Source organism: Mycobacterium sp. GA-2829, from assembly GCF_001499965.1.
Taxonomy (GTDB): Bacteria; Actinomycetota; Actinomycetes; order Mycobacteriales; family Mycobacteriaceae; genus Mycobacterium.
Map to the genome: position 1 here is coordinate 1 of NZ_LQIT01000056.1, position 56,444 is coordinate 56,444.

Below are 56,444 nucleotides of genomic sequence, written 5' to 3' on the forward strand. Positions count from 1 at the left end.
CTCGACAACGGTGGACGTGGCATAGCAGCACTTCCCATCAGAATCAGCTGCTATTGCAACGACGCCTTGAAACCGCCGCCCGTCGGCGTGACACAACCCTTCTCTCGAGGTCGGTCACCCTTGACCTGAACCACGCTTCAGGTACGAGACTCCGATCATGACCGAGACGACACCGACCAAGACCCTCTTCGACGACATCTACGCCGGCGGTGCGCCCCCGTGGGTGATCGGTGAACCGCAACCCGCGATCGTCGACCTCTCGTCCCGCGGCGCGATCAGCGGCGCCGTGCTGGATGCCGGCTGCGGTGCCGGTGAGCACACGATCCTGCTGGCCGCCCGCGGCTACGACGTGCTGGGCATCGACTTCTCCGCCCGCGCGGTCGAGCTCGCCCGGCGCAACGCCGCCGACCGGGGTGTCGCGGCGCGTTTCGAGGAGGCCGACGCCACCCGGCTCAACGGAGGCCCACGCTTCGACACCGTCGTCGACAGCGCGCTGTTCCACGTCTTCGACGACACCGACCGCCCGCGGTATGTGCAGAGCCTCGCCTCGGTGTGCCGCCCCGGTGCGGTCGTGCACATCCTCGCGCTTTCCGATGCCGGGCGCGGGTTCGGGCCGCAGGTGAGCGAGGCCCAGATCCGCGGCGCGTTCACCGACGGCTGGCAGATCGAGGCGCTCGACACCACGACCTACCGCGGAGTGGTCGGATCCGCGCACGCCGAGGCACTCGGCCTGCCGGTGGGCGCGCGTGTCGAGGAGCCGGCCTGGCTGGCCCGGATCCGGCGGATCTGACCGGCGCTCAGTCGGTCTGATCGTAACCGGGGTGGGCCACCTCGAGCCGGTGCCGGACGACTGCCCGTAGCGCGGGCAGGAGTTCGGCGGCCCGGTCGTCGAGCCCGCCGGCGCGGATCGCCTCCGCCAATGTGGTCTCGTCGGCGAACCCGAGCCCGTCCAGTGCTGCGACGGCCCCGTCGGAGGTGGTCTGGGTGAGTTCGCGCTCGACGGTGCGCAGGACGTTGGCGGCGACCCGGACGTGGAAGCTGACGGAACCCCCGTCGGCGGGCCGACCTTCCGACTGCAGGGCAGGCCGCACCTCCTGGTCGAGGAAGTCCGCTACCGCCGCGACCAGCTCGGCCGCCGTCGGTCTGCCGTAAAGCCACTGCGGTCCGGTCATCGCGGCCCTCCGCCCTCGAGTAGGTCCAGCAGATCCCATTCGGTCTCGCACACCCGCCGGCCGATCGCGGCCAGCTCCACCGACGGCGTCTGCCCGCTGAGGTGGCGTTCGGCCTGATAGCGGCAGATCACGCCCCATCGCAGCGTCGCGACCGTCAACCACCAGCGGAACGTCGACCGGTCGAGGATCTGTCCGCTGGCCGTCTCGTACGCGGTGAGGAAGTCCTCGACACTGCCCAGCCCGCCGGCACCGAGCTGTTCGGGGGCGCCGAACCGCCACGCCCGGATGCAGAACCACGCGAGGTCCTCGTAGATCTCGCCGATGTGCACGAGCTCCCAGTCGAGCACCGCCGCCAAGCCCTTGTCGTCAATGATCAGGTTGCCCATGCGAAAGTCGCCGTGCACCAACCGGTGTGGTGACGGCGGCGGCCGGTGCGCATCCAGCCAGCGGAACGCCCACTCGAACGTGGCTGTGGTGTCGCCCATCTCGTCGAGCTGCGCGCGCCACTCGGTCAGCTGATCGGATTCGGTGAGCCCGATGCCGTGCGGATCGGCGCGGTGTATCGCGGCCAACGCCTCGGCGCACTGGGTGAGCAACCGGCTGCGTCCGGCGTCGTCGAGGGATCGGTGGATGCGGCGGACGATCGTCTCACCGCCGATGAGATCGCAGATGAGGTACGGATTGCCCAGTGCTGCAGCGTCGTTGTCGGCGGTGACGATGTGGGGGACCGGTGCGCCCACCGCGGCGGCCCGCTCCTGGGCGCGCGCTTCGAGTTCCATCCCGGCGTGTACCTCGTCGGGCGGACCCGTGCGCAGGATCAGCCCCTTGCGGGTGTCCGCACCGACGGCGTCGAACGCCCACGTGGTGCGGCTGGCGCCCCCGGTCAGCGTGGTGAGGTTCTCGACGGTCACCTCACCGAGCAGCGGGCGCAGCACCGCCTCGAGTTCGGCCTTCACTTCCGCCCGAACCCGAACAGCCGCTGGGCGACCCGCCGGATCTGGATCTCCTCGGCCCCTTCGGTGATCCGGTAGCGCCGGTGGTGGCGGTAGATGTGTTCGAACGGTTCGTGACGGCTGTAGCCCACGCCGCCGTGCACCTGCATCGCGCGGTCGGCGGCCTCGCACACCAGCCGGTTGGCGCGGTAGTTGGCCATCGACACCTTGTCGGAGACCTCCATGTGGTGGCTGCGGTCGAGTTCGGTGGCCGCGTAGTACACCAGCAGCCGCACCATCTGAGCCTCGGTCTGCAGTTCGACCAGCGGCCACTGCACGGCCTGGTTCACCGCGAGCGGTTTCCCGAACACTGTGCGCTGCCCGGCGTAGTCGACGGCGCGGTCGATGCAGTACTGGGCGGCGCCGAGACTGCTCGCGGCCTGGCGGATCCGGTTCTCGTGCAGGAACGTCTGGCCCACTTCGAGTCCGCGGTCCACCTCGCCGAGGATCGCATCGTCGGGCACCCGGACGTCGGTGAGCACGACCTCGCCATGGTCGGTGGGCATGTTGAACGTCCACCAGTAGTAGGGCACCTCGAAACCCGGTGTGTCGGTGGGGACCAGGAAGGCGGTGATGCCGCGGGCCTGCCCCGGTTCACCGGAGGTGCGGGCGAAGATCAGATCGTGCGTCGCGCGGTGCACGCCGGTGTTCCACCGCTTCGTGCCGTTGATGACCCAGCCGTCCCCGTCGCGGACGGCGCGGGTCTCCAACCAGGTGGCGTCCGAGCCGTGGTCCGGTTCGGTCAACCCGAAGGCCATCGACCGTTTCCCGGTGATCATCGCCTCGATCCATTCGGCCTTCTGCGCGTCGGTGCCGAAGCGATCCATCATGATGACCTGCGGGAAGTTGCCGACGATCGATGATTCGTCCTGCAGATCGTTGTGCAGGCCGAGACCCTTGTGCGCCAGATGTTCCCGGATCACCGCCATGTCGATGTTGGATCCGTCGCGGCCGCCGAACTGCGCGGGCAGCCCGTAGCGCAGCCAGCCCGCAGCGTCGGCGCACCGGCGCATCTCGTCGAGCAGGTCCTCCCACGCGCGCTGCGGGATACCGCCGTTCTCCCAGTCGGTGCGGGCGTACTCGCGGTGGCGGTCGAAGTACTGGATGTGTTCGCGCTCCAGCGGTTTGATCTCCGCCTCGATGAACGCGTCCATCTCCTCGAGGAGGCCCGGAAGGTGTTCTGGGAGGGTGAAATCCATGTCTCTCCTTTGCGCCGACTGCACGGTTGTGGACGGGTCTACTCGGGGTTTGTGTACACCAACCGTGCGCTCGGCGGGGTCGGTTCAGAAGCCATACAGGGTGCGCTTCCAGATGGTGGACAGGGTGGCGATCGCGTCGGCGTCGCTCATGGCCAGGCCGAGACCTGACGTGCCGACCATCACCACGGTGAAGTTCTCGAACAGCAGCGCGATGGCGGCTGCGGTGTGTTCGGCGTTGAGGCCGGTGCCGTAGCCCTGCTCCTGCGCGCGCCGCACCGACGCCGCGATCACATCCATGCCGAGGCGGCGGAACTCGTGCTGCAGATCGGCGAACCGTCGCTGGGCGGCGGCCAGTTGCGCGACGGCGATCATGATGCCGATGTTCTGCTTGAAGATGTTCCAATACCCGGCGACCACCGTCGTGAAGAACTCGCTGTCGTCGGGGGAGGAGGGCAGCGGAACGCTCGCGCCCGACGGGGCGACCACATCGTGGAGGAACGACTCCGCCAGCGCGGCCAGCAGGTCCTCCTTGTCGTCGAAGTAGCGGTAGAACGCCGCGGGCGACTTCCCGGCCGCCGAGGTGATGTCGGCCAGCGTGGTGCCGTGGAACCCCCGTTCCGCGAACAACTTTCGCGCCGCCTGCTCGATGGCGGCCCGTGTCTGACGGCCCTTGCTGCTCAGCGTCGAGGACTCCGGGGGCATGGTTCAGCCGGTGATCCGGTCCCCGGCCCGCAACAGCGCGCTGGGTAGGTCGTGGCCGACGACTGTGCGGGCAACGTCGGCCGCGGAGATGGCGCCCTGCAGGTCGACGTCACAGCCGATCCCGCTGTCGCGCAACAGGTAGACCAGATCCTCGGTGGCGATGTTGCCGCTCGCGCCAGGGGCGAACGGGCAGCCGCCCAGTCCGCCGACCGACGCGTCGAGGCGGGTGATGCCTGCCTGTACGGCGGCGTACGCGCTGGCCAGTCCGGCGCCGCGGGTGTTGTGGAAGTGGGCGCCCAGCGGCGTGTCACCGATCCGCGGCCGCACCTGCGCGACGAGATCGCTGACGCGCCGCGGGGTCGTGGTGCCGATGGTGTCGGCGATCGCGAGCCGGTTCACCCCGAAACCCATTGCGGCGTCGACGATCTGCAGAACGCGATCAGGCGGGGTGGGGCCGTCGAAGGGGCAGTCCCACGCCGTCGCGATGATGACCTCCACGGTGGCGCCGCTGTCGTGGGCGATCGCGGTGATGTCCGGGATCGCCGCGGTGGCCTCGGCGCTCGACCGCCCGACGTTGGCCCGGCTGTGCCCGTCGGCCGCCGACACCACGTACTCGATCGACCGCAGCCCCGCCGCGATGGCGCGTTTGGCGCCGTTCGGGCTGGCGACCAGTGCGGAGAACTCGACACCGTCGAACCGGCTCAGTTCGGCGGCGAGTTCGGCCGCATCGGCGAGCGCGGGCACCTTCGACGGCGAGACGAACGCGGTGGCCTCGACTTCGCGTACGCCGGTCGCGACCACGGCCTCGAGCAGTTCGAGCTTGGCGGACAACGGGATCGGCTGCTCGATTTGCAGACCGTCGCGCAGCGACACCTCGCGGATGTCGACTTTGGCAGGTAGTTCGTTCACAGCACCCCCTCGGCGCGCAGTGTGGCCACTTCGTCGGCGGACTTGCCGAGAAGTCCGGTGTACACCTCGTCATTGTGCTGCCCGGGACGGGCCGAGCCGGCGTTGCGGATCTCGCCAGGGGACTCCGAGAGCACCGGGACGATGCCGGGGCCGAGAACCGTGCGCTCGACCCGCTCATCCCAGTGTTCGGCGATCATCCCGCGCGCCCGCAGCTGCGGATCGTCGACCACCTCGGCGACCGTGTTGATCGGACCGGCGATGACCCCCGCCGCCGACAGCGTCTCGATGATCTCGGCGGGGGGACGCTGCGCGGCCCAGTCGCCGATGATCTTGTCGAGTTCGTCCTGATTTCGGCCGCGCGCACCGTGATCGGCGAACCGGTCGTCCGTGGCGAGTTCGGGTTGACCCATGGCTGCGCACAGCCGGCGGAACACCGTGTCCTGGTTGGCCGCGATGACCACCCAGCTGCCGTCGCCGCTGCGGTAGATGTTCGACGGGGCGATGCCCTCCAGCCGGGTGCCCGACGGGCCGCGCACCACCCCGCCCACGTCGTAGTCGGGGATCGTCGACTCCTGCACCGCCAGACAGGATTCGGTCAACGCGGTGTCGACCACCTGACCCTCGCCGGTGACGGTGCGCCGGTACAGCGCCGCGAGTGCGCCCTGCGCGGCGAACATGCCTGCCAGACTGTCACCCAGCGACAGCGCCAGCCGGGGCGGCGGGCCACCCGGGAACCCGTTGAGGTGGCGCAGTCCGCTGGCCGCCTCGGCGACCGAGGCGTAACCGGCGCGGTGGGCGTCGGGTCCGGTCTGACCGTATCCCGAGACCCGCACCAGGATGATGCCCTTGTTGCGGGCGTGCAGGACGTCGTAGCCGAGGTCCCAGCGTTCCAGGGTGCCGGGCCGGAAGTTCTCGACGATGATGTCGGTCTGCTCGACCAGTTCGAGGAAGATCTCGCGGCCGCGTGGGGTGCGCAAGTCGAGGGTGATCGCTTTCTTGTTGCGCGCGTGGACCGTCCAGAAGAACCGGTGGCCGTCGAGTTCGGCCTGACCCCACGTGCGCAGCGGGTCGGGGGCGCCGGGCGGTTCGATCTTGAGCACCTCGGCGCCCATGTCGCCGAGAAGTCGTCCGGCGAACGGGCCGGAGATCAGCGTGCCGATCTCGATGACCCGAATCCCGTCCAGTGCGCCTGTCATCAAACCTCCGCAGAAAACCCGTGCCGGTGCAGCCAGTCGGTGCAGATACCGACCGCCTCCCGCAGGGTCTCACGCTGGTCGGGTCCGGAGTAGTAGTGGTTGGCGCCGGCGATCTCGTGCATCTCCTTGTCGGGGTGCCCGATGGCCTCGAACAGGCGCCGGGTGTGGCTCGGTGTGCACGCATCGTCGGCGAGGTTGCCGATGACCAGCGTGGGCACCGCGATGTCGGGGCCGGCCTTGACCGCGTCACCGTTGGCGTCGTCGTAGCTCCACTGCGAGAGCCAGCTGCGCAGCGTGCAGAACCGTGCCAGCCCGACGGGGGAGTTGTTGACCACCTGAGGATCGCCGAGGTAACAGGTGCCGGGTTTGCGGTCGTTGGGGTCGACGGTCGGATCCAGCCAGCGCGGATCGGCCATGGTGCCGTGGACGATGAACGCGAACTCGTCGTCGGGCCGCCCGCTGGCCTTCAGTTCGGCGAGTTTGTCCTTGACGCACTTCGTGATTCGGCGGTTGCGGGCGATCTGGGCGGCGCGGTACCGCTCGAGGAACTCGGGGGTGTAGGGCGGCTGATTCGGGTTGTCGGGGTTGTACAGGTCGAGTTCGGGGTCGCGCTTGGTGGGATCGGATTCGTCGAGGATCGACGCGTCGAGCCATTCGGTGAGCGTGCCGTGCCTGCTGATGTGGGCGGCCAGCAGCATGACGCCGTCGGCGGGGATCAGGCCGAGCTTGGTCAGGTCGGGTCCGTCGCCGGACGGGCTCGCCGTCACGGTCGGATGCTGGGCCTGTTGCTGGTAAAACACCGACAGCGAGCCACCGCCGCTCCACCCGGCGAGCACCACCTTGGAGTAGCCCATACGGTTCTTGGCGTCCTTGATCGCCTCGCCGAGGTCCTCGACGACCTTCTCCATGAGCAGCGCCGAGTCGGTGCCGCGAAATCGACTGTTGCAGTAGATGACGTGGTGACCGGCCTTGGCCAACGCGTTCATCATCGGCAGGTAGGCGCCACCCCCGATGGGGTGCATGAACACCAGCACGGTGTCGGACGGTTTGTTGCGCGGCCGCAGCAGGTGGCTCTCCAGGACGACCAGCTCGGCGACACCGCCGTAGACGTCGCGCACCCCCGAAGTGTTCTGGTAGGCAACGAGATACGGGATACGGTCGTATTCGTACTTCACCGCCGTCGTCACGAGTGTTGCCCCAGGTCGTTCGCCAGCACCTCCGGCGACGGAATCAGCCGCCTGCGCGTGTCGATCGCGATCACCTGCCAGTCCACCCGTTGGAAGTCGTCGAATTTGCGGCGGGCACGTTCGCGCGCCTTCTCCGGCGCACCATGGTGCACGCCCTGCGGCGCGTGGGAGATCAGCCCGGGCGGCATCGGAATGCCGTACAGCGAACCGCCGTGGAAGAACGCGATCTCGTCGTAGTCGACGTTGCGGTGGTACCACGGGGTGCGTTCGGTGCCCGGCACCCCCTCGGCGGGTTTGGGCAGGAAGTTCATCACGTACACCCCGGTCGCCTGCATGAGCAGATGCGCAGTGGCAGGCAGGTGCACGCTGTCGGAGGTGACGACGTTGTAGTCGGCGATGTTGAACGTGAACGCGAAGTTGTCGCCCCGCCACCCTTCGACGTCGAGCGGATGGTGTTGGTAGAACAGCGATGTCGGCCCGCCCTCATGGAACAGCCGGACCTCGTACTCGCCGTCGACCCGCGGACCGACGCCGTCGTCGATGGGCTCCGGGTCGGGGACCGAGAGCAGCGTCGGGTCGAACGGGAAGTGCCTGCCGAGGGGGCCGGGCGGCGGCACCCGGAACTCGTCGGTGGCCTGGATCATCAACAGCGTGGACTCGGCATCGGGGATCTGCCGGAACGTGCACCCCTTCGGGATGTAGACCCAGTCGCCGGCCCGGTAGCGCAACGGCCCGAACTCGGTCTCCAACAGGCCCGAGCCGGTGTGCACGAACGACAGCAGGTCGCCGTCGACGTAGCGCGCGAAGTAGGGCATCTCCTCGGCGCGCCGAGAGAGCAGCACCTGGCAGTCGGCATTGGAGAACATGAGCAGCGGTGCGCCTTGAGCGTCGGTCGCGTCATCGGGCTTTAGCTGATCGCTGAGGACGTCGACCGGGCGCAGCGGCCCCACCGTGCGGAAGGCGGTGGGGTCGTTGCGCCGGTACATGTTGGCCGTGCGTCCGGTGAACCCGCCGCGGCCGAGTTCATCGTCTTTCTGGCCGTCGAGGTCGGCGTGCGGCCGCCGTGGTGTCTTGCCTTTCCGCAGGTGAACGAACGATTCCATCGCAGGCTCCAGTGACTGTTCGGTGGGACATCGGCCACAAAGTGAAACTGACGTTACTTTTGTTTCGAGGGCAGCGCAAGGGTGCGCGATGAGTTCGCACCACCGAAGCGGTCTCACTTCACATACGACACCACGAAACAGGAGAGCTCGAATGTCGAATGAAGTGATGACCGCCGAATCAACGGTGGACGCCCCCGCCGACGAAATTTTCGCGGTGCTTGCCGACCCCTCGTCGCATGCCGCGATCGACGGCACCGGCTGGGTGCGGGAGTCCCTCGACGGCGCACGCCTCACCGCCACGGGGCAGATCTTCGAGATGGCGATGTACCACGACAACCACCCCGACGGCCGATACGAGATGGCGAACAAGGTGATCGCGTTCGACAAGCCGCGCGTCATCGCCTGGGAACCGGGCCAGCGCGCCGGCGACGACATCGAATTCGGCGGCTGGACCTGGCGTTACGATCTGGTGCCGCTGGGGCCGTCGCGCACGAAGGTGACGCTGACCTACGACTGGTCGGCGGTTCCAGCGGAGGTCCGGCGCGAGATCTCGTTCCCGCCGTTCTCCCAGGATCATCTCGACAATTCGCTGCGGAACCTCGCCGAGCTGGCGCAGCTCAGTCGGTCAGGTCGACCCGCACGGTGAGCAGTTCGGTGCCGAACGTGCGGACGCCGAAACTGTTGAACTGAGGCAGTTCCCGTAGCCGCGCGTGCGGATCGTCCTCCGGCAGCAGGTGCGCGACACCGGAGCGCCACCGGCCCCGCAGTCGCACCCGGACATGGGGATCGGCCTTGATGTTGCGGATGTACTGAGACCGTTCCCCGAACTCCGAAACGAACCAGAACTGATCGTCGATCAGCTTGCCGCCCAACGGGGTTCGGCGCGGTTGTCCGGAGATGCGGCCGGTGGTCTCCAGCAGGGTCTGGAACGGCAGTCGGCGCGTCACCGGATTGGCGACGTGCTTCTGGAAGAAGTGGGTGACGTCGTCCCGGTTCATGCGGTCCTCCTCGGTGGGTTCACACCATTGCGAAGGGCGGGATCTTGGCCCCGATCGCGAGCGCTCCCGCCAGTTCGCGGCTGGTGTCGTAGTCGAAGACGACGTGGCCGGCGATCACGTCGACGTCGCGTTTGATGCGCTGCAGGGGGTTCGAGGTGAAGTGTGCGCTCGCCCCCGAGGCCTCCAGGAGCAATCCGATCACCGCGCGGGACTCGTGCACGATGTGCGCGGCGGTCATCCGGGCTCTGGCCCGCGTCACCAGCGGTACGGCGTCACCGGCACGCACGAGCGTCTCGATTTCTCCGACGGTGTCGTCGAGCACCGCGCGCAGTGCCCGCAACCGCACCTCGGCTTCCCCGAGTCGGGCCTGCGCCAGCGGCTTGTCCTTCTGCCGGACGCCCTCGTACGCCAGCACCCGCTCGCCGAGGCGTTCGGTGTAGAGCGCAGCGACCCGCTCGGCGCTGCCGAGCGCGGGCATCGCGGCCAGCAGTGCCAGGGCGGGAACCATCGGCCAGCGGTAGGTCGGCGACGTGTGCAGCACCGCACCGGGGGCGGTGCCGGCGTAGATGTCGGTCACCCGCACGAGGCGGTGTGGCGGGACGTATACGTCATCGATGAGGACGTCGTTGGAGCCGGTGGCGCGCATCCCGTCGGTGTGCCAGACGTCCACCACGGTGGCGTCCGCGATCGGGAGTAGGGCCAGGGCGGGGTAGATCGCGTCATCGGGTCCACACAGCGCGCCGACCATGATCCAGTTGCCGTGCATGACACCGGTGGCCCACGACCACCGCCCACTGAGCCGGATCCCGTCGCCGTCGGGGCGGCCGCGGCCCGTGGGCGCCAGCGGCGCCGGAGCGAGGAACGGGCGGTCTGCGAACGCCTCGGCCTGGGCCTGCTCCTCGAACAGCGCGACCATCCAGTTGTGCAGCGCGTAGAAGCCGATGGTCCACGCGCTCGACGCGCAGCCGTGCGCCATCTCGCGGACTGGCTCGAGCAGTTCGGGGAAGGGCGCCTCTTTGCCGCCGAAGCGGGCGGGCACCAATAGTTCGGTGAAGTCGGACGCGATGAGGTCGTTGATGGTGGCCTGGGGGAGGCGGCGTAGCTGTTCGGCCTCGTGGGCACGTTCAGCCAGCCTGGTCACGAAGTCCGGGCTCATGTGGCCGGACGTTACCGTACTTTTTGGTATGGACCTCCTCGGTCTGTCAATCGGGCGTCGGTGTACAGCTACTTCGCGACCACCCCGTCGTCGAGCAGCGCGAGGCGCCACCTCGTCGCCAGTGGCGGGGACGGACTGCGCGGACCCGAGGACTTGTCGGTGGTCGAATGTATGTTCGGGGTATGTCGGGTGAGGACCTCCAGGACGCGATCGCCGCGCTGGATGCCGCGGTCGATCAGCTGGCTGCCTGCCAGGTGGATCTGCTGACCCGCCCCGACCTGGTCGCCGCCCTGGACACACTGGAAAACCTCGGCTGCCGCCTGCCCGCGGTGCGTCACCGCCTGCTGGCCCGCCTGCAGGTCGAGGCCACACCCCGGCAGCTGGGCGCCAAATCCTGGAAAGAAGTGTTGCGGGTCCGGTGGCGGCTCTCCGGCAAAGAAGCCCACCGACGCCTCACCGACGCCGCCCTGTTGGCGCCACGCCCGGCGGTGTCGGGTCCGGCGCTGCCGCCGGTGTTGCCGGCGACCGCAGCCGCCCAGCAGCAGGGGTTGATCACCGCCGAACATGTGGAGAAGATCCGTCACCAGGTCGATGAACTCCCGCCGTGGGTGGATGCGGTCACCCGCGACCAGTTCGAGGTCAACCTGGTGCGCATCGCCCTCGGCGTCGGACCCAAAGAACTCGAAGAGGCCGCTAAGCGGTTGGTGTTCCTGCTCGACCAGGACGGGCCTGAACCCGACGACAGTGAACGGGCCCGCAAGCGTGGGGTCACCCTGACCAAGCAACGCCGTGACGGCATGTCCGGATTGTTGGGCTCGTTGACGCCGGAGCTGGCCGCGATGTGGGAGGTGATCTTCGCCAAGTTCGCCGCCCCCGGCATGTGCAACCCCGATGATCCCGAACCCTGTGTGTCGGGGACCCCGACCCAGGCGCAGATCGACAACGATTTCCGCAGCCCGGCCCAGCGTCGCCATGATGCGATGGTGGCGGTCGTCCGGATCGCGTTGATGAGTGGGGATCTCGGCCAGTTGAATGGGCTACCGGTGTCGGTGATCGTGCGCACCACCCTGCAAGACCTCGAGTCGCGGGCCGGGGTCGCCACCACCGGCGGCGGCACGATCATCCCCATCAAAGACGTGATCCGCATGGCCGCCCACGCCAATTGTTTCCTGGCGATCTTCGACCAAGCGACCGGATCGGCGTTGGATCTGTTCCGCACCAAGCGGACGGCCTCGGCGGCGCAGCGGATCATGCTGACCGCCCGGGACGGGGGCTGCACCAAACCCGGCTGCACCATCGGCGCCTACGGCTGCCAGGTCCACCACGCCGACAAAGACTGGGGCGAGGGCGGGAACACCAACATCAACGACCTCGGCCTGGCGTGCGGAACCGATAATCGCGACGTCAAAGACGGCGGCTGGACCACCCGCGTCAACGACCAGCACGAGGTCGAATGGATCCCCCCAGCCGACCTGGACACCGGACAAACCCGCGTCAACACCTACCACCGCCCCGAACGCCTCCTCGCCGACCCCGACGACAGCGACAACCGCGTTGTGTCAATGGAACCCGTTGACGAAGGCGGCAGCAACGACGCCGAGCAGACCGCTGCCCCGGAGGCCGTCGCTGACGACAGCGGCGACACCGACGAGACCCCGTCCGCCGACAACACCGGTGAACCGGACAGCGCCGTGGCATCGCCGGAAACGGCTGACGCCAACGATATCGACGACACCAAGCCGTACGCAGAGGCGCTCGAGGTCTCCCACGAGCCCGGCTACACGCAGACCGCTGCCGCTGTGGCCGACAGACTGCACGAGCCAGTGGGCGAGGGATCGGCCATCACACTGCCAGCCGACGAGGCCTTCTGTTCGATGGACCCGACCACCTCTGAGACCGACGCCGACGAGCCCGTCCCCGCGGAGCCCGACGAGCCGACCCGGCCCGCCGACAACCCCGGCGAACCCGGCGGCCCCGCACCACCCCAACACCGGGCGGCCTGACCGCCGCACCCCCTTTGACACCACACCCACACTTCACCGTGGGTGAGGTCACCACTGAACTACCGCCGAATGACCAGAACGCGCAGGGGTTTCCGGTGCGGCATTTCACTCGAGACCGCAGCAAGCGTTTCACGGGTAGCGGGCAATGGACCATCGACTACGCGGCCGAGGAATCCTCGACCGTGAGCAGTTCGGTGATCCGTTCGGTGACGGCCGCCGCGGTTGGGTACTCCCAGAGCAGCGTCGGGGGCAGGTGCAATCCGGTCTGCTTCTCCAGCTGCCGTCGCAGGGAGACGGTCATGATCGAGTCGACACCGATCTCCACCAGCGGCAGTCGGACGTCGACATCTTCTGCAGCGCAACCCAGTTCGGCCGCCACCGCGGTCAGCACCTGGCGGGCCGCCCAGTCGCTGACGTCCTCGTCGCCGCGGTCCTCGACCGCGGGGGCCGCGGCGTCCGTTTCGACAGGCGCGACGTCGGCGAGCATCGGCACCGAGGCCGCCGAGGGCAGCACCGGCAGCACCACGACGTTGGCGTCGTCATCGCGCAGTGCCGAATCGAGTGCCCGCATCGCGTCGTCGAGCCCGACAGTGCCCATACCGAGCGCCTCGAGTTGCGCCGCGACGAACCCCGACGTCGACCCCATCCCCATACCGCGCCACGCCGTCCACGCCACGCTCGTGGTGCGGTCGCCGAGCCGGCGCCGGTACCGGGCGAAGGCGTCGAGATAGGCGTTACCGCACGCGTAGGCGCCCTGCCCCGGGAACCCGGCGAGATACCCGCACGACGAGAACAACACCATCCAGTCCAGCGCGCCGGGCGGGAAGAGCTCGTGCAGCGCGGCCATCCCGTCGACCTTGGGCCGCATCGCCGCGTCGAGTTCCTCCGGTGTCGTCGTCGCAAGCAGCGCACCGGCTTCCACGCCTGCGGCGTGGATCACCCCGCGCACCGGCGGCAGGTCGGCCAGTGCCGACCTCAGCTGTTCCGTCGCGCCGGGCGCCCCGACGTCGACGGCGGCCACCCGCACCGACACCCCCCGCTGTTCGAGCGTGGACACCACGGCGACAGCCTCGCGATCGGCATGCTCATCCCACACGCTCCGGTCCGGAACACCCGAGCGCGACACCAGCACCAGCCGCCGCGCCCCGAGGTCGGCCAGGCGCTGCGCCAACCGCAGGCCCAGCACCCCGGTGCCCCCGGTGATCAGATACGTACCGCCCGGCGAGCACCGCAACGGAGCCGCCTCGCCACCGTCGGCGTGCGCCAGCCGCGCGGCATACGCCACCCCGTCGCGCACCACGACCACCCCGTGACCGGCCAGCACGCCCAGCGCCCGGACCGGCAACCGCTCCCCCGTGACGTCGAGGACACCGCCCCACAGCTGCGGATGCTCCGCGGCCGCGACGCGGGCCAGTCCCCACAACGGCGCGTGCGCCGGGTTGACGCCCTCGTGCACATCGGAGGTGAGCACCCACAGCCGTGCCTGACTACCGACCCCGTCCAGCCGCTGCAGCGTCGACAGCACCAGTTCTGCCGACGCCTGCGGCGTCGCGTCGGCGCTCGGCAGCACGAGCACCGCCCCCGCCGCGGACATGCCGAGTTCCGTTGCGTCAGAGACAGTTCGGTGCGGTACCCCGGCCTCGTCGAGATCACGCACGACGAACGCGTGGGTCGCTGCGTCGCCCCCGACAAGCGTCACCTCGGCGGGCGGATCGGCGTCGGGCCAGTCGACCGGATGCCAGGCGACGTGATGCAGCAGCCGAACGGTGTCCCGGCCGCTGGGGTTCTCGAGTTCCTCGAACGCCATCCCGGTCAGCGACACCGACACCGCACCGGACTCCTCGGCCAGCAGCACATCGGTCACGGTGCCGGTCGACCGGCGCCGCACGTGCAGCAGCGCGACGGCAGGCGGCTTGTCATGCACGTGCACCCGCTCGATCCGCGCGGGCATCCGCAGCCGGGGCGGACCGTCGAAGATCGTCGAGGCCGCCGATGTCGCGGCGTCGAGCAGCCCCGCCCACGTCGCCGGGGTCGAACCGTCCGTATCGGCCGCCACCCGCGCGAAGAGCTCTCCCTCGCCGCGGTGCAGTTCCAGGATCTGCCACCCGAATCCCATCGCCGCCACCCCGAGCGTCGCCAGGGTGTCGACCACGTGGCCCGCGGGCAGCACCTCGGTGCAACGCGATCGGATCTCGTCCTCGTCGAGCACGGTCGGCACCGGTTCGGCGGTCTGGGCTGCCAGCGCCGTGCAGTGCGTCAACCAGCCTGAGCCGGCCTCGCCGCCGTCGTCGTCGACCAGCCGGGACGCCAGCGCGAGTGACCGGTCCTGCGCCACCACCTGGATGTCGCGGGCCCGGCCCGGCGGCACCGGCGTGCGCAGCCGCACGTCGGCCAGATCCGTTCCGGCGGCGGTCAGGAACGTGTTGAGCAGCACCGCCGCGGGGACGATCTCGGTGCCCTGTACGGGATGGTCGCCGGGGTAGGGCCGCGTCGAGACATCGAGGCGTGTCTGCCACACCCGGGCGGGGACGGCGCCGGTGACCTCCATGACACCGCCGAGCAGGGTGTGGGACTCCGGTTCGTGCACCCCGCGGCCACCCGGCGGTGCGGTAGGCGTGCGCCAATGCCGCCGGTGCACCCACTGGGTGCCGGGAAGGTCTGTCGCCCAGTCGGTTTGAGGGACCACTCCGTAAGACACCGGCGCACCGTGGCAGTAAAGCGCGCCGACGGCCGCGGCGACGGTGGTCTGCTCCGGCTGCTCGCGTCGCAGCACCGGCACCACGGCGTGCTCTCGAATTCCGAGATGGCTCAACGTCTCTGCGATCGAGTGTGCGACCACCGGATGCGCCGACACCTCGAGGAACAGCCGGTGGCCGTCCTCTGCGGCGGCGGTGACGGCCTCGGCGAAACGCACCCGCCCGCGGAGATTGGCCACCCAGTAGTCGGGGTCACGCGGGGCGTCGGAGCGCGGGTCGGCCAGCGCGGTGCTGTAGATCGGCACCTCGGCCGGCCGCGACGGGCCCAATCCCGCGGTAAGCGAAGCGAGTTCGGCGGTCAACGCGTCCATCGCCGGGCTGTGGAACGCGACGTCGGTGTTCACCCGGCGCACCATGAAGCCCTCGTCGGTCCACCGTGCCGACACCTCGTCGACCGCGGCGACGGTGCCGGAGACGACGGTCGACTCGGGGGACGCGCTGATCGCCGCCACCACGTCGGTGCGACCGGCCAGATCCTGTTCGGCCGAGTCGAACGGCAACCGCACCAGGGCCATCGCGCCGGCGCCCGCCACCGTGCGGAAGCCCCGCGCGCGGTAGCAGGCGACCCTGGCGCCGTGGGCCAGATCGAAGACGCCGGCGACGACGTTGGCGGCGACTTCGCCGACGGAGTGCCCGATCACCGCGGCCGGTCGCACGCCGCGCTCCCGCAACACCGCTGCCAACCCCACCTGCATCGCGAACGTCAACGCCTGCACGCGGTCGGTACCGCCGAGCTCGCCGCTCTGCAGGGCCTCCCGCGGGGAGAAGCCGAGTTCGGCGGCGAAGACGGGTTCGACCGCGTCGATCACCTCGGCGAACGCCGGTTCGTGCGCGAGTAGTTCGCGGCCCATCCCCGACCAGTGCGACCCGTGTCCGGAGAACACCCACACCGCACCGCCTTCCGCGCCGGGGAGCACGCTGCCCGTCGCCACCGATGGGGTGCGCCGGTCCTCGGCGAGCGCATCGAGTCCGGCGGCGAGTTCGTCGGCATCACGCGCGACGACGGCAGCCCGCACCGGTTCGTGGGATCGCCGCGCCCACAGCGTCGTCGCGACCGCGCCCACCGAATCACCGCGCGCCCGAACATGTTCGGCCAGCACCGCAGCCTGGCGAGCCAGCCGCGCCGACGATCGCGCGGACACCGGAACCACCGTCACGCCATCACCACTCGAAACCGAGACCCGCAAAGGCGCCTCTTCGAGCAGGACGTGGGCGATGGTGCCGCCGTAGCCGTAGCTGCACACCGCAGCCCGGCGCGGGCTGCCGTCGCGGCGCGGCCACGCCTCGACGCTGGTCGGGACCCGCAGGCCGCTGGCCGCCCAGTCCACCGCCGGGGTGAGCGTGCGCACGCCCGCGGTCGGCGGGATCGTCTCGTGCTGCAACGCCATCGCCGCCTTGATCAGACCGACCACACCCGCGCCGCCCTCGAGGTGGCCGGTGTTGGGTTTGACCGATCCGACCCGGCACGGCTGCCCGTCGGCGCGGCGGGCGCCGTAGACCGCGGCCAGGGCGTTGAGTTCGACCGGATCGCCGGTCGGGGTGCCGGTGCCGTGCGCCTCGGCGAATTCGACTGTGGCCGGATCGATTCCGGTGGTCGCACAGGTCCGCCGGAACAAGTCGGCCTGGGCGGCGCCGTTGGGCGACATGATGCCGACCGTGCGTCCGTCCTGGGCCACCGCACCGCCGCGCACCACCGCGATCACGCGGTCGCCGTCGCGTACCGCATCGGCCAGGCGTTTGAGCACCACCACCGCGGCGCCCTCACCGCGGCCGTACCCGTCGGCGTCGGCGTCGAAGCTCTTGCACCGGCCGTCGGGGGCGGTGGCGCCTGCCTGGTCGAGGACCCTGGTCAACCCGGGGCCGATCAGCGCGCTCACCCCGCCGGCCAGCGCCAGCGAGGTCTCGCCCGTGCGCAGCAGTTGGCAGGCCTGGTGCACCGCGACCAGCGAGGCCGCGCACGCCGCGTCGAGCGCGACGCTGGGACCGCGCAGGTCGAGCAGGTGGGAGACGCGGTTGGCGATCCCGCACAGCGAGGTGCCGATTCCGGTCCACGCCTCGATGCCCGGCAGGTCCTCCATGATCAGCTTGCCGTAGTCGTCGGAGTTCACGCCCATCAGCACCGCGGTATCGCTCCCCGCCAGCGACCGCGGCGGCACGCCCGCGTGTTCCAGTGCCTCCCAGGACACTTCGAGGGCCAGGCGCTGCTGAGGGTCCATCAGCTCGGCTTCGCGCGGGGACACCCCGAAGAACTCGGCGTCGAAACCGGCGAGGTCGTCGAGGAACGTGCCCCACGGTGTGGTCTCGCGCAGCACCGCGGCGTTGCGAGGGTCGCGGCGCAGGTAGGGCTCCCAGCGATCGGCGGGCACCTCCCGCACCCGACTGCCGCCGTCGAGCAGGAAATCCCAGAACGCGGCGGGGGTGCCGATGTCGCCGGCCAGTCGGCAGCCGATGCCGACGATCGCGATGGGTTCGGGGCCGGCGCTCTGGTTAGCCTTGCCTAACTCAGTCGACATGCGGACAATATTCGCACAACCGGGTGCCCCCGGGGCGACCACCTCTCAGTCGGCGAGTAGCGCGCGCACCACACCGTCGGCCAACAGGCGGCCGCGGTCGGTCAGCACCAGCCGCGAGCCGGCGACCACCGCCAGACCGTCGGCGACGACCGCGTCCACCCGAGCGCGCTCGGACGCGGTGAGGACGGACAGCGGCAGCCCGTCGCGCAACCGCACGCCCAACAACACGTCCTCGGTGTGGCGCGCGGCCGCATCGAGCACCTCGAAGTCGGCGACCGGGAGCACGTTCTCGACCAGGGCGGCCGCGTAGGTGTTCGGGTGCTTGACATTCCACCACCGGGTCTCGCCGAGGAAACCGTGCGCACCCGGTCCGGCGCCCCACCACTCCCCGCCCGCCCAGTAGCCGAGATTGTGCCTGCACTCGCCACCGGGACGGGACCAGTTCGACACCTCGTACCAGTCGAATCCCGCGTCGGCCAATCGCGCGTCGAGCAGTTCGTACCGCGCCGCCAGCACGTCGTCGTCGGGAGCTGCCACCTCACCACGGCGCACCCGCCGGGCCAGTGCGGTCCCGTCCTCGACCACCAGCGCGTAGGCCGAGACGTGGTCCACCCCGGCGCCGATCGCGGCGTCGACCGAGCGGCGCAGATCGTCGTCGGTCTCCCCCGGCGTCCCGTAGATCAGATCGAGGTTGACGTGTCGGAATCCGGCCGCCCGCGCCTCCCCGGCGGCGGCCACGGCCCGGCCCGGGGAGTGCAACCGGTCGAGCACCGTGAGCACGTGGCGGGCGATCGACTGCATGCCCAGCGACACCCGGGTGTAGCCGGCGGCCAACAACGCGTCGAACAGTTCGGGCCCCGACGATTCGGGGTTGGCCTCGGTGGTGACCTCGGCGCCGGGCGCCAACTCGAAATGGTCGCGCACGGCGTCCAGCACGGCGGTCAGCCCCGCACCGCCCAGCAGCGACGGGGTGCCGCCGCCGACGAACACGGTCTGCACCGGTGGGGGCGCACCCAGTGTGCGGGCGGCCAGCGCCAACTCCGCACGCATCGCGGCCAGCCAGCCCTCGGGGTTGGCACCGCCCGCCTCGGCCGGGGTGTAGGTGTTGAAGTCGCAGTACCCGCACCGGGTCGCGCAGAACGGGACGTGGATGTAAATACCGAACGGCCGCCCCGAAGTGGCGGCCAGCTCGGGCACGCGTACGGGGGCGGTGCGAAGGCTCACGCCTCCATCGTCCCAGCGTGGCGTCAGATGGCGTAATCGCGCCGTTGGTGCTGCACGGAGACCCAGTGCTCGGTGGTGAACTCGTCGATGGCCCACTTCCCGCCGAAGCGGCCGACGCCGGAGGCCTTCTCCCCGCCGAACGCGGTGTTGGCGTCGTCGTTGACCGGGGCGTCGTTGACGTGGGTCATGCCGGCGTCGATGCGGCGGGCGAACCGGACCGCGCGATCGACGTCGCGGCTGAACACCGCCGAGGACAACCCGTATTCGGTGTCGTTGGCCAGCTTCAGCGCATCCTCCTCGCCCTTGGCGCGCACGACCGTCATCACCGGTCCGAACACCTCTTCGCGGGCGGTGGCGCAGTCGTTGGGGCCGAGCAGCACATGCGGCGGCAGTCCCTGCCCGGTCGGACCGACCGGATCGCCCCCGACGACCACCTGCGCGCCCTCGTCGCGGGCCCTGGCGATCTTGTCCTGCACGGATTCGAGCTGCGAGGAGTTGATGATCGGGCCGATCTGGGTGTTCTCGTCGGCGGGGTCGCCGACCTTCAGCGCGCGCACGCGCTCGGCGAAACGGTCGACGAACTCGTCGTGCACGGTGTCGTCGACGATGAGCCGGTTGCCGATCATGCAGATCTGGCCCTGGTGGAAGTAGGAGCCGAACACCGCCGCGTCGACGGCCAGGTCGAGGTCGGCGTCGTCGAGCACGACGATCGGGCCGTTGCCGCCGAGTTCGAGGGCGAGGTGTTTGAGCCCCGCCTTCTGCGCGATCCCGCGCCCGACCGGCGTCGACCCGGTGAACGACACGACCCGCGGGGTCGGGTGCTCGACGATCGCGTCGCCGATGTCGGAGCCGCCGCCGACGACCACCGAGAGCAGACCCGGCGGCAACCCGGCCTCCTCGAAGATCCGCGCCAACAGCAGCCCGCCGGTCACCGGGGTGTCGCCCGCCGGTTTCAGCACGACGGCGTTCCCGCACGCCAGCGCGGGCGCCACCGACCGGTTCGACAACTGCATCGGGAAGTTCCAGGGCGAGATCACCGCGACCACCCCGACCGGCTCGCGGTAGACGCGGTTCTCCTTGCCCGGGATGTCCGACGGCAGGATCGACCCCTCGACGTGGTGCGGCATCGACGCGGCCTCCCACAGCACCGACCGCACCAGGCCCCATTCGAGTTCGGCCTTGGCGACGGTGCCGCCGCTCTCGCGGATCAGCCAGCGGGTGATCTCGTCCTTGCGGTCGCCCATCACGTCGGCGGCGGCGCGCATCACCGCGGCGCGTTCAGCGGGCGGTGCGGCGGCCCAGTCGGCCTGGGCCTCCGTGGCGGCGACGTAGGCCTCGTCGAGGTCGTCGGCGTTGGCCTGCGGGATGCTGGTCAGCACCTCGCCGGACCAGGGATTGACGTCGTCGCGGGACTTGCCCGCCGAGCCGCCGCGCCAGGTGCGGCCAATGGGCATCTCGGTGAAGGCGGGATACGGAGAAGGCATCCCGCGGACCTACCCGGTGCCCGGTCGGCGAAACGGGGGCCTGCGCGGAGTTTTGCTCACCGCGAGCGCAAATATGCCCCGGTTAGGGGCGGTGCGGCTTCCCGTGGCACAATGGCGCCGTGACCGCTGTCCCGACCCTCCGCACCCGCTTCGCGCTGGTCGCTCGGCGGCATGTCGACTTCAAGCGCGTGTGCACCTGTCGCTGTTTGCCTTGACGCGCCTGATCTAGGACCCAGCCCACCCCCCGATTTTCAGCTGGCCGCCGGATCTGCGCCGCCGGTCAGCCCACCGGTGATCCAGCGCGGTCCGAACGCCGGCTTCGAGAAGGAGCCAACCTCTATGACCGAGACTCCGGCCCAGGCCAAGCCTCGTCCCGCCAAGCCCGCGAAGCGTCCCCGCGGCGAAGGTCAGTGGGCGCTCGGGTACCGCGAGCCGCTCAACGCCAACGAGCAGTCCAAGAAAGACGACAACCCGCTCAACGTGCGCGAGCGCATCGAGAACATCTACGCCCCCGGCGGCTTCGAGACCATCGACAAGGGCGACCTGCGCGGCCGTTTCCGCTGGTGGGGCCTGTACACGCAGCGCAAGCCCGGCTTCGACGGCACGTGGACCGGTGATGAGAACACCGACATGCTCGAAGACGAGTACTTCATGCTCCGGGTCCGCAGCGACGGCGGCGCGCTGACGGCCAAGGCGCTGCGCACCCTCGGCGAGATCTCCACCGAGTTCGCGCGCGACACCGCCGACATCTCCGACCGGCAGAACGTCCAGTACCACTGGATCGACGTCCGGAACATGCCGGAGATCTGGCGCCGGCTCGACGAGGTCGGTCTGCAGACCACCGAGGCGTGCGGCGATTGCCCGCGTGTGGTGCTGGGCTCCCCGCTGGCGGGTGAGTCGCTCGACGAGGTCATCGACGGCACCCCCGCGGTCAACGAGATCGTCAAGCGCTACATCGGCAAGCCCGAGTACTCGAACCTGCCCCGCAAGTTCAAGACCGCGATCTCCGGTCTGCAGGACGTCGTGCACGAGGTCAACGACGTCGCGTTCATCGGTGTGAACCACCCCGAGCACGGCCCCGGCTTCGACCTGTGGGTCGGCGGCGGCCTGTCCACCAACCCGATGCTGGGTCAGCGGGTCGGCGCCTGGGTGCCGCTCGACGAGGTGCCCGACGTCTGGGAGGGCGTGGTCTCGGTGTTCCGCGACTACGGCTACCGCCGACTGCGGTCGAAGGCGCGGCTGAAGTTCCTGATCAAGGACTGGGGCGTCGAGAAATTCAGGAAAGTTCTCGAACAGGAATATCTCGGCCGAGAACTCATCGACGGTCCGGCGCCCGAGCCGGTAACTCGGCCGATCGACCACGTCGGTGTGCAGAAGCTCAAGAACGGCCTCAACGCCGTCGGCGTCGCGCCGATCGCCGGCCGTGTTTCGGGCACCATCCTGCAGAAGGTGGCCGACCTCGCCGAGGCCGCGGGCTCCGACCGCATCCGCTTCACGCCGTACCAGAAGCTGATCGTGCTCGATGTGCCCGACGAGAAGCTCGACGAGCTCAGAGAGGGGCTCGACGCGCTGGGCCTGCCGTCGACGCCGTCGCACTGGCGGCGCAACCTGATGGCCTGCACCGGCATCGAGTTCTGCAAGCTGAGCTTCGCCGAGACCCGCAGCCGTTCCCAGGTGCTGGTACCCGAACTCGAGAAGCGGCTCGAGGACATCAACGCCCAGCTCGACGTGCCGGTGACGATCAACATCAACGGCTGCCCGAACTCGTGCGCACGCATCCAGGTCGCCGACATCGGCTTCAAGGGCCAGATGGTCGACGAGGGCAACGGTCCCGAGGAGGGTTTCCAGGTGCATCTCGGCGGCAGCCTCGGCCTGGACAGCGGTTTCGGCCGCAAGCTGCGCCAGCACAAGGTGCTCGCCACCGAGCTGGGTGACTACATCGAGCGGGTGGTTCGCAACTTCGTGAAACAACGCGAGCACGGTGAGCGTTTCGCAACGTGGGCCCTACGAGCAGACGAGGCGGACTTGCGATGAGCGCTTGCGCGAAGAGCGGAGAACACCGGTGACGGATTTGATCTCGGATGTCGACCTGCAGCAGCTGGCCGAACGCGGCGCGGCCGAACTCGGCCCGGACGCCAGCGCGTGGGATCTGTTGCGCTGGACCGACGAGAATTTCGCGGGTGATTACGTCGTCGCGTCGAACATGCAGGACGCCGTCCTGGTCGACATGGCCGCCAAGGTCCGCCCCGGCGTGGACATTCTGTTCCTCGACACCGGCTACCACTTCGCCGAGACGATCGGCACCCGCGACGCGGTGCAGGCGGTGTACGACGTCAACGTCGTCAACGTCAGCCCGGAGCGGACCGTCGCCGAACAGGATGCCCTGCTCGGCAAGGACCTGTTCGCGCGCGAACCCAACGAATGCTGCCGGCTGCGCAAGGTGCAGCCGCTGACGAAGGCGCTCGCCGGTTATTCGGCGTGGGTCACCGGCATCCGCCGCGTCGAGGCGCCCACCCGCGCCAACGCGCCGCTGATCAGCTGGGACAAGGCTTTCGGGCTGGTCAAGATCAACCCGCTCGCGGCGTGGTCCGACGAGGAGATGCAGGCCTACATCGACGCCAACGGTGTGCTGGTGAACCCGCTGGTCGACGAGGGCTACCCGTCGATCGGCTGCGCTCCATGCACGGCCAAACCGATCGAGGGCGCCGATCCGCGCAGCGGACGCTGGGCCGGCACCGGCAAGATCGAATGCGGGCTGCACCAGTCTTGACTGAACACATCCCCCGGTCGCTCCGCTCCTGCCCGCCGAGCCTGGTCCTGACCGCGCACGGCAGCGTGGATCCGCGGTCCGCGGCGGTCACCCATGCGGTGGCGGGCCGGATCCGGCGGCTGCGGCCGTGGCTGGACGTCCGCGCGGCGTTCCTCGAGAAGACCGGTCCGAGCCTGGCCGACGTGCTCGCCGAGAGCCGCGACGCCACCGTCGTCCCGTTCCTGCTCGCCGACGCCTACCACGCGCGTGTCGACATCCCCGCCGTCATCGACGAGGTGGGCCGTCCGGTGCAGCGCGCCGAGGTGCTCGGTGAGGATCCGGCGCTGCTGACCGTCGCCCGGCTCCGACTGTCCGAGGCGGGTGTCTCCCCCTACGACGACGGGCTCGGCGTGCTGGTGGTGGCCGTCGGGTCGTCGAACGCGGTGGCCAACGCCAGGACCGCGACCGTGGCGTCGGCGCTGGCCAACGGCACCCGGTGGGCGGGCAGCCGGATCGCGTTCGCGACCGGTCCGTACGCCGACCTCGCCGACGGCGCCGCGGCGCTGCGCCGGTCGGGTGCGAAGCGGGTGGTCATCATGCCGTGGTTCCTCGCCCACGGCCGCATCACCGACCGGGTTGCGGATTTCGCTGCAGCAGAAGACATTTCGATGACCCAACCGCTGGGGTCCCACAACCTGGTGGCGGCGACGGTGCTCGACCGCTTCGACGAGGTCGCCGGAGTCCGCGCCGCGGCCTAGGCCGGCATGCCGGCTCCCGGCATTGGCGTCTCGCCAGATCCTCTGCAACCGGCTGGATTCCGCGAAAGAACCCGCGCCATGCCCGTTGAGCATATGGGAACGCCGTGGCGCCGAAGCGGTTCGCCGGAGGCAGCCGTGTGCCCGCCATCACTCACAGCACTCTCCCAGAGTCGGTACTCTGGACCCGCCGACCTTTTCACCCCTCACCGAGCAAGGACTCGATGCCACCTCTTAGACCCGGGGCGGTCACATGTTGACCGCCGCCCTCGGGATTCTCGTCGGATTCGTCGTCGTCGTGGCGATCACCGCGCTGACCGGTTACTTCGTCGCCCAGGAATTCGCCTACATGGCGGTCGACCGGTCACGGCTCAAGGCCCGCGCCGAAGCGGGTGATCAGGCTTCGACCCGTGCGCTGACCGTCACCCGCCGCACCTCCTTCATGTTGTCGGGCGCCCAGCTGGGCATCACGGTCACCGGTCTGCTGGTGGGCTATGTCGCCGAACCGCTGATCGGCCGCGGCCTGGAGGTGCTGCTCGGCGGCGCCGGCCTGCCCGCCGTTGTGGCGGTCGCGCTCGGTGGCGTCGCCGCGATCGCGGTGTCGACGGTAGTGCAGATGGTGTTCGGGGAGCTCTTCCCGAAAAACCTGGCGATCGCCCGGCCCGAACCGATGGCGCGCTGGCTGGCGTTGTCGACGACCGTCTATCTCAAGCTGTTCGGCTGGCTGATCTGGCTGTTCGACCAGGCATCCAACGTGCTACTGCGGTTGCTGCGCATCGAACCGGTGCACGACGTCGAGCATTCGGCGACGCCGCGCGACCTCGAACACATCGTCGCCGCCTCCCGCGAGGCCGGTGAGATCCCGCCGGATCTGTCGGCACTACTGGACCGGATCCTGGACTTCCCGACCAGCACCGCCGAGCACGCGATGATCCCGCGGTCCCGCGTCGACGCCATCGCCGCCGATACCGCCGTGTCGGATGTGCTGGAGCAAATGGCGTCCGGTCACACGCGTTACCCGGTCACCGGTGCCGGACCCGACGACGTCATCGGGGTGATCGATCTGCACGATCTGCTCGGCACCGCGCCGGATTCGGAGGCAGGCACTGCCGGAGAGCACTGCCGTCCGGCGGTGGTGGTGCCGGAGACGCTCCCGCTGCCGAACGTGGTGCGGGCGCTGGCGCAGGGCGGTGACGAGATGGCGATCGTCATCGACGAATACGGCGGATTCGCCGGCATCGTCACCGTCGAGGACCTGGCCGAGGAACTGGTCGGCGAGATCGACGACGAACACGACACCGAATCGGCAGCCGATGCCGTCGCCCGCGACGGGGGCTGGCTGCTGGCCGGTGACCTGCCGCTCGACGAAGCCGAACGCATCCTCGGATTCGCTTTGCCCGCAGGCGATTACGAGACGGTCGCCGGTATGGTCATCGCCCACGCCGCCGGGCTGCCCGAGGTCGGTGACACCGTGGAGATCGAGCTGCCCGCCGACACCGCGGATCTGGTGAACGACGGTCCCCCCGTCACCCGCAGGATCGTCGCCGAGGCGCGGGCGCTCGAGCGCCGGGTGCCGTCGAGCGTCTTCGTCACCGTCGCCATCGAGGAGGCCCACGATGGGTAACCCGTGGGTGATCGTGGCGGTCACCGTCGCGCTCATCAGCCTCAGCGCCTTCTTCGTCGCCGTCGAGTTCGCGCTGATCGCCGCACGGCGCAGCCGGCTCGAGGATGCCGCCGCGACCAGCGCCGCCGCCCGGGCCGCGCTACGCAGCGCCGGTGAACTCTCCCTGCTGCTCGCCGGTGCCCAGCTGGGCATCACGGCATGCACACTGCTGCTCGGCGCGATCACCAAACCCACTGTGCACCACGCGATCACACCGTGGCTCAGTGACCTCGGCGCACCGTCGTGGGTGGCCGACGCCGGCGGTTTCGTGCTGGCGCTGGCGATCGTCACGTTCCTGCATCTGGTGATCGGTGAGATGGCGCCGAAATCGTGGGCCATCGCCCATCCGGAACGTTCCGCGACGCTGCTGGCTCTGCCGATGCGCGGGTTCATGTTCCTCACCCGCCCGGCGCTGCGCGGCCTCAACCACACCGCCAACTGGTGCCTGCGCCGGGTCGGGGTCACGCCGGTCGACGAGCTCGCCGATACCCAGGACCCGGATGCGCTGCGTCAGCTCGTCGAACACTCGGCGACCGTGGGCACACTCGACGAGCGCTACCACGCGAACCTGACCAGCGCCCTGGAACTCGAGGCGCTGACCGTCGGGCAGGTGGCCCGGCGCGGCGACGAGTACGGCTACGTCCCGGCCGACGCCACCCCGGCGCAGATTCAGCAGACCGCGCACGCGACCGGTCATCTCCGGCTGCTGGTGCGGGACGGTTCGGCCACCGTGGGCGTCGTACACGTCCGCGACAGCCTGCCCGGCGCAGGCACCGCGCGCACGCTGATGCGGCCGGTGCTCACCCTGCCGGAGAACACCCCGGTCTACGAGGCGTTGCGGACCATGCGCGAGACGCGCAGCCACCTGGTCGTCGTCGACGGTCCGGGCGGGCGGGGGCTGCTGACCCTGACCGATCTGCTGCACCGCCTGCTGCCCAGTGAGGTGGTCTGACCGCTCACGCGTTGGTCAGTGACTCGTCCTCGTCGGCCTTGGGTAGCTCGGTACCGGCGGGGATCTCCGGTACGCGGGTCGCCCGCACGTAGACCGTCTCGCCCTCGCGCAGCCCGAGCGCCTCGGCGTCACCGCGGGTGATCTGCGCGGTGAACGGCGAATGGGTGGCGGCGTTGGTCAGTTCCAGCCGCACCTCGAACCCCAGCACCACGACACGGTCGATGGTGGCCTTGACGACACCGGTGGCCTGGACCGACTCGTTCTCGTAGATCGGCAGCTCGGGGTTGCGCCCGACGCGGATGTCGTGCGGGCGCACCAGCGTGCCGTTGAGCGACGACACCGCGCCGAGGAAAGACATCACGAACGCGTTGGCGGGGCTGTCGTAGACCACCGTCGGTGACCCGACCTGCTCGATGCGACCCCTGTTCAGCACCGCGATGCGGTCGGCGACGTCGAGCGCCTCGGCCTGATCGTGGGTGACGAGCACGGTGGTGACGTGCACCTCGTCGTGCAGGCGGCGCAGCCACGCCCGCAGATCCTCGCGCACCTTGGCGTCCAGCGCACCGAACGGCTCGTCGAGCAGCAGCACCTGCGGGTCGACCGCCAGCGCGCGGGCCAGCGCCATGCGCTGACGCTGGCCGCCGGAGAGCTGGTTGGGATAGCGGTTCTGGAAGCCCGCAAGGCCGACCACCTCGAGCAGGTTGTCGACCTTCTCCTTGATCTCGGCCTTGGGGCGCTTGCGGATCTTGAGCCCAAAGGCCACGTTGTCACGCACGGTCAGGTGCTTGAACGCCGCGTAGTGCTGAAACACGAACCCGATGCCGCGGCGTTGCGGCGGGACGTTGGTGACGTCGCGGCCGTTGATCGTGATTGTGCCGGTGTCGGGTTGGTCGAGGCCGGCGATCGCGCGCAGCAGCGTCGACTTGCCGGACCCGCTCGGGCCCAGCAGTGCGGTGAGCGAGCCGGCGGGCACCTCGAAGTCGATGTTGTCCAGCGCCGCGAAATCGCCGTAGTGCTTGTTGGCGCCGCGCACGATGATCGCGTCTGTCATTACCTGCTCCCCTGTCTGGCCCGACGGGCGTCGAGGACCACCTGGAACACCAGGACGATCACGGCGACCCCCATGAGCAGCGTCGAGACGGCGTACGCGCCGTACTCGGCACCGCGGTTGTACCGGTCTGACACCAGCAGCGTCAGCGTCTGCGAGGTGCCCGGCAGGTTCGACGACACCATGATGACCGCGCCGTACTCCCCCAGTGTGCGGGCGATGGTGAGGACCACGCCATACGTGAGGCCCCACCGGATCGACGGCAGCGTGATCCGCCAGAACGTCTGCCACCACTGCGAGCCCAGTGTCGAGGCGGCTTCCTCCTGATCGGTGCCGATCTCGTGCAGGACGGGTTCGACCTCGCGGATCACGAACGGCACGGTGACGAAGATGCTCGCGAGCACGATGCCGGGCAGTCCGAAGATGATCTTGAAGCCGAGGTTGTTCTCCACGAAGCCGAAGACCCCGGCCGACCCCCACAGCAGGATCAGCGCGACGCCCACGACCACCGGCGACACCGCGAACGGCAGGTCGATCACCGCCTGCAGGGCACTCTTACCGCGGAACTTGTTGCGTGCCAACACAAGTGCCGTGGGCACTCCGAACAGCACGTTGAGCGGGACGACGATGGCCACCACGAGCAGCGACAACTGCAGTGCGCTGATCGCCGCGGGGGTGCCGATCGACGCGACGAACTCGCCGATCCCCGGGGAGAAGGTCCGCCACAGGATCAGGCCGACGGGCACCACGACGAGGATCAGCACGTAGGCCAGGGCGACGAAGCGCAGCAGGTGACGTACGGCGGGTGAGAGTGTCATGAACCGCTCACCCCGTCATCGTCTCGCGTTTGGCCGCCCGGGACCCGATCGCGCGCAGGATGAACAGCACGACGAACGAGATCGCCAGCAGCACGATCGAGATGGCAGCCGCGCCTGTGGGGTCGTCGTTCTCGATCAGCGTGCGGATCCACTGGGAGGAGACCTCGGTCTCCCCCGGCACCGCACCGCCGATGAGCACCACCGAACCGAACTCACCGATCGCGCGGGAGAACGCCAGCCCGGCACCGGACAGCAGCGACGGCAGCAGCGCGGGCAGGATGATCTTGGTCAGGATGGTCCAGTTGTCGGCGCCCAGGGACGCGGCCGCCTCCTCGACCTCCTGGTCGAGTTCGAGCAGGACCGGCTGCACCGATCGCACCACGAACGGCAGCGTCACGAACAGCAGCGCGATGCCCACTCCCCACTTCGTGTGCTGCAGGTGCAGGTCGACGGGGCTGGCCGGACCGTAGAGCGCCAGCATGACGAGGCTGGCGACGATGGTCGGCAGCGCGAACGGCAGGTCGATGACCGCGTCGACGAGCCTGCGGCCGGGGAAGTCGTCCCGGGTGAGCACCCACGCCACGAGCAGCCCGAACACGGCGTTGATGATCGTCACGCCGATGGAGATGGTCAGCGTCACCCGGAACGATTCCAGGGCGGCGTTACCGGTGACCGCCCGGTAGAACGCCGACCACCCGCCGCCCGCGGCCTGCCAGAGGATCGCGGCCAACGGCAGCAGCACGATGACGCTCAACCAGATGGTGGCGACACCGACCCGCAGGGATGCGGTGCCGGGGCGCCGGGCGAGTCCGCCCGGTGCCCGGCCACCGTCGCCGTCGACCGCAGTGATCATCCGGTCGCCTGGGTGTAGATCTTGGTGATCGAGCCGGACTCCTTGTCGAACAGCTCCTTGTCGACCTGCGACCAACCGCCCAGGTCGTCGATCGTCCAGAGCTTCTCGGGCGCCGGGAACTGGTCGGCGAACTCCGCGGCCACCGCCGGGTCGACGGGACGGAAGCCGGCCTCGGCCCACAGCTTCTGCGCATCGGCGGTGTACTGGAAGTTCACGAACGCCGTCGCCTGCTCGAGGTGCCGGCTGGAGTTGACCACCGCGACCGGATTCTCGATCTTGAACGTCTGCGGCGGGTTGAAGTAGTCGAACTTGTGGCCGAGGCGGCGCGAGTTGATCGCCTCGTTCTCGTAGGCCAGCAGCACGTCGCCGCTGCCCTGCAGGAAGACGTCGGTCGCCTCGCGGCCCGACCCCGGACGCAGCTTGATGTGCTCGCTGACGAGCTTGTTGACGTAGTCGAGGCCGGCCTGCGGGTTCTTGCCGCCGTCGCTCTTGACCGCGTACGGGGCCAGCAGGTTCCACTTGGCCGAACCGGAACTCAGCGGGCTCGGCGTGATGACCTCGACGCCCGGCTTGAGCAGATCGTCCCAGTCGCGGATGGCCTTGGGGTTGCCTTCGCGCACCATGAAGCTCACCACGGACCCGAACGGAATCCCCTTGGTGGCGTTCTTGTTCCAGTCCTCGCTGACCTTGCCCGACTTCACCAGGCGGGTGATGTCGGGTTCGACCGAGAAGTTCACCACGTCGGCGGGCTTGCCCGAGTCGACGCCGCGCGACTGGTCGCCGGAGGCGCCGTAGGACGCGGTGACCCCGACGCCCTTGCCCTCCTCGGTGGCCGCGAAGGCCGGGATCACCTTGGCCCACCCCGGTTCGGGCACGGCGTAGGCGACCAGCGTCAGCGTCGTCTCGGCGTCCGATCCGCCGCTCTCACCGGCGACGTCACTGGCGCCACCGCCACAAGCCGTCAGCAGCGTTGCGGTGGTCGCGAGCGCGGCGGCTACCCGCCAGCGCTTACCGGATCTGACTGTGCTGAGCATGAACGGCCTTTCGAGTCGGTTTTTCCATGGAGGTGGAACGGATCCCCGTCAACGCGGACACGGGTAGCGACGAAAGGCAGCGCGAGACACCGTCGCCGAACCCCAACCACGACAGGGGGGTTTCAGCAACAACAGTGAACGTCAGCAACCGCGCATGGACCCACGGCAATGAGCGCCAAGATGTGGCACTCGCTATTGCCGGACACCGGTTGCATGGCGCGAAGAATAACAGAGCAGCAGCACCGGCTCACCCCAGACGGTCAGCGGGTGAACCACCACGCGACGATGACCAGCAGGATGAGCACGACCAGGATCAGGGTCACCCGTGAACGCGGCATCCCGGTCACCCGGTTTCCTGCCCGTCGTGGCGCACGCGCCGCAGCAACCGCACACCGGCTGCCAGCGCACCGTCGAGGACCACGGCCAGACCGTACGCCACCACCAGCACCACCGGCATCACCACGGCGGTCTGCACGACGAACCCCAGACCGGTCAGCCACAGTTCGACGCCGTCCCACCAACTCAGGAATGCGTCCACCGGGCCAGCCTATGCGACGCCGGGCAACGCCCCGACATGCGGTTTGAGTAGACGCCGAGCAGGTCGGCAGTCGATGATGGCGGGATGGTTCTGCAGCACACCGAGCCGTCGGACGGCAAGACGCCGATCAGTCAGCCCGCCTTCCTGCCCGACACCCCGCTGACGGTGACTGCGTCGGCGCCCTATTCGCCGATCGGGGGGCTACGGAACCCGTTCCCGCCGATCGCCGACTACGGCTTCCTGTCGGACTGCGAGAACACCTGCCTGATCTCGGCGGCGGGGTCGGTGGAGTGGCTGTGCGTGCCGCGGCCGGATTCGCCGAGCGTGTTCGGCGCGATACTGGACCGCGGCGCCGGCCACTTCCGCCTCGGCCCCTACGGGGTGACGGTGCCCGCGGCGCGGCGCTATCTGCCGGGCAGCCTCATCCTCGAGACGACGTGGCAGACCCACACCGGCTGGCTCATCGTGCGCGACGCTTTGGTGATGGGCCCCTGGCACGATCTGGAGGCGCGGTCGCGCACCCACCGGCGCACGCCGATGGACTGGGACGCCGAGCACATCCTGTTGCGCACCGTGCGCTGTGTCAGCGGCACCGTCGAGCTGGTGATGAACTGCGAACCGTCGTTCGACTACCACCGGGTCAGCGCCGAGTGGGAGTACTCCGGACCCGCCTACGGCGAGGCGATCGCGCGGGCCAACCGCAATGCGGACTCCCATCCCACGCTGCGGCTCACGACGAACCTGCGGATCGGTCTGGAGGGCCGCGAGGCGCGGGCGCGCACGCGCCTCAAGGAGGGCGACAACGTCTACGTCGCGCTGTCGTGGTCCAAGCACCCGGCGCCGCAGAACTATGAAGAGGCCGCCGACAAGATGTGGCAGACCAGTGAGGCCTGGCGCCAGTGGATCAACGTCGGCGACTTCCCCGACCACCCGTGGCGGGCCTACCTGCAGCGCAGTGCGCTGACCCTCAAGGGGTTGACCTACTCTCCGACCGGTGCGCTGCTGGCGGCGAGCACCACGTCGTTACCGGAAACCCCTCAGGGCGTTCGCAATTGGGACTACCGCTACGCGTGGGTGCGGGATTCGACGTTTGCCCTGTGGGGTCTGTACACGCTGGGCCTGGACCGCGAGGCCGACGACTTCTTCGCGTTCATCGCCGATGTGTCGGGCGCCAACAACGGTGAACGCCACCCACTGCAGGTGATGTACGGCGTCGGCGGTGAGCGCAGCCTGGTCGAGGAGGAGTTGCACCACCTGTCGGGCTACGACGGCGCCCGCCCGGTGCGGATCGGCAACGGCGCCTACAACCAGATGCAGCACGACATCTGGGGCACGATGCTCGATTCGGTGTATCTGCACACGAAGTCGCGGGAGCAGATTCCCGAGGCGCTGTGGCCGGTGCTCAAGCATCAGGTCGAAGAGGCGATCAAGCACTGGAAGGAACCCGACCGCGGGATCTGGGAGGTGCGCGGCGAACCGCAGCACTTCACGTCCTCGAAGGTGATGTGCTGGGTGGCGCTGGACCGCGGTGCGAAACTCGCCGAACTCGAGGGCGAGAAGAGCTACGCCCACCAGTGGCGCGAGATCGCCGACGAGATCAAGGCCGACATCCTTGCCCACGGTGTCGACGAGCGCGGGGTGTTCACCCAGCGTTACGGCGACGACGCGCTCGACGCCTCGCTGCTGCTGGTGCCGTTGGTGCGGTTCCTGCCGCCCGACGATCCACGGGTGCGGGCGACGGTGCTGGCGATCGCCGACGAGCTCACCGAAGAGGGTCTGGTGCTGCGCTACCGCGTCGAGGAGACCGACGACGGGTTGGCCGGCGAGGAGGGCACATTCACGATCTGCTCGTTCTGGTTGGTTTCGGCGCTGGTGGAGATCGGCGAGATCAGCCGCGCCAAACACCTGTGTGAACGGTTGCTGTCGTTCGCCAGCCCGCTGCACCTCTACGCCGAGGAGATCGAGCCCCGCACCGGGCGCCATCTGGGGAACTTCCCGCAGGCGTTCACCCACCTGGCGTTGATCAACGCGGTGGTGCACGTGATCCGCGCCGAGGAGGAGGCCGACAGCTCCGGGGTCTTCGTCCCGGCCAACGCGCCGTCGTAACCAAACGTCCAGCGGGAATTCAGGATCACGGTGTATCCATGTCTTGCCAGACGCAGCACCGACTCAGCACGATGGTGCTGTCGAAGAGGGGGAGATCATGGACAACCGCAGCACCGACGTGACATCGCGCCGGGTCATCGACATCGCGATCGGCGTGCTGGTGGGACTGCGCGGCTGCAGTGAACGCCAGGCGTTCGACGAACTGGTCGCGGTGGTCAAGGAGACCGGCCTGGGGCTGGGGCGCGTCGCGAGCGGACTGGTCGCGCTGGCGGGTGGATCGTCGTCGGCCGACCATGCCGAGGCCTACACCGCATGGGGTGAGTTGATCCGCGCCCGCCGGGTCCACCACGCGGGCGCACCGATCTAGCTCGCCGGGCCCTTCCGGGCCGCCGTCGGGCGGTCTACCGTTGACGGGTGGCCACAACGGCCGCCACGAGACGTGATCTCGCCTGTCGCCGGTACCGCGGGGATGTCCTCATCGGCCGGAGCTTAGCGCGACTTCTCCACTCCCCCAACGTCTTTCGGCGCAGTGCCGCGGAGGCGCCGGTCACGCCGTCGCGGACCCACCATCCCGGGAGTACACGATGAGTCGGATTCTCGCCGCCGCGTACGGCATCGTCAGCTATGCGACATTTCTGGTCGCGTTCTTGTATCTGGTCGGCTTCGTCGGTGACTTCGCGGTGCCGCGGACCGTCGACCACGGGGTCGACGCCTCGATCGGCGAAGCCGTGGTGGTCAACCTGGTGCTGATCGGGTTGTTCGCGGTTGCGCACAGCGTGATGGCGCGGCCGGGGTTCAAGCGCCGGTGGACGCGGTGGGTGCCCGAGGTGATCGAACGCAGTACCTACGTCCTGATCTCGAGTCTGCTGTTGTTCCTGATGTTCTGGCAGTGGCGAACGATGCCGGGGACGATCTGGGAGGTGTCGTGGGCGCCGGGGCGGCTCCTGCTGTGGGTCGCGTTCTGGGCCGGTTGGGCGACGGCGCTCGCGTCGACGTTCATGATCAACCACTTCGACCTGTTCGGCCTGCGGCAGGTGTATCTGGGGTGGCGGCGCAGGCCCTACACCGGCCTGAGGTTTCAGACGGTGCTGCTGTACCGGGTGGTGCGCCACCCGCTCATGCTCGGATTCCTCATCGCGTTCTGGGCCACTCCGACCATGTCGACGGGACACCTGCTGTTCGCCGTCGCCACGACCGGCTACATCCTGGTCGCGGTGCGACTCGAGGAACACGACCTGAGCGAGGCCCTCGGCACCGAGTACCGCGACTATCGCCGTCGCGTCCCGATGCTCATCCCAGGCCTGCACCGCGGGCACCCGCGGGTTCCGACCACCCCGACCGGGGCGGCCGGTTAGCGCTCAGGCCGGTACCGGTTGCCTGACGGTCAGCTCCTGCCACGCCGTCAGCACCGCGTCGAGTTGCTCGACAGAGTGCCGCCCCAACCCGCACTCGGTGGACAACCCGAACTCCGGCAGGAACTCCCGGGCCAGCGCACTGCGCGTGCGCACCCCGTCGGCGCCGTCCTCGGCGTGCACCAGCCCGAGGTAGATCTCGGTACCGGGTTCGAGCGCGAGGTCCGCGAGCGGCTGCCAGTGGGCGCGTTTGGTCCACGCCGCGACGGTCGCGGCCTGGATGGCGTCGATCCGTCGCGACACGTGCCGGGACAGACCGTTGGCCAGCGTGACGATGGCGCGGGCGTCGCGCGGCAGGACGTGTCGTCCGCCGCGGGCCGCGGCCTCTGCGTCGGGCGGGTCACCCATGAACGGTGAGGCGCCGAATTTCGAGTCGCCGTAGCAGAGGTGGAAGGTGAGTTCGGCATCCTCGTGCACCCACTGCGCCAGCCGTGCCGTCGCGGCGAAGATGGGTTCCAGCCCGCCGTACGGGTTGGGGAACCAGCCCTCCACGGTGGCCAGCTCGGTAGGCAGATCCCACTGGATCGCCAGGTCCTGCGGCGGGATCGCCTCCTGCACGGCCGCGACGCTTTCACGCAGCCGTTGCTCGTAGGCGTAGGCGATCTCCACCTGGGAGTCGAACTCGGCGAACGAGTTCACCGCGTTGAACGGCGTCGGGATCGACACGAGAAACCGGGAATCCGGTGCCAGTACGCCCTTTTCGCGGGCGGCGCGGAACGTTGCATAGGATTCCGCGGCCACCGAGTGGTAGTCGACCGGAGGAAACTCCACGCTCACCCCGGGACGGATGCGGGCCCGTCCGTCGACCACGTCGAGTGTGGGGTTGTCCAGGAAGTGGCCGGCCTGGGTGAGTACCCAGTTGGCCCGATCCCCCGGTTCGCCGTCGGGCACTCGGGTCACGCCGGGCTGCAGTCGTTTCCCGACCAGTCGGAACGCCTCCTCGACGCTTCCGACATTGATGCTGCCCGTGAGATAGAAGCCGGTGGCTGCACGCTCGGTCATGGTGAGTTCTCCTGTGCGACGGGTGATCAGAGCAGGACCCCGAGGCGCGGCGGGAGCGTGCCGCGCAGGGTGTGGTTGCCGAGGTGGACGTACTTCCAGCGGGCCGGGTCGTGTAGCGAATGCACCCGCACGTTGCGCCAGTGCCGATCCAGTGCGTACGCGCGGTCGGTGGCCGAAGCGCCCGCGAGTTCGAAAACGCCGCTGGCGATCTCGACGGCGAACTCCTGGGCGAGCGCCTTGGCCGCGGCCACCTGCAGGGACGCCGACGCCGCGGCCTCGCGGGTCGGCTCCGGTTCGGTGAGCGCCTCGTCGATGCGGGCCGAGCCCACGGCCAACAGCGCCTCGAGCGCGTACAGCCTGGCGGTCAGTTCGCCGAACCGCCGGACGACATGCGGTTCGTCGGCGGCGCTCTCCACCTCCGCCTCGAACCACGGCCGGCTCTTGGTGGTGACGAAACGAGCCCCGTCGGTCAGCGCCGCGCGCGCGATTCCGATGTCGACCGCCGCGTGCAGCGCCTGGTCGAACGCGCCGAGCACCGACGGCGGCGCGGTCGCCGGATCCGGGTCGGGACCCTCGTCGATGACGTAGGGCTCCTCGACGGAGACGCGGTCGAACACGACCTCGCCGCTGGCGGTGCCGCGCTGTCCGAACGACGACCAACGGTCCAGGTTCAGCGTGACGCCCGGATCAGTGGGACGCACGAAAATGGTTGCGCCATGCGATGGTTCGGTGCCCTCGATGCGTGCGGCGACGGCGATCCAGCCGGCGCCGAGCGTTCCGGTCGCATAGTACTTCGTGCCGTTGAGCACCCACCCGCCCTCTGGGCGACGGGCCACCGTGGTCGACCGGTCGACGCTACGGCGGGTCCCGCGTTCGACGGTGGCGTTGCCCAGGTGCGCCCCGGCGAGCACATCGCGGTAGATGGTCGGCGCGGGTTCGGTGTCGCCGAGCCCGGCGATGGCGGCGTTGAGCACGAAATGCGCGAGCAGCAGCTGCCCGACCGCGGAATCGGCCTCCGACAGGATCCGCAGCACCTCGACGGCGGTCGAGCGCGGCAGGTCGGGTCCACCGAAACGCTCGGGAACGATGATGCCCAGCAGCCCGCTCTCGGCCACCCGGCGCAATTCCGCCTCGGGCCAGACCCCTTGCAGCTCACGATCGACGGCGCCTGCGGCGATCTCCGCGGCGACGCTGCGCGCGACGGCGATGGTCTCGGCCGTCGACGTCAAGACTGGGGTGGCGCTCTCGGAGGTGATGGTCATCGGTGGTGGTCCTTTCGTCGATGGCCGTGCCCGTCGGACGGTAGAGGCGGCGACGGTACGGAGGAAGGCGTGTCAAGCGACACTGGAAGGGCTTGCAGGAACGCTGAACACACCGCGGGCGCGCAGCCGGGCACCGATGTCCCCGGTCAGCGCGACCAGCCGTGCCAGCGCAGAACCGGGGGCGGGCACCGCGGCGGTCGCGACGGCGACCCGTCGGACGGGGCGGTGGGTGAGCCGGCGCACCGCGACGTCACCCCGTGAGGCCCAGGCGGCCAACGAAGGGACCAGTGATACCCCGACCCCCGCGGCGACCATTCCCTGCACCGTGCCGTAGTCGTCGGCGCGGAACGTCACGTCTGGCTCGAAACCCGCTCGGCGACACGCGTGTTGAAATACACGGGTGTCGGGGCAGGTGCCTGTCGCGGTGCTGACCACCCACCTCTCACAGGCCAGCGCCTCGAACGGCACTTCCACGGCGTCGGCCATCCGGTGGCTGCGTGGCAGCACGACGAAGAACTCGTCGTCGTAGACCGGCACCGTGTGCACGCCCGGGTACTCGGGTCCCTCCCCGGGCACCTCGGTGACCATCGCGGCCGCCACCCCGTCGGCATTCAGCAGCGCCACCGCGTCGTCGGGATCTGCGGTGACCAATTCGATTCGGGTTGCCGGGAATTCGTGGTGATAGCGGGCGATCACCCGCGGCAGTATCGTGGCGGCAGCGCTGGTGAATGACGCGACCCGCAACGTCGTGGGAGTCGCGGTGGCCAACCGCGCCAGATCCTGTTCGGCGGCTGCGACGGCGTCGAGGATGGACTCGGCGTGTTCGAGCAGCCGGGCACCCGCCGGCGTCGATCGGGTGCCCGACGGGCCGCGCTCGAGGAGTTTGGCGCCGATGTCCCGTTCGAGCGCGGTGATCTGTTGCGAGACCGCGGATGTGGTGTAACCCAACGACGCCGCCGCGGCACTGAGCGAACCGAAGCGCACCACGGCGCGCAACACCAGCAGGCGGCGTACATCGAACACGGCGTGACGTTAAGGCGCGGTAGCGCGGACACACCAGCATTGCGATCAGCGCGAGGCAATCACCGGGTGCTGCCGTGGTGCAGCGCCGCGACGTCGGGATGGGCGCGGGTGCGCGACTTCCACGCGTTCTCGCCGTAGGTGTTGAAGATCGGATTGTCCGGATCTGCCTCCACCCCACGGCAGCGTGCGGCCAGTTCGGCGGGCAGCGCCAGAATCGGGATCAGCGCATCGAGTGCGGGGTTGAGGAAGTACGGAATCGAGACGCGGTCGGTGCCCGGCCGAGGAGCGAGCACGCGGTGTCGGGTGGCGCGCAGGTAACCGCCGGTCGCCACCTCGAGCAGCTCGCCGATGTTGACGATGAACGCCCCGGGCAGCGGCGGGACGTCGATCCATTCGTCGGATCCCGACTCGACCTGCAGACCGGTCGAGTCGGGTTCGACGAGCAGCAGGGTCAGCACCCCCGAGTCCTTGTGCGCCCCGACACCCTGCGCGGTCTCGGTGGTGCCCGGATAACGAACCACCTTCATCAAGGTGGCGGGGCGGTCGGCGAACGCCGCGTCGAAGGTGTCCTCGGCCGCCCCCAACGAGACCGCCCAGTGCCGCAACAACCGCAGCCCGACGGCCGACAACGCCGCATCCCAGTCCTCGAACGCGGCGCGGAACCCAGGCGGCGCCGACGGCCACAGGTTCGGTCCCTGCAGCCGCCAGTAGCCTTCCGCACCGTCGATGACCTCGCGCTCCGGCCCGATGTCGATCTGCTCCCGCCAGTCGACGGTGCCGTTGGTCAGTTCCCCGCCCAGACGCGAGTACCCGCGGAACTGCGGGCTGCGCAGCTGGCTGATCTCGTTCTTGCGGTCGGCGGGCAGCGCGAAGAACTCCCGCGCCAGGCTCAGCACCCGCTCGAACCGCTCGAGAGGGACGCCGTGCCCGACGAGGTAGAAGAACCCGGCGTCGTGGGCGGCCTCCCGTAGCCGGGCACGGAAGCCGTCCGGGTCTGTGGCGGCGTCGGCGAGGTCGAGAACGGGTAGCACGCGCGCCATTGTGGGCCGCGAACGCCGAAGCAGCCAGCGGCGTTCACCAACGCTGGACACCGTTGCAGACTTCGTGAAGGCGCCGTCGGTTCAGCCGGCCGCTTCGGCGGCGTTGTCCACCATCTGCGCGGCGATCGCCGCCGCCTCGGTCCCGGGTGCGAACGCGCACGCCCATGTCTCGACGACGAGATTCGACGCCGCCGACATCGCGTGCTGGCACCCCCAGCCGCCGGCGTCGCGCTGCACCGACATCTGGGTCAGCAGCGGTCCGTCGTCGACCACCGAGGCCATGTCCCACAGCGAGCGCACGACGCCGTCGTCGACGACGAGCCCGGCCCGCGCGCACTCCTCCCACATCGCGCGCGCCGCGGCGACGAACGCGCGGGCCTCGTCCTCCGACGGGTACAGCACCACGGTCTGCTCGACCCAGTGCTGGTTGTCCTCCCCCGGTTCCCGCGCGACCTGATCGCGGACCACCGTCCACCCGCTGCCCTCGTAGACGGTCTCCTCGGCGCCGTAGACCGCCCCGACGCAGCCCGGATCCGAGACGTCGCCGGAGTGATCGGTCATCACCCCCACATCACTGGTGACGACCATCCCGACGGAGCCGACGATGCTGTTGAGCTCGTCGATGTCCACCAGCACGTCGCCCAGGTGGACCTCTGACAGCGGCGGCACGGCCGAGACGTCGTCGCCGGCCTGCCGCACCGCATCACCCGACACCGTGCGCGCGCACCCGGCCACCAGCGCCGCGACCACCAGCGCGACCGCCACTCTCCGGCTCATCCGGGGACCCCTCAGCCGGTCAGTTTGTCGAGCATGAGTTGCGCGACGTCGACCGCGGCGTCCGCGCCGCCGGAGCGGGCCCCGGCAACGTCGGTGATCTCGACGTCGACGATCGCGTCCCCCGCTACGCCCATGGCGCGCTGGATCGGCGTCGCGCCGCCGTGCACCACCACCGCCGACACCACCGGCGCGGCCACTCGGACCTCGGTGATGCGGCTGTGTTCGGCGGCCCCGGCACCGCCGCGGCGCAGCACCATCGTCGCGCCGTCGCAGTCCCGCCAGTCGTCGGCCGCGGCGGCGAAGAACGCCTCGGCGTCCTCGGCCGAGGCCAGTTGCACCACCCCGAAGAACCCGCTCAGCGCGGGTCCGTCGACGCTGCCCGCCGCCCAGGACCGGCTGGCCACCGACCGCACGGAACTGGCACCGTAGACCGCCTGCTGGAGGCGATAGGTGGTGCTCACGCATTCCACCGGGGTGGCCTGTGCGCGGTCCACACCGCGCAGCAGGGTGTCCGGTCCGCCCTCGACGAGCTGGCCCATCAACCCGGTCGGGGCGACGCCCAGCGCCCCGGACAGTTCCTCGGCGGTCGGCAGGACGCCGTCGAGCGCACGCATCGGGGTGGGGGTGCCCGCGGGCTCGTCGTCGACGGCCATCCCGTCGACGGTGGTGGTGCACCCGACGAGCAGGCATGCACCGGCCAGGATCGACGCCAGGCGTGGTGCGTGCATGCTTTTCTCTAGCACGCCGCCGCCGGCCGTGCGACCGTTCGGACTACTTCTTGGGTTTGTCCCCGGCGGCATCGGTGGACAGCGCGGCGACGAACGCCTCCTGCGGCACGTCGACCCGGCCGATCGTCTTCATCCGCTTCTTGCCCTCCTTCTGCTTCTCGAGCAGTTTGCGCTTGCGGGTGATGTCACCGCCGTAGCACTTGGAGAGCACGTCCTTGCGGATCGCGCGGATGTTCTCGCGGGCGATGATCCGCGAGCCGATCGCCGCCTGCACCGGCACCTCGAACTGCTGGCGCGGGATCAGCTCCTTGAGCTTGCTGGTCATCTTGTTGCCGTACGCGGCGGCGCCGTCCTTGTGAACGATGGCCGAGAACGCGTCGACGGCCTCGCCCTGCAACAGGATGTCGACCTTGACCAGGTCGGCTTCCTGTTCGCCCGCTTCCTCGTAGTCGAGGCTGGCGTAGCCGCGGGTGCGGGACTTCAGCGAATCGAAGAAGTCGAAGATGATCTCGCCCAGCGGCATCGTGTAGCGCAGTTCGACGCGTTCGGGCGACAGGTAGTCCATCCCGCCGAGCTCACCGCGCCGCGACTGGCAGAGCTCCATGATCGTGCCGATGAACTCGCTGGGCGCGATGACGGTGGTCTTGACGACGGGTTCGTAGACGGTGCGGACCTTGCCGTCGGGCCAGTCCGACGGGTTGGTGACCGTGAGTTCGGTGCCGTCGTCCTTGATGACCCGGTACACGACGTTCGGGGCGGTGGAGATCAGGTCAAGGTTGAACTCGCGCTCGAGGCGCTCACGGGTGATCTCCATGTGCAGCAGGCCGAGGAAGCCGCACCGGAACCCGAACCCGAGCGCCACCGACGTCTCCGGCTCGTACGTCAGCGCCGCGTCGTTGAGCTGCAGCTTGTCCAGCGCTTCGCGCAGCACCGGATAGTCCGACCCGTCCACGGGATACAGGCCCGAGTACACCATCGGCCGCGGTTCCCGGTAGCCGGTGAGCGCTTCCTTGGCGCCGTTGCGGGCGGTCGTGACGGTGTCACCGACCTTGGACTGGCGGACGTCCTTCACCCCGGTGATGAGGTAGCCGACCTCGCCGACGCCGAGACCGGCCGAAGCCTTCGGCTCGGGTGAGACGATGCCGACCTCGAGCAGCTCATGGGTGGCGCCGGTCGACATCATCGCGATGCGTTCGCGCGGGGTGATCTTGCCGTCGACGACGCGGACGTAGGTGACCACACCGCGGTAGATGTCGTAGACGGAGTCGAAGATCATCGCGCGGGCCGGGGCGTCGGCGTCGCCGGTCGGCGGGGGCACCAGCCGCACCACCTGGTCGAGCAGTTCGGTCACCCCGACACCGGTCTTGCCGGAGACCCGCAGCACGTCGGACGGTTCACAGCCGATGATGTGGGCCAGTTCGCCCGCGTAGCGGTCGGGGTCGGCGGCCGGCAGATCGATCTTGTTGAGCACCGGGATGATCGTGAGATCGCGGTCCAGTGCGAGGTACAGGTTGGCCAGGGTCTGCGCCTCGATGCCCTGGGCGGCGTCGACGAGCAGAATGGCGCCCTCGCACGCCTCCAGCGCGCGCGACACCTCGTAGGTGAAGTCGACGTGGCCGGGGGTGTCGATCAGGTGCAGCACGAACTTCTCGGCTGACCCGTCTTCCCTGGTAACCGACCACGGCAGCCGCACGTTCTGCGCCTTGATGGTGATGCCGCGCTCGCGCTCGATGTCCATCCGGTCGAGATACTGCGCGCGCATGTCGCGGTCGGCGACGACACCGGTCAGCTGCAGCATCCGATCCGCGAGCGTCGACTTGCCGTGGTCGATGTGGGCGATGATGCAGAAGTTCCGAATCTGCGCCGGCGCGGTGAAGGTCTGGTCGGCGAAACTGCTAATTGGGAATCTCCTGGTAAGGGCGGTCCTGGTGGCCTCAAGGGTATCCATCGACGGCCCGTCGGGCACAATCGCGCCCCCGGAAGGTCACCTATGCTCGAATGCATGCCTCCGCAGTGGAAGTCGTTCCAGCGGTTGGCGGAGAAGCTGGTGTTCCAGGAGGCACCGAAGGTGATCCGCCAGCTGCAGCAATCCGAGAACCGGCCTCGTACGGTGCAGCAGGGCATTCAGCAGGGTCTACGGATCGGGCTGGGCGTGGGCCTGTCCGCCCTGGCCGGCGCCGCCAGCCCGCCCACCCCCGCCATCACCGCGGGCCGGCCGGTCACCAAGAACAGCGTTCCGACCGCGCAGCGGGCCCGCAAGATCGTCTACGCCCCCGACCTGGACGGGCGCGCCGATCCGGGCGAGATCGTGTGGACGTGGGTGGTCTACGAGGACGACCCGAACCGCGGTAAGGACCGCCCCGTACTCGTCGTCGGGCGGGACCGCCGCACCCTGCTCGGGCTGATGCTGTCCAGCCAGGACCACCACGGCGACGATCCCAACTGGGTGGCGATCGGGGCGGGTAGCTGGGACTACGACGGCAGGGCCAGCTGGGTGCGGCTGGACCGTGTGCTCGACGTCCCCGAGGAGGGGATCCGCCGCGAGGGCGCGATCCTCGACCGTGAACGCTTCGACGTGGTGGCCGCACGGTTGCGCACTGAGTACTCCTGGAGCTGACCCGTCCGCTCCCGTATTCGACGGAACGGTTAATATCCTGTGCGCGCGGGTAGTCCGTCAGCAGGAAGGACGGGCAAATGAACGGACTAGGTGTCGGCGTCGACTCGGCACATTTCGGCACAGCCCCCTCGACGGGATCGCCGATAGCTGTCTTGGCCATCTGTTTCGCCTGCGGCTACCCCACCATGCGTCCCGGACTGTGCGCATACTGCCGGCCTGAACCGACGCTCTAGTCCCCTCGCCCCCAACGGGCGAGTGAGGCAAGGGGTGTCGCGATGCGTGTGCTGCGGGCTCTTCTCGGCGCACTGCTGTGGATCCTCGCCGGTCTGCTCGGACTCGTCGGGGTACTGCTGTCGCTCACCGCGATCCTGCTGCCGCTGGGCGTCCCCCTGCTCGCTCTGTCCGGCCGCCTGTTGAAGCAGGCGGTGCAGTTGATGTTGCCGCGCGGTCTCGCCCATCCGGTGAACGAACTCTCCAAGAACGCGGACCGGGCGGGCCGCGATGCGCGCAAGTCGCTGCGCAAGGGGCGCAAACGGTTCTCGCGCGCGGTGTCGAAGTAGTGAAGTGGAGGCCGAGAAATGGGAGCGTTGAACGGATTACTCAACGTACTGCTCGGAATCGTGTCGGCCGTACTCGGTGTGGTGCTGGGAGTCGTGGCGGCGCTGGTGTGGCTCGTCGGCGGTCTGCTGTGCGTGACGATCCTGTTGCTGCCGTTGGGGATTCCGGTGTTACGGCTGGGCAGCCGGCTGTTCGGGCTGGCCGGTCAACTCATGCACGTGGGCTGACAAGCGTTGCGCCGAAGCTGCTCACAGATCATGTTTTTCGCCGATTTGATGATCTGACAGCAGTCTCGGCGTGCGGCGCTATCGGGGTTCGCGCCACATCGGCCACAGTGAGGGGCCGCCGTCCGGCAGCCTCAACTCCCCGGTGACCTCGAAACCGAACCGCTCGTAGTACGGGATGTTGTCGGGATTGCTGGACTCCAGGTACGCCGGCGCGTATTCGGCGTCGCAGCGGTCGAGTCGCGACCGCATCAGCGCCTGCCCGAATCCCTTGCCGCGCACCGACGTATCGCTACCGATGATCGCCAGGTACCAGTGCGGCTCCTCGGGATGGCGCTCCTTCATCTGGTCGGCCACCTGCCGGCCCGCGGCCACCCGGTTACCGAACGCACGGATGAACGCCGGCATCATCAGCAACCCCTCCAACGACGTCTGCTGCCACCGGCCCGGCGGATCCCACAGCGCCGCGGCACCGATACCGTCGCCCCCGGCGGCCACCTCGACACCCCCGCCGCGCAGGAAATGGTGCCGAGTCATGGTGGCGAACATCCGCGGGAGAGCCCGGCGTCGGGCGGCCGCATCGGGCTGGATCCAGGTCATCACCGGATCGTCGTGGAACGCGCGGCCGAGTACGTCCGCCAAATCCCGCACATCCGACTTGCGCCCCGGGCGGAGGTCGATGGCAGCCACCCGCCCACCATGGCACATTCTCTAACCCGCCGGGACCGCCTCGGCGGGAGTGCCCGCGAGAAGGGGCAGTACGCCCTCGCCGACGTGACGGATCTCCTGGGCCTGTGGGTACCCGGACAGGACGAATTCGCTGATGCCCAGCCGCCGGTACTCCTCGAACACGGCGGCGACCTCCTCGTAGCTGCCGGTGACTGCGGTGCCCGCGCCGTCGCGCAGCAGGCTCGGCCCTGCCCACAGCCCGGGGTGGACCTCGAGGCTGCGCGCGTCGACGAGATCCCCGGTGGTCAGCGCGGCCATCCGCCGCTGGCCTTCGGATCCGCTCGCGAGATAGCGGTCGTGCGCCCGCCGCACCTCGTCGGCAGAGAGCCCCGCGATCAGTTCCTCGGCTCGCTGCCACGCCTGCGCGGAGGTCGGCCGCGCGACGGTGTGCAAGCGCACCCCGAACCGCAGGATGCGCCCGTGCCGTGCGGCCGCGGCGCGTACGCGGTCGATCTTCTCCACCACCTGATCCGGCGGCTCACCCCACGTGAGGTACACGTCGGCGTACCGCGCGGCCACCTCGATGGCCTCCGGTGACGACCCACCGAAGTAGACCGTCGGCGTTTGAGCGAGCGGGTACGCCGTTCGCGCGGCGTCGATGTCGTAGAACTCGCCGTGGAAGGAGAAGTCCGGGTCCGTCCAGATGCCGCGCACCACGTGCAGGAACTCCCCGGTGCGCCGGTAGCGCGCCGACTTGTCGATCGCGTCGCCGTAGCGCCGCATCTCGTCGTCGTCGCCGCCGGTGACGACGTTGAGCGCCAGCCGATTACCGGTGAAGCGCTGGTAGGTGCTGACCTGTTGGGCCGCCAGTGTCGGTGACAGCACCCCGGGTCGGAACGCCACCAGGTACTTGAGCCGGCGGGTGTGCTGGGCGAGCGCCGCGGTGGCGATCCACGAGTCCTCGCAGTGCGAACCCGTGGGGGTGAGCACGGCCTCGAACCCGTAGTCCTCGGCGGCACGGCCGAGGGCGGTGAGGTTGTGCAGCGTCGGCTCCAGATGCGACTCTGCCCGCACCGAAGCGCTGCCCCGATTGTCGGCGATCGTCGTGGTGTCGCCGTGCGTCGGCAGGTACCAGTGGAACTTCAGGTGTGCACTCACCGGCAGCACTCTGGTCGGCGCCGCGGGCGATGTCGAGGATTCAGACCAGCGTGAACGCAACGACTCTCGCGCTCATCCCCGGGTGATGTAGGCCTGCAGCTGTTCCTGTTCGGTCTGCAACTGCTCCATCCGCGTCTTGACCACGTCGCCGATGCTCACGATCCCGGCCAGCCGGCCACCGTCGAGCACCGGCACGTGGCGCACCCGGTTGTTGGTCATCAACGCGGCCAGGTCGTCGACGGGATCGTCGGGGGTGCAGGTGACCACGACGGCGGTCATCAACTCCGACACCGGCCTGCGCAGCAGGTCGGCGCCGCGTTCGTGGAGCCGGCGCACCACGTCGCGTTCGGAGACCATGCCGACGATGCCGTCGGGGCCGACGACCACCATGGCGCCGATGTTGTGGGTGGCGAGTTCGGCCAGCAGGCCGGTGACCGTGGTGGTCTCGGTGATGGTCGCCACCGCCGACCCCTTGCTGCGCAGCACGTCCGCTATTCGCATCGCCGCCTCCGCCTCTTGTGATACGGCTCACATAAGGCTAGGCCGGATTCGCCGCGATCGGAATAGCCAAACCGGCGCACGATCGCCGTCCGCACGGTACCTATGGGGCCATGATCGAGGTGACACTGCTGGGAACCGGAAGCCCCATCCCCGACCCGCGCCGGGCCGGGGCGTCGACGTTGGTGCGCGCGGGCGGACAGGCGTTTCTCGTCGACTGCGGCCGCGGCGTGCAGATGCGCATGGCCGCAGCCGGAATCGCCGCGAACGCGTTGTCGGCGCTACTGCTGACCCATCTGCACAGCGACCACATCGCCGACCTCGGCGACCTGCTGATCACCCGATGGATCACCACCTTCGACGAGCAGGTGCCGCTGCAGGTGTTCGGCCCGCCCGGCACCGCGGAGGCGGTGACCCGGATGCTCGCCGCGTTCGGTCACGACATCGGCTACCGCATCGACCACCACCCGGATCTGACCGCACCGCCGCCGGTCGAGGTACACGAGGTGACCGAGGGCGTGGTGTGGGACCACGACGGCGTGACGGTGCGGGTGGCGCCGACCGACCACCGCCCGGTCACCCCGACCATCGGCTTCCGCATCGAACACGCCGACGCCTCGGTGGTGCTCGCAGGCGACACCGTGCCGTGCGCCGGCCTCGACGAACTCGCCGCGGGTGCGGGTGCGTTGGTGCACACCGTGATCCGCAAGGATCTCGTGGCACTGGCCCCCCAACAGCGCGTGCGTGAGGTCTGCGACTACCACTCCTCGGTCGAGGAGGCCGCCGACACCGCCCGCCGGGCCGGGGTCGGGATCCTCGTGCTCACCCACTACCTGCCGCCGATCGCCCCGGGACAGGAGGACGACTGGCGCGCACGGGCGGCGGCGGTGTTCCCCCGCCAGATCGAGCTCGGCGACGACCTGCACCGCGTCGAGGTCCATCCGGGGGTGTGCGTCAAGCCAGCCGGGTGACCTCCACGACGACGTCGAGGTCGGTGGACCCCTCCCCGGAGTAGATGCCCTTGAGCGGGGACACGTCGGCGTAGTCGCGCCCGACCCCCACGCTGATGTAGCGCTCGTCGATGTCGGTGTCGTTGGTGGGGTCGTAGTTCCACCAGCCGCCGGTCCACGCCTGCACCCACGCGTGGCTCTGCCCGTCGACGGTGTCGCCGATCTTGGCATCACCCTTCGGATGCAGGTACCCCGAGACGTACCGGGCGGGAATCCCCATGCTGCGCAACAGGATCAGCGACAGGTGCGCGAAGTCCTGGCACACGCCCTTGCCCTCGCGTAGCGCGTCGAGGCCCGACGAGTGCACCCCGGTGGTGCCCGGCACGTAGTCCAGTTCGGTGTGCACCCAGTTCGCGGCGGCGATCACCGCCTCGTACGGGTCGTGGTCCCTGGCGATGCGCTGACCCACCCGCGCGATCCGCTTGCTGGCCGGGGTGTATTCGGAGGCGGTGAGGACCTCGTCGTAGCGGTCGATGACCGCCTCGGACCGCAGATCGTCCCACGTCACCGTCTCCTCCGGCCGGTCACCGACGTCGGTCTCGACAACGGAGGAGGCCGTCACCTCGAGTTCGGTGTGCGGGGCGTGCAGATCGAATGCGGTCACCGCGGTGCCCCAGTAGTCGACGTAGCGGTACTGCCGGGTGGCGGGCACCGTCTCGACCCGGTTGAGGATCACGTTCTGCCTGCTGTCCGAACGCGGCGTCAACCGCGCCTCGTTGAACGACGCGGTGACCGGGGACTTGTAGGCGTAACCCGTCGCGTGCACCACCCGCATCCGCCACATGACCTCAGACCTCCCCTTCTTCGATGACCAGCGTGTTGCGACCGGCATCGGTCCAAGCCACCCACGGTGCGACGTGGAAGTACTGCAGTGCCAACGCTTCTCCGACCTCACTGCACATCTTCTGCAGCCCGGCCAACCGCTGCTCGAGTGATTCGAGCAGGACGCCGGGATGCATGAACTCCAGCTCGCTGCGCGCCCGGCCCAGCAGGCGCTGCGCCTCGGCGGTGGCGCCCAGCCGGTTGTGCGGCCGGTGCAGCAGCTCGTCGAGATTGTGTTCGGCCAACCGCAGCGAGTAGAAGATCGACCGCGGGAACAGCCGGTCGAGCATCAGGAACTCGACCACCCGCCCGGCGTCGAGCACGCCGCGGTAGGTGCGCAGATAGGTGTCGTGCGCACCGGCCGAGCGCAGCAGCGTCACCCACGCCGGCGAGGACCCGCTGTCCCCGACGCGGGACAGCAGCAGCCGCACCATCATGTCGACGCGCTCGATCGCGCGGCCGAGCACCATGAACCGGTAGCCGTCGTCGCGGCTGAGCGTGGAGTCGGCCAGACCGGCGAACATCGCCGCGCGCCCCTCGACGTAGGACAGGAACTCGTGAGGGCCGAACCGTTTGGCGGCGCGTTCCCGCTCGGCGAGCGCGTTGTAAGTGGTGTTGAGGCACTCCCAGATCTCGGTCGAGGTGACTTCCCGTGCGCCGCGGGCGTTTTCGCGGGCCGCGGAGATGGCCTCGACGATCGAGGTGCCGTCGGCGGCCTCCCGGTTGAACGCGACGATCTCGGTCAGCGACCACACGTCCAGCGGATGGTCGGGCGCCTGCATACCGAGCACCCGCAGCAGGGTGCGCGCCACCCGGTCGGGGTCGACGCTGGAGTCCTCGAGCAGTTGGTGCACCGTGACGTCGAGGATGCGGGCGGTGTCGTCCGCGCGTTCGACGTAGCGGCCGATCCAGTACAGCGATTCGGCGTTGCGTGCCAGCATGTTCCGTGCCCCCTACTGCTGTTGCTGCTGTTGCTGCAGCTGCTCGGCGGACTGGACGTCGGCGTTCTTGGCGTTCTTGGCGTTCTTTTCGACCTTGTTCGCCTTCGGCGACTTCGGCAGTTCGCGCAGCACCTCGGCGGCGGCGAGTTCGCGGTCGGCGGCCGACGTACGCGAGGCCAGCACCCAGGTGTCCTTGGATCCGCCGCCCTGGCTGGAGTTGACCACCAGCGAACCCTCCGGCAGCGCGACGCGGGTGAGCCCGCCGGGCAGCACCCACACGTCGTCGCCGTCGTTGACCGCGAACGGGCGCAGGTCGACGTGGCGGGGCGCCAGCTTGCCCCCGATCTGGGTGGGCACCGTCGACAGCTGCATGACCGGCTGGGCGATCCAGCCGCGCGGATCGTTGCGGATCTTCTTGCAGATGGTGTTGAGCTCCCTCTCCGAGGCGTCGGGGCCGAACACGATGCCGTACCCGCCGGAGCCCTCGACCGGTTTGATGACCAGTTCGGTGACGCGGTCGAGCACCTCCTCCCGCTCGTCGTCGAGCCAGCAGCGGTAGGTGTCGACGTTGGCCAGCAGCGGCTTCTCGCCGAGGTAGTACTCGATGATCGTCGGCACGTAGGTGTAGACGAGTTTGTCGTCGCCGACGCCGTTGCCGACCGCGCTGGAGATGACGACGTTGCCCGCGCGGGCGGCGTTGAGCAGTCCGGCCACCCCCAGCACCGAGTCGGGGCGGAACTGCATGGGGTCGAGGAACGCGTCGTCGATGCGGCGGTAGATGACGTCGACCTGACGTTCCCCGGCGGTGGTGCGCATGTAGACGGTGTTGTCGCGGCAGAACAGGTCGCGGCCCTCGACGAGTTCCACGCCCATCTGGCGGGCGAGCAGTGAGTGCTCGAAGTAGGCCGAGTTGTAGACGCCCGGGGTGAGCACCACGACCGTCGGGTCGGCCTCGTTGGAGGCCGCGGCGTTGCGCAGCGCCCGCAGCAGGTGCGAGGCGTAGTCGTCGACCGCGCGCACCCGGTGGGTGGCGAACAGGTTGGGGAACACCCGCGCCATGGTGCGGCGGTTCTCCATCACATACGACACCCCCGACGGGGAACGCAGGTTGTCCTCCAGCACCCGGAAGTTGCCCTGGTCGTCGCGGATCAGGTCGATGCCGGCGACGTGGATGCGCACCCCGTTGGGCGGGCTGATCCCGACGGCCTCGCGGTGGAAGTGCTCACAGGAGGTGACGAGCCGGCGCGGGATGACGCCGTCGCGCAGGATGTGCTGTTCGCCGTAGATGTCGTCGAGGTAGGCCTCCAGCGCCCGCACCCGCTGGGTGATGCCGCGTTCGAGTCGCGTCCACTCGCCCGCGGAGATCACCCGCGGCACGAGGTCCAGCGGCAGCGGCCGCTCCTGCCCGGACAGCGAGAACGTGATGCCCTGGTTGATGAACGCCCGGTCGAGCGCGTCGGCGCGGGCCTGCAGATCGGCGGCGTCGGCGGGTGCCAGTTCGTTGTGGATGCCCTTGTAGGGACCGCGCACGTTGCCCTGCGGGTCGAACATCTCGTCGAACGCCTTGTCGTAGCCGCCGACGCTGTTGTATCCGGCGAAGATGCCCTCGTGGCGTTTGGACTTCGACCCGTTGCGGGAGCTTCGGGCCGACGACGAGGACTCACTGGGCAGGGTGCGCAGACTCACGCCTGCTACTTTGCCGTACGAGCGGCGTTCAAGCAGGTTAGCGGGGCGGACTTTGGTCGAACGGCGCGCCGCTGGTAACCTGAACAGTCGCTGCCCGCCGTCGTGGCGCGGCCGAAGACTTTGCATCATCCACCCGAGATTGAAGAAGGACAGCTCTTCGTGGCCAACATCAAGTCGCAGGAAAAGCGCATCCGTACCAACGAGCGCCGGCGTCTGCGCAACCAGTCGGTGAAGTCCTCGCTGCGCACCGCGGTGCGCGGGTTCCGTGAGGCCGTCGATTCCGGCGACAAGGACAAGGCCGCCGAGCTGCTCGTCACCACCAGCCGCAAGCTGGACAAGGCCGCCAGCAAGGGCGTCATCCACAAGAACCAGGCCGCCAACAAGAAGTCGGCGCTGGCCTCCGCGCTCAACAAGCTCTGAGCGCTTCTCCCCCTCGTTCAGTCGGCCACCAGTTCGGCGACTCTGCGCACCGCTGACTCGAGGGCGTAGTCGGCGTTGGCCGCTGCGCCCTTGACGTCGGCGTTGAGTGCTGCGACGACTCGGATCGCCTCGGCCACCGACGCCCGCGACCACCGTCGCGCCTGCTTCTGGGCTTTCTGCACCCGCCACGGCGGCATGCCCAGGTCCCCCGCCAGCCGGTAGGGGTCGCCCGACAGCGGACCCACCCGCGCGATCGTGTGCACCGCTTCGGCCAGCGCATCGGCCAACACCACCTGCGGTTCGCCGCTGAGCATCGCCCACCGCAGCGCTTCGGCCGCCCCGGCGACGTCCCCGGTGACCGCCTTGTCGGCGATGTCGAACCCCTTCACCTCCGCCTTGCCCGAGTGGTACCGGCGCACCGCGGCGGCGTTGACCTCACCGGCGGTGTCGGCGACCAACTGCGAACAGGCCGCCGCCAATTCGCGGATGTCGGAGCCCACCGCGTCGACGACGGCGGTGACGGTGTCATCGGTGACCTTGACCTTGTGGGTACGGAACTCTCTGCGCACGAAGTCCGCGCGGTCGGCGGCCTTGACGATCTTGGCGCACGGATGCACCTCGGCGCCGAGCTTCTTCAGCTGATCGGCCAACGCCTTCGCGCGACCCCCGCCGGAGTGCACGACCACGAGCATGGTGCCCGGCGGCAGGTCGGCGGCGGCGCTCGCGATCAGCGCGACCGCATCCTTGCCGGCCTCGCCGGCCGCCTCGAGCACGACCACCCGTTCGTCGGAGAACAACGACGGACTGAGCAGTTCGGCGAGCTCGCTGGTGCTGACCTCCCCTGCGCGCAACCGGTTGACCGGAACGTCGTCGGTGCCCGCACGCTTGCGCGCGTTCCTCAGCACGGCCGCGACCGCGCGCTCGACGAGAAGTTCTTCGTCGCCCAACACCAGATGGAGGGCTTCGACCTGTTGGCTCACCCTCAAATGGTGTCACGCGGCGCCGACACCACCGAGCGCGGCGTGGCCGGACACCGTCCACGCCACCAGACACAGCAGCGCCGCCCCGGCGACCACCCGCACCCACCGCCACCGCCACAGCACCACCAGCCCGATCCCGCCGAGCGCGACCGCCGCGACGCCGGCCCACCCGGACGGCACCGACACCGACGCCCCGGGCACCCCCGCCGCCCACCCGGCGACCCGCAACAGCCACCACAGCAGCGGTCCGGTGAACCGGATCAGCAGGCCCGCCCCGGCCGGCCACAGCTGGCACAGCGCCGCGGCCGCGGTCCCGATGACCGTGATCGGCGGGATCACCGGCGCCACAACCACATTCGCGAGCACCGACACCAGGCTGACCCGTCCCGAGATGCCGGCCACCAGCGGCGCGGTGACGACCTGCGCCGCCAGCGCGATGCCGACGGCGTCCGCCACCGGTTTGGGCCACCCCCGCGCGGTCATCCGCCGCGACCACACCGGGGCGATCACCACCAACCCGGCCGTCGCGGCCACCGACAGCGCGAAACCGGCGTCCACGGCCAGTTCCGGCGCGACCGTCAGCAGCACCAACACGCTGGCGGCCAGCGCGGGGATCGCCTGCCTGCGGCGGGGGGTGACCATCGCCAGCAGCGTGATGGCGCCCATCACCGCGGCGCGCAGCACACTCGCCTCGGGCTGCACGACCACGACGAAGACGATGAGCGCCAGAGCGGCCAGCACCACCGCCGCGCGTGGACCCACCAGCGCGGCACTCAGTAGCACCGCCCCACACACGATCGTCACGTTCGCGCCCGACACCGCGGTCAAGTGCGTCAGCCCCGATGTGCGGAAGTCCGCGGCGGTGTCCGGCGGGACCGCGGCGGTGTCACCGAGGACGAGCGCGGGCAGCATGGCCGCCTGCTCGACCGGCAGCACCCCCCGTGCGGCGTCGGCGAATCCGGTCCGGATATGCTGCGCCATCCGCTGCGGTGCCGCGGCGGTCCCGACGGTGGCCTCACCCGTCGCCGACAGCACGGCGACGCTGAGATCGCGGCGGGTCGGTTCGCCGATGCGCGCCCGAAAGGCGGCCGGGCGGCCCGCGTTCACGTCCGAGAACCCGTGCGCCGACGCGAAAACCACCACTCGCCCGGAAGACGGACGCCCGTCGATCGAGTGCAGTACTCCGCGGAACATCACCCGGCCGCCGCGTATCGGCCGAGGACTGTCGCCGGGCGTCACGACCACCGCGGCCGTCGACCCGTAGCGCGTGACGATCGGGTGGTGCTCGACGTGATCGGCCCGTACGGTCACCGCGAGGGTGAACGCCCCACCCAGCACCGCGACCGCCGCGACACCCGCACCGGCTGACCGCAGCGCCGCGGCGACCGTCGCCTCGGTGCTGCCCCACACCGCGACCCCGGCCGTCGCCGCCACCCCCGCCAACAGCACCAGCACCGCCGCGGCCGTATGCCACTGGATCCCGGCCGCGGTCACCGCCCAGCCCGTCGCCGCCGCGGGGACGAGCCGGAGGTCGAGCGGTGCCGCCTCCTCGCTCACACATGGACCAGGTCACGCAGTTTGGCCAGCCGGGCCGGGCCGATACCGTCGACGTCGCCGAGTTGGTCGACGCTGGTGAACGCGCCGTTGGCGTCGCGCCAGGCGAGGATCGCCGCGGCGGTGACCGGGCCGATGCCCGGCAGCGTGTCGAGTTGTTCGACGGTCGCGGTGTTGAGGTTGACCGGCTCCCCCGACGCGCGGTCGGCGGGCGCCGCTGCCGACGGTGCCGAGGGGCCGGTGTCCTGGCCGGTCGTCGAACTGCCCATCTCGGCCGGCTTACCGGCGGGGGGCGCGATGCCGACGATGATCTGTTCGCCGTCGGCGACACGGCGCGCCATGTTGAGGCCGAGGAGATCGGCCCCGTCCACTGCTCCCCCGGCCGCCTCGAGCGCGTCGGCGATCCGCGCACCCGGGGTGAGCGTCACCAGCCCCGGCCGGTGCACCAGCCCGACGACGCTGACCACCACCTCCTGGTCCGGTGGGGGTTGGCCCGGTTTCGCCGACGCCGACGACACCATCTCGACCTCGGGCAGTTTCGCCGCGACCACCGGTGGCGGGTCGTCACGCCACAGTGTGAACACCGTGACGAGCACGGCGAGCACCCCCACGGCGGCTAGTCCGATCACGCCCGCGCGTCCCGGATCTCCCCGGACCGTCGCCAACCATCCCGGTTTGTCCGTCGCGGTGGACTCGGGCAGCCACCGCGACAGCGCGGTGTCGGGTCGCGCCTCGTCGTGTCCGCTCTCTTCGTCGGCGCCGAATCGGCGGTTCAGCCGCTCGGCCGGCTCTTCGGTCCGCATGCGCCCGACGGTAGGGACGCCGCCCGTCAGATCGGCTGCCGTCGACGCCCGTTCGGGCGGGGCTGTGGATGAACACGGCGCTGTGGATGGCGCTCAGGTCCTAGGGTCGAAGCGACCCGCAGACCCGACGAGGAGGCTCGCCCGTGACCACACCGACCAGGCCGCTACGCGTGATCCAGTGGACGACCGGCAACATCGGCAGGCGCTCCCTGCACGCGATCATCGGCCGCCCCGACATGGAGTTGGTGGGTGTCTACGCCCACGGCGCCGAGAAGATCGGGGTGGACGCGGCCGAGTTGGCGGGCTGGCCGGAGCCCACCGGCGTCACGGCCACCGACGACATCGACGCGCTGATCGCGCTGCGGCCCGACGCGTGCTGCTACAACCCGCTGTGGCCCGACATCGACGAGCTGACGCGGCTGCTGGAGGCCGGCGTCAACGTGTGCTCGAGCGCAGCGTGGATCACCGGCGGCAAACAGTCACCCGACGATATCGACCGCATCCGAAAGGCCTGCGCAGCAGGTAATTCCACGATCTTCGGCAGCGGCGCGCACCCGGGCGTCACGAACATGGTGGGCATGGTGCTCTCCGGCTGCTGCGAGCGGGTGGACGAGATCCGGATCACCGAGTCGGTGGACTGTTCGACCTACGAGTCGGCGGGCACCCAGACCGCGATGGGCTTCTCACAGGACCCCGAGACGCCCGGCCTGGCCGAGAGCGTGCGCCGGGAGAGCGAGGTGTTCGCCGAATCGGCGGCGATGATGGCCGATGCGATCGGCGCGACGCTCGACCGGATGACGTTTGACGTCGAGTTCTCCACCGCCACGGGCGATTCCGATCTCGGGTTCATGCAGATCCCGGCGGGCACCGTCGCGGGGGTGTACGGCTACCACCGCGGCTGGGTCGGCGACCGCAACGTCGTCAGCGTCGGCTTCAACTGGACCATGGGCAACCATGTCACACCGCCGAAGCCGCTCGAACACGGCCATGTCATCCAGGTGTTCGGGCTGCCCAACATGCGCACCGTGCTGCACTGCCTGCCGCCGCGGGACTGGACCGAACCGGGCTTCATGGGCCTCGGGATGATCTACACCGCGATGCCGGTGACCAATGCCGTGCCTGCGGTGGTGGCCGCGCCGCCGGGGATCGTGACGCTCAAGGATCTGCCGCCGGTCACCGGCCGGCTGCGCTGAATCTGTGCGCCGAGACTACGGTTGTTGACGCAAAGTGCGGGTGGGAGCGTCAACAAGCGTAGTGTCGGCGGTCAAAGGCGTTGCGCCAGCGTCGCTTTACCCGGGCCCGAGACGTCTTCGAGTGCGGCGGGCCGTCCTGCCATCACCATCAGGAGCGCCTCACCGGGGCCGGCCACTTCCGGCCCGTCGCCGTGCACCCACTCGACGTCGGTGGCACGCAGCCGCAGACCGCGGATCCGGCGGCCCGCTCCGAGCCGCGGGTTTCCGGGTACGAGCGGGAGGATCCGCGACAGCCGGTCGGCCGGTATGGTGCGCGGCCGGTCCAGCGCACGCCGGATGTCCTGGTGATGGATCGTCCCGTCGACGAAACCGATCATCCCGCCGAACCGTGCGGTCAGCCCCGACGGGTCGAGGTGCGCCCTGAGATATGCCAACAGTTCACGTTCGGAGAGATGCGTGAACTCGTCGACTCCGACCTGGTTGGCGCGGGTGACGCGGCCCCTGACCATCCGCAACAGGAAACCCGCGACACCGAGCTCTTCGTACGACACCACGTGTGCGACAACGTCTTTGACCGTCCACTCGGTACACAGGCTGGGCGCCTGCCACTGCTCGGGTGTCAGTGTGGCGAGGAGTTCGGCGAGGTCCGCCCGCTCGCGGCGCGCGAGTTCGGTCAGCGGGGCAGGCGCCGTCACGTCGCCACCTCCCGGTAGCGCCTGAGGTAGAGCGGCCACCCCCCGTCGCCGTTCACGCCCGCTGCGACGGATTCCCAGCCGTCGCCGTGCCGGTCGAGGTGGCGGTGCTCCAGTACGACGCGAGTGCGCTCGTTTGTCTCGGCGATGAATCGCACCTCCACTTCGCTGGTCCGTTCGGGATCGGCCTCCACGCGCCAGGTCGGTCCGATGTCCCACGTGAACACCACCCGATTCGGCGGTTCATAGGCCACCACGCGGGCCC

55 protein-coding genes (1 of these 55 running past the window's edge) are annotated in these 56,444 nt (G+C 69.6%); 18 read left to right on the forward strand and 37 right to left on the reverse strand.

The window, feature by feature from the left end; genetic code table 11:
- Nucleotides 1-157 precede the first annotated feature (157 nt).
- Entirely contained in the window at nucleotides 158-790 is a 633-nt protein-coding gene (locus AU194_RS25735) for a class I SAM-dependent methyltransferase (protein ID WP_059092107.1), read from the forward strand.
- Nucleotides 791-797: 7 nt separating this feature from the next.
- On the opposite strand, the gene AU194_RS32755 is transcribed toward AU194_RS25735, so the two are convergent.
- The 8 genes from AU194_RS32755 to AU194_RS25775 form a co-directional block, all read right to left on the reverse strand.
- Nucleotides 798-1,172 (reverse strand): DUF6285 domain-containing protein, encoded by a 375-nt coding sequence (locus AU194_RS32755; protein WP_059092108.1) that lies wholly within the window; start codon nucleotides 1,170-1,172, stop codon nucleotides 798-800.
- Nucleotides 1,169-2,128 carry a phosphotransferase family protein gene (locus tag AU194_RS25745; RefSeq protein ID WP_059092109.1) on the reverse strand — a complete coding sequence of 320 codons (960 nt, stop codon included), beginning with the start codon at nucleotides 2,126-2,128 and terminating at the stop codon, nucleotides 1,169-1,171. The genes AU194_RS32755 and AU194_RS25745 overlap by 4 nt, the downstream gene beginning before the upstream one ends.
- Nucleotides 2,125-3,363, reverse strand: a complete 1,239-nt coding sequence (locus tag AU194_RS25750; RefSeq protein ID WP_059092110.1) for an acyl-CoA dehydrogenase family protein — start codon at nucleotides 3,361-3,363, stop codon at nucleotides 2,125-2,127. Before AU194_RS25750 ends, AU194_RS25745 begins: the two co-directional genes overlap by 4 nt.
- 84 nt (nucleotides 3,364-3,447) lie before the next feature.
- Nucleotides 3,448-4,065, reverse strand: a complete 618-nt coding sequence (locus AU194_RS25755) for a TetR/AcrR family transcriptional regulator (RefSeq protein ID WP_059092111.1) — start codon at nucleotides 4,063-4,065, stop codon at nucleotides 3,448-3,450.
- A gap of 3 nt (nucleotides 4,066-4,068) precedes the next feature.
- Nucleotides 4,069-4,974, reverse strand: coding sequence for a hydroxymethylglutaryl-CoA lyase (locus AU194_RS25760; protein ID WP_059092112.1), 906 nt, complete (start codon nucleotides 4,972-4,974; stop codon nucleotides 4,069-4,071).
- Complete coding sequence (locus AU194_RS25765; RefSeq protein WP_059092113.1) at nucleotides 4,971-6,170, reverse strand: CaiB/BaiF CoA-transferase family protein; 1,200 nt, start codon at nucleotides 6,168-6,170, stop codon at nucleotides 4,971-4,973. The genes AU194_RS25760 and AU194_RS25765 overlap by 4 nt, the downstream gene beginning before the upstream one ends.
- The gene (locus tag AU194_RS25770; RefSeq protein ID WP_059092114.1) at nucleotides 6,170-7,357 is read right to left on the reverse strand and encodes a S9 family peptidase; all 1,188 of its coding nucleotides are present in this window, start codon (nucleotides 7,355-7,357) and stop codon (nucleotides 6,170-6,172) included. Before AU194_RS25770 ends, AU194_RS25765 begins: the two co-directional genes overlap by 1 nt.
- Nucleotides 7,354-8,460, reverse strand: a complete 1,107-nt coding sequence (locus AU194_RS25775) for a homogentisate 1,2-dioxygenase (RefSeq protein ID WP_059092115.1) — start codon at nucleotides 8,458-8,460, stop codon at nucleotides 7,354-7,356. Before AU194_RS25775 ends, AU194_RS25770 begins: the two co-directional genes overlap by 4 nt.
- Before the next feature lie 151 nt (nucleotides 8,461-8,611).
- On the opposite strand from AU194_RS25775, the gene AU194_RS25780 reads away from it, so the two are divergent.
- Nucleotides 8,612-9,106, forward strand: coding sequence for an SRPBCC family protein (locus AU194_RS25780; RefSeq protein WP_059092116.1), 495 nt, complete (start codon nucleotides 8,612-8,614; stop codon nucleotides 9,104-9,106).
- Here AU194_RS25780 and AU194_RS25785 read toward each other — a convergent pair.
- Together AU194_RS25785 and AU194_RS25790 are read right to left on the reverse strand one after the other, a co-directional pair.
- Nucleotides 9,078-9,458 (reverse strand): nitroreductase/quinone reductase family protein, encoded by a 381-nt coding sequence (locus AU194_RS25785; RefSeq protein WP_059092117.1) that lies wholly within the window; start codon nucleotides 9,456-9,458, stop codon nucleotides 9,078-9,080. The genes AU194_RS25780 and AU194_RS25785 overlap by 29 nt on opposite strands.
- Nucleotides 9,459-9,477: 19 nt before the next feature.
- Nucleotides 9,478-10,614 carry an acyl-CoA dehydrogenase gene (locus AU194_RS25790; protein WP_059092118.1) on the reverse strand — a complete coding sequence of 379 codons (1,137 nt, stop codon included), beginning with the start codon at nucleotides 10,612-10,614 and terminating at the stop codon, nucleotides 9,478-9,480.
- 167 nt (nucleotides 10,615-10,781) lie between these two features.
- Between AU194_RS25790 and AU194_RS25795 the strand changes: the two genes are divergently transcribed.
- Entirely contained in the window at nucleotides 10,782-12,617 is a 1,836-nt protein-coding gene (locus AU194_RS25795; RefSeq protein WP_059092119.1) for a DUF222 domain-containing protein, read from the forward strand.
- Between the two features lie 157 nt (nucleotides 12,618-12,774).
- Here AU194_RS25795 and AU194_RS25800 read toward each other — a convergent pair whose 3' ends face one another.
- From AU194_RS25800 to AU194_RS25810, 3 genes are read right to left on the reverse strand one after another with little or no spacing between them, the layout of a single operon-like run.
- Complete coding sequence (locus AU194_RS25800; protein WP_059092120.1) at nucleotides 12,775-17,886, reverse strand: type I polyketide synthase; 5,112 nt, start codon at nucleotides 17,884-17,886, stop codon at nucleotides 12,775-12,777.
- Between the two features lie 45 nt (nucleotides 17,887-17,931).
- Nucleotides 17,932-19,110, reverse strand: coding sequence for a radical SAM family heme chaperone HemW (gene hemW, locus AU194_RS25805; RefSeq protein WP_059092121.1), 1,179 nt, complete (start codon nucleotides 19,108-19,110; stop codon nucleotides 17,932-17,934).
- A gap of 23 nt (nucleotides 19,111-19,133) precedes the next feature.
- A complete protein-coding gene (locus AU194_RS25810) occupies nucleotides 19,134-20,594 on the reverse strand; it encodes an aldehyde dehydrogenase family protein (RefSeq protein ID WP_059092122.1) in 1,461 nt (486 codons plus the stop codon).
- A gap of 119 nt (nucleotides 20,595-20,713) precedes the next feature.
- On the opposite strand from AU194_RS25810, the gene AU194_RS33080 reads away from it, so the two are divergent.
- The 6 genes from AU194_RS33080 (at nucleotide 20,714) to AU194_RS25835 (ending at nucleotide 26,713) form a co-directional block, all read left to right on the forward strand.
- On the forward strand, nucleotides 20,714-20,809 hold the full coding sequence (locus AU194_RS33080; protein ID WP_369804228.1) for an Ms4527A family Cys-rich leader peptide: 96 nt from the start codon (nucleotides 20,714-20,716) through the stop codon (nucleotides 20,807-20,809).
- Nucleotides 20,810-20,933: 124 nt separating this feature from the next.
- Nucleotides 20,934-22,628 (forward strand): nitrite/sulfite reductase, encoded by a 1,695-nt coding sequence (locus AU194_RS25815; RefSeq protein ID WP_059092123.1) that lies wholly within the window; start codon nucleotides 20,934-20,936, stop codon nucleotides 22,626-22,628.
- Nucleotides 22,629-22,656: 28 nt separating this feature from the next.
- A complete protein-coding gene (locus AU194_RS25820; RefSeq protein ID WP_059092124.1) occupies nucleotides 22,657-23,364 on the forward strand; it encodes a phosphoadenylyl-sulfate reductase in 708 nt (235 codons plus the stop codon).
- A complete protein-coding gene (locus AU194_RS25825) occupies nucleotides 23,343-24,101 on the forward strand; it encodes a sirohydrochlorin chelatase (RefSeq protein ID WP_059092125.1) in 759 nt (252 codons plus the stop codon). Before AU194_RS25820 ends, AU194_RS25825 begins: the two co-directional genes overlap by 22 nt.
- A 250-nt stretch (nucleotides 24,102-24,351) precedes the next feature.
- On the forward strand, nucleotides 24,352-25,722 hold the full coding sequence (locus AU194_RS25830; protein WP_059092126.1) for a hemolysin family protein: 1,371 nt from the start codon (nucleotides 24,352-24,354) through the stop codon (nucleotides 25,720-25,722).
- A complete protein-coding gene (locus tag AU194_RS25835; RefSeq protein ID WP_059092127.1) occupies nucleotides 25,715-26,713 on the forward strand; it encodes a hemolysin family protein in 999 nt (332 codons plus the stop codon). The genes AU194_RS25830 and AU194_RS25835 overlap by 8 nt, the downstream gene beginning before the upstream one ends.
- 4 nt (nucleotides 26,714-26,717) lie before the next feature.
- Here the strand turns inward: AU194_RS25835 and AU194_RS25840 are convergent, their stop codons facing one another.
- From AU194_RS25840 to AU194_RS25860, 6 genes are all read right to left on the reverse strand, one after another.
- On the reverse strand, nucleotides 26,718-27,764 hold the full coding sequence (locus tag AU194_RS25840) for a sulfate/molybdate ABC transporter ATP-binding protein (RefSeq protein WP_059092128.1): 1,047 nt from the start codon (nucleotides 27,762-27,764) through the stop codon (nucleotides 26,718-26,720).
- Nucleotides 27,764-28,579, reverse strand: a complete 816-nt coding sequence (cysW, locus tag AU194_RS25845) for a sulfate ABC transporter permease subunit CysW (RefSeq protein ID WP_059092129.1) — start codon at nucleotides 28,577-28,579, stop codon at nucleotides 27,764-27,766. The genes AU194_RS25840 and cysW overlap by 1 nt, the downstream gene beginning before the upstream one ends.
- 7 nt (nucleotides 28,580-28,586) lie before the next feature.
- Entirely contained in the window at nucleotides 28,587-29,432 is an 846-nt protein-coding gene (gene cysT, locus AU194_RS25850) for a sulfate ABC transporter permease subunit CysT (protein ID WP_059092130.1), read from the reverse strand.
- Entirely contained in the window at nucleotides 29,429-30,466 is a 1,038-nt protein-coding gene (locus tag AU194_RS25855; RefSeq protein ID WP_059092131.1) for a sulfate ABC transporter substrate-binding protein, read from the reverse strand. The genes cysT and AU194_RS25855 overlap by 4 nt, the downstream gene beginning before the upstream one ends.
- 122 nt (nucleotides 30,467-30,588) lie before the next feature.
- A complete protein-coding gene (locus AU194_RS33085; protein ID WP_369804229.1) occupies nucleotides 30,589-30,681 on the reverse strand; it encodes an Ms4533A family Cys-rich leader peptide in 93 nt (30 codons plus the stop codon).
- 128 nt (nucleotides 30,682-30,809) lie between these two features.
- Nucleotides 30,810-31,004 carry a hypothetical protein gene (locus AU194_RS25860; protein ID WP_059092132.1) on the reverse strand — a complete coding sequence of 65 codons (195 nt, stop codon included), beginning with the start codon at nucleotides 31,002-31,004 and terminating at the stop codon, nucleotides 30,810-30,812.
- An 84-nt stretch (nucleotides 31,005-31,088) separates the two neighbouring features.
- On the opposite strand from AU194_RS25860, the gene AU194_RS25865 reads away from it, so the two are divergent.
- The 3 genes from AU194_RS25865 (at nucleotide 31,089) to mddA (ending at nucleotide 34,465) form a co-directional block, all read left to right on the forward strand.
- Nucleotides 31,089-33,110: a glycoside hydrolase family 15 protein gene (locus AU194_RS25865; protein WP_059092133.1), complete on the forward strand. Its 2,022-nt coding sequence runs from the start codon at nucleotides 31,089-31,091 to the stop codon at nucleotides 33,108-33,110.
- A gap of 97 nt (nucleotides 33,111-33,207) precedes the next feature.
- Nucleotides 33,208-33,477: an ANTAR domain-containing protein gene (locus tag AU194_RS25870; RefSeq protein WP_059092134.1), complete on the forward strand. Its 270-nt coding sequence runs from the start codon at nucleotides 33,208-33,210 to the stop codon at nucleotides 33,475-33,477.
- 217 nt (nucleotides 33,478-33,694) lie between these two features.
- A complete protein-coding gene (gene mddA, locus AU194_RS25875) occupies nucleotides 33,695-34,465 on the forward strand; it encodes a methanethiol S-methyltransferase (RefSeq protein ID WP_059092135.1) in 771 nt (256 codons plus the stop codon).
- 3 nt (nucleotides 34,466-34,468) lie between these two features.
- Here the strand turns inward: mddA and AU194_RS25880 are convergent, their stop codons facing one another.
- The 7 genes from AU194_RS25880 to lepA form a co-directional block, all read right to left on the reverse strand.
- Nucleotides 34,469-35,524, reverse strand: a complete 1,056-nt coding sequence (locus AU194_RS25880; RefSeq protein ID WP_059092136.1) for a hypothetical protein — start codon at nucleotides 35,522-35,524, stop codon at nucleotides 34,469-34,471.
- A 26-nt stretch (nucleotides 35,525-35,550) separates the two neighbouring features.
- A complete protein-coding gene (locus AU194_RS25885; RefSeq protein ID WP_059092137.1) occupies nucleotides 35,551-36,786 on the reverse strand; it encodes an acyl-CoA dehydrogenase family protein in 1,236 nt (411 codons plus the stop codon).
- A gap of 72 nt (nucleotides 36,787-36,858) precedes the next feature.
- Nucleotides 36,859-37,809 (reverse strand): LysR family transcriptional regulator, encoded by a 951-nt coding sequence (locus AU194_RS25890; protein ID WP_059092138.1) that lies wholly within the window; start codon nucleotides 37,807-37,809, stop codon nucleotides 36,859-36,861.
- Nucleotides 37,810-37,868: 59 nt separating this feature from the next.
- Complete coding sequence (locus AU194_RS25895; protein ID WP_059092267.1) at nucleotides 37,869-38,840, reverse strand: isopenicillin N synthase family oxygenase; 972 nt, start codon at nucleotides 38,838-38,840, stop codon at nucleotides 37,869-37,871.
- Between the two features lie 90 nt (nucleotides 38,841-38,930).
- Entirely contained in the window at nucleotides 38,931-39,626 is a 696-nt protein-coding gene (locus AU194_RS25900; protein ID WP_059092139.1) for a sensor domain-containing protein, read from the reverse strand.
- An 11-nt stretch (nucleotides 39,627-39,637) separates the two neighbouring features.
- On the reverse strand, nucleotides 39,638-40,354 hold the full coding sequence (locus AU194_RS25905; protein WP_059092140.1) for a sensor domain-containing protein: 717 nt from the start codon (nucleotides 40,352-40,354) through the stop codon (nucleotides 39,638-39,640).
- Nucleotides 40,355-40,397: 43 nt separating this feature from the next.
- The gene (lepA, locus tag AU194_RS25910) at nucleotides 40,398-42,302 is read right to left on the reverse strand and encodes a translation elongation factor 4 (RefSeq protein ID WP_082698851.1); all 1,905 of its coding nucleotides are present in this window, start codon (nucleotides 42,300-42,302) and stop codon (nucleotides 40,398-40,400) included.
- Nucleotides 42,303-42,344: 42 nt separating this feature from the next.
- Between lepA and AU194_RS25915 the strand changes: the two genes are divergently transcribed.
- From AU194_RS25915 to AU194_RS25925, 3 genes are all read left to right on the forward strand, one after another.
- Nucleotides 42,345-42,971, forward strand: coding sequence for a type II toxin-antitoxin system PemK/MazF family toxin (locus AU194_RS25915; protein ID WP_059092142.1), 627 nt, complete (start codon nucleotides 42,345-42,347; stop codon nucleotides 42,969-42,971).
- A gap of 275 nt (nucleotides 42,972-43,246) precedes the next feature.
- Nucleotides 43,247-43,531, forward strand: coding sequence for a hypothetical protein (locus AU194_RS25920; RefSeq protein WP_059092143.1), 285 nt, complete (start codon nucleotides 43,247-43,249; stop codon nucleotides 43,529-43,531).
- An 18-nt stretch (nucleotides 43,532-43,549) separates the two neighbouring features.
- The gene (locus AU194_RS25925) at nucleotides 43,550-43,756 is read left to right on the forward strand and encodes a hypothetical protein (RefSeq protein WP_059092144.1); all 207 of its coding nucleotides are present in this window, start codon (nucleotides 43,550-43,552) and stop codon (nucleotides 43,754-43,756) included.
- 78 nt (nucleotides 43,757-43,834) lie between these two features.
- Here the strand turns inward: AU194_RS25925 and AU194_RS25930 are convergent, their stop codons facing one another.
- The 3 genes from AU194_RS25930 to AU194_RS25940 form a co-directional block, all read right to left on the reverse strand.
- The gene (locus AU194_RS25930; RefSeq protein ID WP_231743582.1) at nucleotides 43,835-44,443 is read right to left on the reverse strand and encodes a GNAT family N-acetyltransferase; all 609 of its coding nucleotides are present in this window, start codon (nucleotides 44,441-44,443) and stop codon (nucleotides 43,835-43,837) included.
- A 21-nt stretch (nucleotides 44,444-44,464) separates the two neighbouring features.
- The gene (locus AU194_RS25935) at nucleotides 44,465-45,580 is read right to left on the reverse strand and encodes an LLM class flavin-dependent oxidoreductase (protein WP_059092268.1); all 1,116 of its coding nucleotides are present in this window, start codon (nucleotides 45,578-45,580) and stop codon (nucleotides 44,465-44,467) included.
- A 72-nt stretch (nucleotides 45,581-45,652) separates the two neighbouring features.
- On the reverse strand, nucleotides 45,653-46,081 hold the full coding sequence (locus AU194_RS25940; RefSeq protein WP_059092146.1) for a CBS domain-containing protein: 429 nt from the start codon (nucleotides 46,079-46,081) through the stop codon (nucleotides 45,653-45,655).
- A gap of 110 nt (nucleotides 46,082-46,191) precedes the next feature.
- On the opposite strand from AU194_RS25940, the gene AU194_RS25945 reads away from it, so the two are divergent.
- Nucleotides 46,192-47,049 carry a ribonuclease Z gene (locus AU194_RS25945; protein WP_059092147.1) on the forward strand — a complete coding sequence of 286 codons (858 nt, stop codon included), beginning with the start codon at nucleotides 46,192-46,194 and terminating at the stop codon, nucleotides 47,047-47,049.
- Here the strand turns inward: AU194_RS25945 and AU194_RS25950 are convergent.
- The 3 genes from AU194_RS25950 to AU194_RS25960 are packed head-to-tail and all read right to left on the reverse strand — an operon-like array spanning nucleotide 47,033 to nucleotide 50,453.
- Complete coding sequence (locus tag AU194_RS25950) at nucleotides 47,033-47,872, reverse strand: transglutaminase family protein (RefSeq protein ID WP_059092148.1); 840 nt, start codon at nucleotides 47,870-47,872, stop codon at nucleotides 47,033-47,035. The genes AU194_RS25945 and AU194_RS25950 overlap by 17 nt on opposite strands.
- Before the next feature lie 4 nt (nucleotides 47,873-47,876).
- The gene (locus AU194_RS25955) at nucleotides 47,877-48,851 is read right to left on the reverse strand and encodes an alpha-E domain-containing protein (RefSeq protein WP_059092149.1); all 975 of its coding nucleotides are present in this window, start codon (nucleotides 48,849-48,851) and stop codon (nucleotides 47,877-47,879) included.
- Nucleotides 48,852-48,863: 12 nt separating this feature from the next.
- The gene (locus AU194_RS25960) at nucleotides 48,864-50,453 is read right to left on the reverse strand and encodes a circularly permuted type 2 ATP-grasp protein (RefSeq protein ID WP_231743589.1); all 1,590 of its coding nucleotides are present in this window, start codon (nucleotides 50,451-50,453) and stop codon (nucleotides 48,864-48,866) included.
- A 243-nt stretch (nucleotides 50,454-50,696) separates the two neighbouring features.
- Here AU194_RS25960 and rpsT point away from each other — a divergent pair, with 243 nt between their 5' ends.
- Entirely contained in the window at nucleotides 50,697-50,957 is a 261-nt protein-coding gene (gene rpsT, locus AU194_RS25965; RefSeq protein WP_059092151.1) for a 30S ribosomal protein S20, read from the forward strand.
- Between the two features lie 17 nt (nucleotides 50,958-50,974).
- On the opposite strand, the gene holA is transcribed toward rpsT, so the two are convergent.
- From holA to AU194_RS25980, 3 genes are read right to left on the reverse strand one after another with little or no spacing between them, the layout of a single operon-like run.
- The gene (gene holA, locus AU194_RS25970) at nucleotides 50,975-51,937 is read right to left on the reverse strand and encodes a DNA polymerase III subunit delta (RefSeq protein WP_059092152.1); all 963 of its coding nucleotides are present in this window, start codon (nucleotides 51,935-51,937) and stop codon (nucleotides 50,975-50,977) included.
- Between the two features lie 12 nt (nucleotides 51,938-51,949).
- Complete coding sequence (locus tag AU194_RS25975) at nucleotides 51,950-53,494, reverse strand: ComEC/Rec2 family competence protein (protein ID WP_059092153.1); 1,545 nt, start codon at nucleotides 53,492-53,494, stop codon at nucleotides 51,950-51,952.
- Nucleotides 53,491-54,294, reverse strand: coding sequence for a ComEA family DNA-binding protein (locus AU194_RS25980; protein ID WP_059092154.1), 804 nt, complete (start codon nucleotides 54,292-54,294; stop codon nucleotides 53,491-53,493). The genes AU194_RS25975 and AU194_RS25980 overlap by 4 nt, the downstream gene beginning before the upstream one ends.
- Before the next feature lie 143 nt (nucleotides 54,295-54,437).
- On the opposite strand from AU194_RS25980, the gene AU194_RS25985 reads away from it, so the two are divergent.
- Nucleotides 54,438-55,487: a dihydrodipicolinate reductase gene (locus tag AU194_RS25985; RefSeq protein WP_059092155.1), complete on the forward strand. Its 1,050-nt coding sequence runs from the start codon at nucleotides 54,438-54,440 to the stop codon at nucleotides 55,485-55,487.
- A 71-nt stretch (nucleotides 55,488-55,558) separates the two neighbouring features.
- Here the strand turns inward: AU194_RS25985 and AU194_RS25990 are convergent, their stop codons facing one another.
- A complete protein-coding gene (locus AU194_RS25990) occupies nucleotides 55,559-56,182 on the reverse strand; it encodes a maleylpyruvate isomerase family mycothiol-dependent enzyme (protein ID WP_059092156.1) in 624 nt (207 codons plus the stop codon).
- A protein-coding gene (locus tag AU194_RS25995; RefSeq protein WP_059092157.1) for an SRPBCC family protein crosses the window boundary here: on the reverse strand, nucleotides 56,179-56,444 show its 3' portion. The gene runs 208 nt beyond the window's last position; only the last 266 of its 474 coding nucleotides appear in the window; its start codon lies off the right edge, out of view; its stop codon occupies nucleotides 56,179-56,181. Before AU194_RS25995 ends, AU194_RS25990 begins: the two co-directional genes overlap by 4 nt.

Coding starts and splice junctions, on each gene's coding strand:
- AU194_RS25735 (WP_059092107.1), top strand. CDS start 158: ATGACCGAGACGACACCGACCAAGACCCTCTTCGACGACATCTACGCC.
- AU194_RS32755 (WP_059092108.1), bottom strand. CDS start 1,172: ATGACCGGACCGCAGTGGCTTTACGGCAGACCGACGGCGGCCGAGCTG.
- AU194_RS25750 (WP_059092110.1), bottom strand. CDS start 3,363: ATGGATTTCACCCTCCCAGAACACCTTCCGGGCCTCCTCGAGGAGATG.
- AU194_RS25755 (WP_059092111.1), bottom strand. CDS start 4,065: ATGCCCCCGGAGTCCTCGACGCTGAGCAGCAAGGGCCGTCAGACACGG.
- AU194_RS25765 (WP_059092113.1), bottom strand. CDS start 6,170: ATGACAGGCGCACTGGACGGGATTCGGGTCATCGAGATCGGCACGCTG.
- AU194_RS25775 (WP_059092115.1), bottom strand. CDS start 8,460: ATGGAATCGTTCGTTCACCTGCGGAAAGGCAAGACACCACGGCGGCCG.
- AU194_RS25780 (WP_059092116.1), top strand. CDS start 8,612: ATGTCGAATGAAGTGATGACCGCCGAATCAACGGTGGACGCCCCCGCC.
- AU194_RS25785 (WP_059092117.1), bottom strand. CDS start 9,458: ATGAACCGGGACGACGTCACCCACTTCTTCCAGAAGCACGTCGCCAAT.
- AU194_RS25790 (WP_059092118.1), bottom strand. CDS start 10,614: ATGAGCCCGGACTTCGTGACCAGGCTGGCTGAACGTGCCCACGAGGCC.
- AU194_RS25795 (WP_059092119.1), top strand. CDS start 10,782: ATGTATGTTCGGGGTATGTCGGGTGAGGACCTCCAGGACGCGATCGCC.
- AU194_RS25800 (WP_059092120.1), bottom strand. CDS start 17,886: ATGTCGACTGAGTTAGGCAAGGCTAACCAGAGCGCCGGCCCCGAACCC.
- AU194_RS25810 (WP_059092122.1), bottom strand. CDS start 20,594: ATGCCTTCTCCGTATCCCGCCTTCACCGAGATGCCCATTGGCCGCACC.
- AU194_RS25815 (WP_059092123.1), top strand. CDS start 20,934: ATGACCGAGACTCCGGCCCAGGCCAAGCCTCGTCCCGCCAAGCCCGCG.
- AU194_RS25825 (WP_059092125.1), top strand. CDS start 23,343: ATGCGGGCTGCACCAGTCTTGACTGAACACATCCCCCGGTCGCTCCGC.
- AU194_RS25830 (WP_059092126.1), top strand. CDS start 24,352: ATGTTGACCGCCGCCCTCGGGATTCTCGTCGGATTCGTCGTCGTCGTG.
- AU194_RS25835 (WP_059092127.1), top strand. CDS start 25,715: ATGGGTAACCCGTGGGTGATCGTGGCGGTCACCGTCGCGCTCATCAGC.
- AU194_RS25840 (WP_059092128.1), bottom strand. CDS start 27,764: ATGACAGACGCGATCATCGTGCGCGGCGCCAACAAGCACTACGGCGAT.
- cysW (WP_059092129.1), bottom strand. CDS start 28,579: ATGACACTCTCACCCGCCGTACGTCACCTGCTGCGCTTCGTCGCCCTG.
- cysT (WP_059092130.1), bottom strand. CDS start 29,432: ATGATCACTGCGGTCGACGGCGACGGTGGCCGGGCACCGGGCGGACTC.
- AU194_RS25855 (WP_059092131.1), bottom strand. CDS start 30,466: ATGCTCAGCACAGTCAGATCCGGTAAGCGCTGGCGGGTAGCCGCCGCG.
- AU194_RS33085 (WP_369804229.1), bottom strand. CDS start 30,681: ATGCAACCGGTGTCCGGCAATAGCGAGTGCCACATCTTGGCGCTCATT.
- AU194_RS25865 (WP_059092133.1), top strand. CDS start 31,089: ATGGTTCTGCAGCACACCGAGCCGTCGGACGGCAAGACGCCGATCAGT.
- AU194_RS25870 (WP_059092134.1), top strand. CDS start 33,208: ATGGACAACCGCAGCACCGACGTGACATCGCGCCGGGTCATCGACATC.
- mddA (WP_059092135.1), top strand. CDS start 33,695: ATGAGTCGGATTCTCGCCGCCGCGTACGGCATCGTCAGCTATGCGACA.
- AU194_RS25880 (WP_059092136.1), bottom strand. CDS start 35,524: ATGACCGAGCGTGCAGCCACCGGCTTCTATCTCACGGGCAGCATCAAT.
- AU194_RS25885 (WP_059092137.1), bottom strand. CDS start 36,786: ATGACCATCACCTCCGAGAGCGCCACCCCAGTCTTGACGTCGACGGCC.
- AU194_RS25900 (WP_059092139.1), bottom strand. CDS start 39,626: ATGAGCCGGAGAGTGGCGGTCGCGCTGGTGGTCGCGGCGCTGGTGGCC.
- AU194_RS25905 (WP_059092140.1), bottom strand. CDS start 40,354: ATGCACGCACCACGCCTGGCGTCGATCCTGGCCGGTGCATGCCTGCTC.
- lepA (WP_082698851.1), bottom strand. CDS start 42,302: ATGGATACCCTTGAGGCCACCAGGACCGCCCTTACCAGGAGATTCCCA.
- AU194_RS25915 (WP_059092142.1), top strand. CDS start 42,345: ATGCTCGAATGCATGCCTCCGCAGTGGAAGTCGTTCCAGCGGTTGGCG.
- AU194_RS25920 (WP_059092143.1), top strand. CDS start 43,247: ATGCGTGTGCTGCGGGCTCTTCTCGGCGCACTGCTGTGGATCCTCGCC.
- AU194_RS25925 (WP_059092144.1), top strand. CDS start 43,550: ATGGGAGCGTTGAACGGATTACTCAACGTACTGCTCGGAATCGTGTCG.
- AU194_RS25940 (WP_059092146.1), bottom strand. CDS start 46,081: ATGCGAATAGCGGACGTGCTGCGCAGCAAGGGGTCGGCGGTGGCGACC.
- AU194_RS25945 (WP_059092147.1), top strand. CDS start 46,192: ATGATCGAGGTGACACTGCTGGGAACCGGAAGCCCCATCCCCGACCCG.
- AU194_RS25950 (WP_059092148.1), bottom strand. CDS start 47,872: ATGTGGCGGATGCGGGTGGTGCACGCGACGGGTTACGCCTACAAGTCC.
- AU194_RS25955 (WP_059092149.1), bottom strand. CDS start 48,851: ATGCTGGCACGCAACGCCGAATCGCTGTACTGGATCGGCCGCTACGTC.
- AU194_RS25980 (WP_059092154.1), bottom strand. CDS start 54,294: ATGCGGACCGAAGAGCCGGCCGAGCGGCTGAACCGCCGATTCGGCGCC.